Below are 57,671 nucleotides of genomic sequence, written 5' to 3'. Positions count from 1 at the left end.
ATTCTTCATGGCATGTTTTTTAATCCGTTAAGCCTTGGTTTTTGGTTTGGTGTAATGGAAGTACAAATTATTTTACGGAATGTAAATATTGCTTTTTCTATTCATTTTGTATATAAAGTTTTATAATTGTTTATATAAGATTGAAGGGGAGATTTCTATGTATCGAACCACCGTAAATGAAAAGGAAATTATTATTACATTAGCAGCAAAAATACGTAAAGAAGTAACAGACAGAAATTCATTATACGAGGCTGTTCTTCAAATAGCTGAACGACTACTTCAAACAAAACAACCGACATTTGCTGTAAATCATGAAATATTAGGGTTGATTATTGGAGAAGTACAACGAGGAGAAGTGACAGTTTTTGCAGTGGAACATATTATTCCAAAACAGAATATATTCAGTTCGAGCAATACTTTCTATCCAAATGGGGGAACAAGCAAATTTGTGATGGGAATAGAATAGAAATAAAAAGGCGGCCATAACAATGCGTTACGGTCGCTTTCTAAAAGAGAGAGGGGAATGGGGATGAAACGGGTAATAAAAGAGTATTTTCTTCAGCACGATATTGTCATTATGATTGGAGTTTTAATTGCTTTTATCGTGTTTTTGAACATGAAATTGTTTACATGGATTGCAGCTATTGCAGTTATTGCAGGTATTATCTTTTATACAATTAACGAATATGTAACACATCGTTTTTTATTCCATTTAAAACCGCCAAAGAATCCATTTTTATTAAAAATGTTAAAACGTCTTCATTATGACCATCATGTATACCCGAATGATTTAAAGCTACTGTTTTTACCTGTGTGGTATAGTCTTCCTGGATTTGCAATCTATTTATGTATTGTATATGGTATTACTTCTAACCTTACACTGACATTATCATTTGGAATTGGAATGATCTTTATGCTATTAGTATATGAATGGAAACATTACATTGCTCACCGGCCAATCCGTCCATTAACTCCGTACGGAAGGTGGCTAAAGAAGCAGCATACACTCCATCATTATAAAAATGAGAATTATTGGTTTGGAGTATCGAATCTATTTTACGATTTTCTGTTTAAAACATATAAAGAAGTAAAAGATGTCGAAACAAGTGAAACAGCTCGTAATTTAGAAGGTGAAAAAGCGGTGCGATAAGCACTGCTTTTTATTTTAATAAAATATATTAGAAAATTGGAGAAAAATGACAAAATTTGTCTATCGAAAAATCTTTGCTTACAAAAATAGATTGTCTAAAATAAACTTAAGTTTCTGAATATTTATAAAATTTAGTGTTTTGAATTATGAAAGGAAGTTTTTAGAGATTTCAATTGAAAAGAAAGGAGTAGGTATGAAATGAAACAAGAAACATCTGCGCGTAAATTGAATGGTGAAATCAATTACTCGAACGTAGTGCAGTCTACCGAATTTCAAAATTTGTTACAAGCAAAGAAAAAATTTATTGTACCGATGAGCATTTTCTTTTTCAGTTTTTTTATTGCTTTGCCTATTTTAACATCGTATTCAAAGGTGCTCAATACATCGGCGTTTGGTGATATTACATGGGCATGGGTATTTGCATTTGCTCAGTTCATTATGACATGGACATTGTGCATGATTTACAGTAAAAAAGCAGAATCATTTGATCGATTATCGAATCAAATTCTTGAAAACTTGGATAAAGAGAGGGGATAAATATTGAATACAACAGCTTTTACTTTATTTTTAGTCATTGTTCTTGGAACGCTTGTTATTACGTATTATGCATCGAAAAAAACAAAAAATGCAAGTGATTTTTATACAGCAGGCGGTGGGTTAACAGGATGGCAAAACGGTTTGGCGATTGCGGGCGATTACATGTCCGCTGCTTCTTTTCTTGGAATTGCCGGAGCAATAGCATTAACAGGGTTTGATGGATTTTTTTATAGCATTGGTTTTCTTGTTGCCTATTTAGTTGTATTATATCTTGTTGCAGAGCCGCTTCGAAACCTCGGGAAATTTACATTAGCAGATATGATTGCAGCGCGTTTTGATGCAAGAAAAGTACGCGGAGTAGCAGCTCTTAATACGATGACAATTTCAATTTTTTATATGATTGCACAGTTAGTCGGAGCAGGAGCACTTATTAAATTATTATTAGGAATCGAATACAGTGCGGCTGTACTCATTGTTGGGACATTGATGACTGTATATGTTATTTTTGGAGGAATGACAGCAACGAGCTGGGTGCAAATTGTTAAAGCGGTATTATTAATGGCCGGTACTTTTATTATTTCTGTTATTGTGTTTTCAAAGTTTAACTTTAGTATTACAGAAATGTTTGCACAAATGAAGACAGCGACACCATTGAAAGAAGCATTTTTAAATCCTGGTGTAAAGTATAAAGATGGTTTAGATACAATTTCGCTAAATTTAGGACTTGTTCTTGGTACAGCAGGGTTGCCGCATATTCTCGTTCGTTTCTTTACAGTGCGTGATGCGAAAACAGCCCGTCAATCTGTTGTATATGCCACGTGGCTAATCGGAGCTTTTTATATTATGACAATTTTCTTAGGATTTGGTGCAGCAGCATTTGTTGGGAATGGAGCAATTGTGAAAGCGAATGCAGCTGGTAATATGGCGGCACCAATGTTAGCAGAAGCGTTAGGTGGAAATCTTTTATTTGCTTTCGTTTCGGCAGTAGCCTTTGCGACAATTTTAGCTGTAGTAGCAGGACTTGTTTTAACAGCAGCATCGGCGTTTGCTCACGATTTTTATAATGAAATTTTACGCCGTGGAAAAGCAACAGAAAAAGAACAAGTAAAAATGGCACGCTACGCTTCAGTGGGAGTTGCAGTATTTTCTATTATTTTAGCGTTATTTGCACAAACGTTAAATGTAGCGTTCCTTGTATCGCTTGCATTTGCTGTTGCGGCAAGCGCGAACTTACCAGTTATTTTATTTACGATATACTGGAAGCGTTTTAATACGACGGGTGCTGTTTGTGGTATGCTTGTTGGCTTAACTTCCGCAATTCTCCTCGTTGCAATGAGTCCGAATGTATGGAATCCAGTGGCTGGAAAAGCGATTTTTGTGGGGGATCCCTTATTTCCATATACAACGCCAGGAATCATTTCTATTCCACTTGGATTTTTAGCGGCATATTTAGGAACGATTTTCTCAAGTAAGAAAGAAGATGTGGCGAAATTTGATGAAATACTTGTAAAGTCGAATACAGGACATGGTATTAGTGACGTATCGGCACATTAAGAAACAAAGTGCTTTCTGGCTAAGGGAAGGCACTTCTGTTTTTATTTGTTTTCTCAATTAAATTTATCCATTTTTATTGTAGATTTTTTTGTTTATACAGTAGGATTTATATTATTTTTGTGGAATGAAAGTTTAGTGAGAAAAAAGTTTCAACTATTTATGAGGCACCGAGCAGCTATAGAGATAAAAAGTTGTAATGGAAGGTGGAATATATAGTGAAAACGAGGCAAATTGGAGAATTATTAGCAAAAGATGAAAAATATGTATGGCATGGAATGCGTCCGTATAGTCCGAGCAGTACAATGATTGGAACAAAGGCAGAGGGCTGTTGGGTGGAGGATAGTGAAGGAAAGCGCTATTTAGATGGAATGAGCGGTCTTTGGTGTGTGAATAGTGGTTATGGAAGAAAAGAACTAGCTGATGCTGCACATGAACAGCTGAAAAAGCTTTCTTATTTTCCGATGTCACAATCACATGAGCCGGCAATTCAATTAGCAGAAAAATTAAATGAGTGGCTTGGAGGAGAATACGTTATTTTCTTCTCTAACAGTGGATCAGAGGCTAATGAGACAGCATTTAAAATTGCTCGCCAATATTATGCATTTAAAGGAGAACCGCATCGTTTTAAAGTTATGGCACGCTACCGTGGTTATCATGGAAATACGATGGCGGCGATGGCAGCAACAGGCCAAGCACAGCGGAAATATCAATATGAGCCGTTAGCTGCAGGTTTCTTACATGTTACACCGCCAGACTGTTATCGTATGCCTGGAATTGATGTGGAGGATATTTATGATGTGGAGTGTGTAAAAGAAATTGATCGCGTAATGACGTGGGAATTAAGCGAAACGATAGCTGCATTTATTATGGAGCCAATTATTACGGGCGGAGGTATTTTAATGCCGCCGCAAAATTATATGAAAGCTGTTCATGAAACGTGCAAAAAGCATGGTGCACTTCTTATTAGCGATGAGGTCATTTGTGGTTTTGGACGTACAGGAAAACCATTTGGATTTATGCATTATGATGTAAAGCCAGATATTATTACGACGGCAAAGGGAATTACAAGTGGATATTTACCATTGTCCGTAACGGCAGTGAAAAAAGAAATTTATGAGGCGTTTCAAGGGGCGGGAGAATACGAATTTTTCCGGCATATTAATACATTTGGTGGAAATCCAGCCGCTTGTGCATTAGCACTTAAAAATTTAGAAATTATGGAGGACGAAGGCTTGATTGATCGTTCTGCTCAGATGGGATCTCTTCTATTGAAACAATTAAAAGAGGCAATTGGTGATCATCCATATGTAGGAGATATTCGCGGAAAGGGATTACTCGTGGGAATTGAACTTGTAAACGATAAAGCGACAAAAGAACCAATTGATGGGGACAAAATTGCAAGTGTTGTGAATGCTTGTAAAGAAAAAGGATTACTTATTGGACGCAACGGTATGACGACAGCCGGTTATAATAACGTTTTAACGTTAGCGCCGCCGCTTGTAATTTCTAGTGAAGAAATTACGTTTGTTGTAACAACAGTGAAAGAGGCAATGGAGCGTATTAGATAAAAATGGGCAGGCGAGCCGGGACATAGAGGCTCGCCTGTCTATTTTTCAAGACACATGTTTCATCATGGCATGTAATCATCTGCTTTAAAAAGATGTCTTTTCCATTCATGACACATCTTTAATAATTTTTTATAACAGTACAGCTACATTAGCCCTTATAAATGATCTTTTCTTGTATTTCTGCTCATCATTTATTGTAGTTACATGGTAATGAGATTTACGATTGCTTAAAAGAAATTAGTATTGGAGATTTTGTTATTTATAATACAGTTCCTGCACTTGTATAATAAAGGAAACGGATGGGTAAATAAAAAGAACGGAGAAGTAAATATGTTATTAAATCAACGGTTTACAATTGGAGAAATGGCGAAAATGCATAATATCCCTGAATCGACATTGCGGTATTATGATGAAAAGGGAATCTTTCATCCAGCAATTGTTGATTCGCAAACAAATTATCGCTACTATACAATCGATCAATTTTCAATGTTGGATACGATTAAGTTTTTACGACAGTTAAATATACCGCTAAAAGAAATTAAACGATATATAGATGAAAGAACACCAGCGTTTGCGCTGGATTTATTGGAGAAACAGGAAGAGATGTTACTGAAAAAACAAAGGGAAATTGAATATACGTTAGCAAAAATAAAGCATAAAATTCATTTAATGAAAGAAGCTGTACAAACAGATGCTTATACGGTCTTTTTTAAAGAATTACCAAAGCGGAACATTACAGCTCTTCCTATTACTCCAAATGTAACAGATGATATGTTTGAATATTATATTCATTCACTTCAAAAAAATATGAAACAAGTAGATGATAGTTTATTTTCAGGTGATATAGGTGTAACTGTAGCAAAAGATGCATTATTACAACATGATTTTCAAGCATACAATCGTGTATTTATTCTTCTTGATTACATGCCATTTCAAATTACTACTTCTCATGTAATTGAAGAGGGAATATATGCGTGTGCGTATCATCATGGACCATACGAAGAAACTGGTAAGACTTACAAGAGGCTGCTACTAGCTATTGAGAAAGATAGATATGAAATATGTGGTGACGCAATTGAACTGTCCTTAATTGATTTGTCTGTAACGGATAATCAAGAGGAGCAAGTGACAGAAATACAAATCCCTGTGATGAAAAAGTGAAATAGAAAGGCTTCTCATTTATATATTTTTTACTTCTCTCTTGACCTTCAAGTAACTTGAAGGTTTACAATATGAACAGAGAGACGTAAAGGAGAATTTTGTAATGGAAACAACTGAGCATTTAAGAGAAAAACCGATGAAAAGTCTATTTATTTCTTATTTAATTCCGGCTGTACTTGGAATGGTACTGATGTCGGTGAATATTATAATCGATGCGGTTATGGTCAGCCGTGGTGTGGGAGCAAATGGATTGGCTGGAGTAAACGTTGCTGTTCCCGCATTTTCTATCTTTTTCTCCATCTCACTATGGATTGGGATGGGCGGAGCTACAATGTATTCTATTGCTTTAGGAGAAAATAATATAGAGAGAGCACGTTCTATTTTCACACAATCTATGACGGTAGCGGTTACGATTGTTGGTATATTAATGATTATTTGTTTATGGAAAATAGAAGATATAGCGTACTTATTTGGAGCAAATGATGTAATTTTACCGTATTCGTTAGATTATCTACACGTATTATTCACCTTTGGAATGATATATGTGTTAGAAAATGTCTTGAGTACATTTATACGAAACGATGGAAATCCGAATTTGGCTATGGCAGGTTTGATTGTCACAGCGGTGTTAAACATTGTATTTAATTATATTTTTATTTTCATTCTAGGCTGGGGTGTGACAGGATCAGCATCTGCTACAATTTTATCAGCAGCAATTGGTTTTCTTGTGCTACTGAGTCATTTCTTTAGAAAAAACAGTATTTTAAAATGGACGAAGCTCCATTTAGAATGGGAAACCGTAAAGCAAATTATGGTCATTGGTTTTCCGAGTTTCACGACAGAGGTTACAGTAGCGATTGTAACGATTGGATTTAATATCACTTTTATTCAATATGCTGGTGAACAAGGCGTTGCATCGTATGCTATAGTAAATAGTATTCATGCGATGACATTACTTTTATTCTTTGGTGTTGGGGCAGCACTGCAACCAATCGCAAGCTTCCATTATGGTGCAAACTTAACGGAAAGATTAAAACAAGGGTTACAGATTGCGGTTAAAACAGCTGTTGCACTTGGTGTTATCGCAACACTGATTGGTTTATTCTTTGGGAAATATCTGGTCGGCTTATTTGACGTTCAATCCGAAGAATTATTAAATATGACGGTTATAGGAATTAGTTTATTCTTCATGCAATACGTATTTTTAGGTTATAACATTGTATATGGTGAATATTTCCAATCTGTACGACGAACAAAAAAATCTGTTTTAATTATTTTAAGTCGAGGGTTGTTACTTATCATTCCTCTTCTGTGGGTGATGCCAAAATTATTTGGTGTAAATGGAATATGGCTTGTAATGCCTGTTGCGGAACTATTAACAGCATGTGCCGTATTTGTGATGAATCATTATTCACATCCAGTTTCTATACGTGTGTTGGAAGAAAAACATATATAATAATGAAGTCCCCTTAATATGTTAAGGGGATTTTTTCTTGTTCTATACGAATTCGTACAAATATTACTTTTAAAGGATAAACTATCTTGAATTGGAAAATAAAACTATACAAATAATTGGAAGGATATTATGATGAAAAAAATGGTGAAATAGGAGAATTTATAGGGATGTTAAAAAAAAAGAAATTCAAAAAGTATTGTTTTATTTTCATTATCATTGCAGCAGTTTATATGAGTACTTTACAATATATTATTTACAAGCATGGTCACATGGAAGCACCAGATGATGCGGATTATATGATTGTACTTGGTGCTCGTGTGAAAGGAACAGAACCTTCTTATGCTTTGCAATATCGTATTGATAAAGCAGCTGAATATTTAAAAACACATCCACAAACAACTGTTATTGTGTCTGGTGGTAAAGGAAAAAGAGAGGATATTTCCGAAGCTTTAGCGATGGAACGCGGATTGGTGGCGCAGGGAATTCAAGAAGAACGAATTACAATGGAAGATCGTTCCACGAATACAGATGAGAACATAAAATTTTCAAAACTGCTTATTCCAACAAATAAGAAGAAAGGAATCATTGTGACGAATGATTTTCATATGTACCGCGCAAAAAAAATTGCCGAAAAACAGGGATTGCAGTTAGAGGGATTGTCTGCAAGAACACCAAAGCCTATCATAATTCAATCTAATCTGAGAGAGTATTTAGCAATTACGAAGTATTGGATTATGAATCAAATATAATGAGAAATCTTACAAAAAGGAAAGAGTGACAAATTAAAAGGATGTAACGCAGACTGAATCAATGAGTACGTTTATGTGTATGAAAAGCTTGAAATATTTAGAGAGAAAGAGATGAGGAAGTAGAAAATAGAGGGGAATTGGCATTTTATTCTTAAAGAGGATGAACCGGGTGTTTAGCAATGGGTTCATCCTCTTTAAAGAAAGGTCAAGGGAATTGTAACAATCTCAATTTATGAGAGAATACGTTTTTCTCCTTGGATTTCTTGAATCGGATTAATATTTTGTGTGAATTCAAGGGTGCCCATGTATTCTCCATCTTCACTCCGTATAGCGAAATAGCGAATGTATACATATTTATCTTTGAACTTAATCCAGAAATCTTCACAATCTTTGTTTCCAGATTTAAAGTCTTCCAAGAGCTTTTCAACGACATGAACGCTTTTCGGAGGATGGCAGTTTTGAACTGTTCTGCCGATTATCGCTTTTGTGCGAGCAAAGATTCGCTCTTTTCCATGAGAGAAGTAGCGTACAACATCATTCTGATCAATGTACGTAATATCCACAGGCAAGTGGTTCAACATCATATCTAGTTGTTTTAAAGATAGTATACCTGTTTCTAAACGTATGAATCCTTCAGACATAGCCTGCTCTTGCACCGCTTTTCTTTCAGGTTTCCATATACTCGCAGGACCTGTTAAGCAATAGCCAATTTCATCACTTTCATGAGCGATTTTAACCCATTCATCTTCCGTAAGAGTTTGAAGTGCCATTGGAAACAAAATATTTTCCTCTTTAAAAATCATTTCAGTTACCTCACGGATGACAAAGTAAACGCCGTCTAAGACAGTCTTTTTATCTCCGTTATAGTTTGTTAATGCTTGTTTTACATCTTTAATGGCGTTACGAATGACATCATCGATTCCCCACATTACTTGTGTTGGGCCGTAAATTCCGTATTTTTCTAAATAGGGGAAAAGCAGATTTTCTTTACGGCTGTAGTGTTTATCCACATCTAGCAACAGATTTAAATCTTCGATTAGTTTATAAACGTTTTCTTCACTATCTTCTTTCTCGAAACGTTCGTAGTGAAGTTGAAGTTTGAAGTTAACAAGCTTATCAATTTTTTTGTTTTCAAGCTTAAATGTATGAACTGGATGCCCAGCTTGATCTTCGAGTTTATCGGATCGATGGATTTCTTCAATGGAACCCTTAAAAATAGCTGTATGCACCGAGCATAAACGTTGTACTTCTTCCACTGGAATTCCTTCTTCTTCCATGAGTGCCTGTTCAAGTTTTGAAATTTCCGCGACGGTAATATTCCCGACTGCTTCTTCAAATTGTGCCTTTACTTCTTCCACACTTTTTCCATTATGAAGATTTTTAATAATTTCCTTTAAGATAGCCTGTCTTTCAAATTGATTCATACTTTCTTGTTCACGATTATTAATTATTTCACTCATAAGGATCCTCCTCTATTCTTTCATGTTAAATCCATTATTTTTAAAAGTTTCTTTAACGATATCGAAAGAAATTCCCTTCATCCGGCATCCATTTGGAATAGTCATCACACGGCCGACCGTGTGCAGCATGCCGGGTTTCGTTATATCTTCAAAGCCTAGCTCTTTTAAGATAGGGATGATTTCAGGGTATTTGTTAGCCAAATCGCAAACGGTTTGACTAAAATCAATCATCTTTGTCATCACTCTCACCTCGGAAATAAGTGATATTAATTCTCAAAAACAATGTAACATAAAGAGAATGAATAAGAAGTGAGGAAAATCACACGTGTGATTTTTGAAAATTTGAAGGAAAAACTAGGGAACGTTAGGGGAGTACGTTGCGTAAAAAGAAGTACAAGAGGCCGTGATAAAAAGAAATTTTGTACCTACTCAGTCACTCTATGAAAAACCGATAGAAAAGCATTTTTTTAAGTGGTCGAGAGGGACTGGTTATGTATAGTAGCGGTCAGGGCCTTTTCCTGCCACGCACAAAGTTTGAAAACAAAGAAAGGCAGCGAGGTGTAGGTCCATTTTTATCTCGCTATTTGTGGGCAGTAATACTCCCACCTCAAAATTTGGCGAAAGCATTGTCCAGCTCCAGTGGCTAGAATGTTCGGTGGCTTCGCTTCTTCCTACGAGGTAAAAAACACCTCTACGTCAGAAGCTCCATCCCTCTCACATTCTGGACGAGCCACTTCCGCTTTTCTTAAGAAGTTAGGTGGGGGATAAACCACATGTAAAAGCTTGATTGGTAAGGGCTGATTAAAGTTTCATGCGTGATGTATCTCACAACATGAATTCTTATATAACTTTACAATGAGGATATAAGTCGATAGGAGGGTTTAATCTTGATTAATCGTGATTTTAACAAAAATCCATTTATTGTAATATGGGAGTTGACAAGAGCATGCCAATTAAAATGTCTTCATTGTCGCGCGGAAGCTCAGTATCATCGTCATCCTCTTGAGCTAACATTTGAAGAAGGTAAAAAACTAATTGATGATATATATGAAATGGATAATCCGATGCTTGTTTTTACCGGCGGTGATCCGTTAATGCGTCCGGATGTATATGATATTGCGGATTATGCGATAAAAAAAGGTGTTCGGGTATCTATGACACCAAGTGCTACTCCAAACGTTACGAAAGAAACAATTCAAAAAGCAAAAGAAGTAGGGCTTGCTAGATGGGCATTTAGTTTAGATGGGCCAACAGCTGAAATACATGATCATTTTAGGGGGACAGAGGGGTCATTTGAATTAACAATGAATGCGATTCGTTATTTGCATGAATTGGAAATTCCTATTCAAATTAATACTGTTGTTTCTAATTATAATGTGAATGTACTTGAAGATATGGCGAAATTAGTAGAGGAATTAGAGTGTGTGCTTTGGAGTGTATTTTTCTTAGTTCCAACGGGGCGCGGCAAGGAAACAGATATGATTTCACCAGCCGGGCATGAAAGAGTATTCCAATGGCTATATCAATTAAGTAAAAAGGTTTCTTTTGATATTAAAACAACGGCTGCTCAGCACTACAGACGTGTTGTTATTCAACAAAAAATGAGAGAGAATAAAACAACAGATCAGGCTATTCAATATCAGCATGTATTGATGAATGGAATGACGGGGCAGATTGATGGACTTGGACGTGCTCCAAAAGGGGTAAATGATGGAAACGGTTTTGTATTTATCTCTCATATTGGAGATGTATATCCAAGTGGGTTATTACCTATCAAAGCCGGGAATGTTCGAACAACACCACTAGCTGATATTTATCGAAACTCTCCCATCTTCCAAGACTTGCGTAACCCAGACAAGTATAAAGGAAAGTGTGGGGTTTGTGAGTTCCGATATGTTTGCGGAGGATCTCGCTCTAGAGCTTTTGCCATGACTGGAGATTACATGGAAAGTGAACCTTTCTGTGTATACATCCCAAAAGCATTACGAAAACAGAAACAAAACGTATAAAAATGACATTGTTGATAAAAGACTTTGGGTGAGGGTGTTAAAAGAATGAAGTTAATTATTCCAAAGCAGCATGGGGCATGGGGAATGCTGCTTATTCCATTTGTACTGGGTGTTTTAATTGGTAAAGGGACATGGTATCATATACCGCTCTTTTTGGCATGGTTGTTTGTGTACTTAGCTACGTATCCGTTATTAATGTACGTAAAACAACCACGAAAGAAGTATTATTTACATTCTTTCTTTATTTATTTTAGTGTGGCTTGTGTGTGTGCGATCATTGCTCTTATATATGAATGGCGTATTGTGTTCTTTTCCATTATTATGCTCCCATGTTTTTTCATAAATATTTACTTTTCTCGCCAAAAAAACGAACGAGCTTTACTAAATGACATGTGTGCTATTATTTTGTTTTGTATAGGGGGAATAATTAGTTATTATTTCACAATGAAAACAGTTGATGAGAAGATATGGGTTGTTGCAACTATATCATTTTTATATTTTATGGGAAGTACGTTTTATGTGAAGACGATGATTCGTGAGAAAAAGAATCCAACGTATCGCTTTGTTTCATGGGGGTATCATTCTTTACTTGTGATTGCGACTTTAATTGTATCACCGTGGTTTACCATTGCCTTTATACCAAGTTTGATACGATCTATATTCCTTTATGGTAGAAATATTTCGATTCTACAAGTGGGTATTTTAGAGAGTATAAATTCTATTTACTTTTTTGTTTCAGTAGTATTGTTAGCCAGAGCATTACTGTAATAATTATTACAGTAAGTTTGTGAGTGTTTAGTAATATTTTGATAAGGAAACTGACTCAAATATATAAATACAAATTAAAAAATCGACATAAAAGCCCTCTTTTTTTAGGTAGGCGAGAGCATCTGGCCATGCATAGAAACGGTCAGGGCCTTTTCCTACCACATGCCAGGTTTAAAACAAAAGGAGAAAGCAAGTAGCAGTCATGTTGTATTTTGCGTAACGGCGACTTATAAAGAAAAGCGGAAGCCGCTGGAGCTAGACAAAAATGTCGAAAAATTAAAATGGATATATATATAGATTCTGAAAGGACTGTATAAATAATGACTTTCTATCAAACGTTAACGCCATATTATGATGAAATTTTTCCTGCAAATGAGAAACAAATGAATTTTATAGTCTCTTATTTACAAAAAGGTAGCTCTATATTGGATGTGGGCGCAGGAACAGGTAATGTATCCCAAGCACTAGTTGAAAAGGGGTTTGCTGTTACTGCGATGGAACCAGAGAAGACGCTGGCTGCAAAAATTCGGGAGAAAGCTGCAGTTTACGAAGGGATATTTAGTGTAAATACATTTGGAATGCAACAAATTGAAAATGTGCCTGGAGTATTTGATGGTATTTATTGTATTGGAAATACACTTGTTCATTTGGATAATTCGAAAGAAATCTTTAATTTTATCTGTGGATCTTATGAAAAATTAAAAGCAAACGGAAAACTAATTATTCAAATTGTAAATTATGAAAAAGTATTAGCTGAAAATAATTTCAAATTTCCGGTACTGAAGAAGAAACATTTCTCGTTTAAGCGTAATTATACGCTAGAAGGAGAAAAAGTATTATTTACTGCAACATTGAATGTGGATGATAAAGAACTATCAAATAGTATTCTGTTATATCCTATTACGAAAAAACAACTACTGCCTATGTTAAAAGAATGTGGTTTTCGTACTGTAGAAACTTTCGGTAATTTTAAAAAAGAGGCGTATTTACCGAATGGGCCAGCTTTAGTTCTTGTAGCTACAAAGTAAATATGTCATAAAAAATACTTTAGTAAAGAAAAATTTTCATTTACTAAAGTATTTTTTTTATTGGTTTTTGCAAAATGTGATTCAAGTCCTCTTTTTATTTCAGGAAAATTTTTATAATACAATTGTTGTTAAGAGATAAAAATGAGGAGGAATTAAAAAATATGAATAGAGAAATTAAGCTAACTGAAGATATATATTGGGTAGGGAAAATTGATAATAGGGAAGTTCCATTTCACCGTTTAATCTTAGCAAAAGGAACAACTTATAATGCATATCTTCTAAAAACGGAAAAACCAACAGTGATTGATACAGTTGACATAGAGTTTGGAAGAGAATTTGTAGAATATTTAAGTGAATTAATTGATCCGCAAGAAATTCAGTATATCGTAGTGAATCATACAGAACCCGATCATTCAGGTGGATTGGCAGCATTAGCATCAAGGGCTACAAATGCTACAATTGTATGCACAGAAATTGCAGTACCTGAGTTGCAGGAAATGTATAAATTGCATCACAGAAACTTTTTAGTTGTAAAAGATGGAGACACATTAGATATTGGTGGGAAAACGTTGAAATTTAAAGAAACTCCATATCTTCATACAGAAGAAACAATGATCACATATTGCATAGAGGATAAAATTTTATTCCCATGTGATATTTTCAGTACACATGTAGCGAATTATGAATTCTTTAACGATGAAGCGAATGAAGATATTACGGAAGATTTCATAGGCTACTATAATGCGATTATTCACCCGCATAGAAGATATGTCAGAACGTTAATGGAAGCATTGAAAGGCTTAGATGTTCAAATGATTGCTCCGTCTCATGGGTACATTTTACGCCAAGATGTCCAAAAATATATTGATTTATATGCAGAAATGAGTAGAGATACAACACTAGGGAAAAAAGTAACTATTGTATATACAACCATTAAAAATAACACGAAAAAAATCGCGAATATCATTAAAGAAACATTCGAGGCAGATAACATTGAAGTAACAGTATTTAATGCTGATAAATCAGATAAAGCTGAAATTCTAGAAAGTATTCAAGAAGCAGATGCAGTCTTCATCGGATCGTCAACTAAATACGCAGATATGATTGGAAATTTAGAAGAAATTTTAAAAGAAATGAAAGAAATGAATTTAGAAGGAAAAATAGCAGCTGCATTCGGATCATACGGTTGGAGTGGTGAAGCAATTGAGGTAGTACAAGATTACTTAAATGAAACAAATATGAATGTACAAAGTACATCAAATGTTATTAAGTCTACAGGTATGACTCATGTTGAATTCCCTATTCGTGTAAGATTCTCTCCAAAGGATGAAGAGAAAACAGAACGAATTAAACATGCAACAACATTTGTTACAGATTTATTATTAAGTTCTATTTAATAGAAAAACGTAGGTGAAAATATGGAAAAGAATTTTGTTATTATCGGAAGTGGAGTAGCCGCTGTAAATGCTGCAAAGACAATTAGAGATCATGACAAGGATTCAAAGATATTCATTTTTGGTGAAGAACCATCTTTACCCTATAACAGAATTAAACTATCAAAAGAGCTATATTCAGATTTACACAGTGAAAAAGTTTTAATCAAAAAAGAAAAATGGTACCAAAATAATAATATATCAGTTTTCACAAATACAAAGGTAGTAAAAATTGATACGGAGCAGAAAAATATTGTTACATCAAATCATGAAAAAATTTCGTATTACAAATTATTAATTTGCACGGGTGCAAATAATAGAAGGCTACCAGTAGATGGAATAAATAAAAAAAATGTCTTTACTATTAGAGACATGCAGGAAGCAGATAACTTTAAAGCATGTTTAGAAGATAAAAAGCATGTTGTAAACATTGGTGGAGGCGTACAAGGGTTAGAAACAGCTTGGTCTATGATGAAAGCTGGTAAAAAAGTATCCATTGTAGAAGTTGCCGCTACACTAATGGGAAGACAATTAGATGAAAAAGTTTCTCTTTTATTAAAACAAAAAATTGAAAGTTCCGGAGTAAAAGTATATTTAAATACGACTATTGATTCTATTCTTGGAGAAGAAGTAGTAACTGGAATGAAAGTGAATGGTGAACAACTAATAGATTGTGATAGTGTTGTTTATTCAATTGGGGTCACTCCTAACATTTCTTTAGTAAATAATACTCCTATTCATGTAAATAGAGGTATTATTGTCAATGAGAAGATGGAAACGAATGTGGAATCTGTATATGCTGCTGGGGATGTAGCAGAAGTAAACGGTGAAATTGGCGGACTATGGGGACGAGCAATGGATCAAGGGAAAATTGCAGGAAGTAATATGGTTTCTAATCCTGCAATTTATAAAGAAGCAATTCCAACTACTATCTTTAATGCATTCGATGTATCTTTATTCTCAATTGGATTCGTTGATGAAAAACAATGTGATACAACTATCGTTGAAGAAGATGGTAAAGAGAAGTATACAAGGTTATTTATCAAGGATCATAAAATAGTAGGTGTCATCTCATTAGAAGGAGTTGCTGCGTCCATCCCTTACAAGTCTGCTATTGAAAAGCAGGTATCATTAGAAGAGATTGATATGAAAAATACGAATGTAAGTGAAATAATGAGCAAGGTAAAAGAGAAACTGAAATCTTAATATAATAATAGAAAGAGGACATTATAATGAAAAAATATATTTGCTTACCATGCGGCTATATTTATAATCCAGAAATTGGAGACCCGGATGAAGATATAGAACCAGGAACAAGTTTTGAAGATTTACCAGAAGATTGGGTGTGTCCAGTATGTGGAGAAGATACTGAACATTTTGCACCGGTAGAGGAATAGCAAAAGAAAAAGTAACGAGAAGATTATATAATTTCTCGTTACTTTTTTATATGAAAAGAATTTTTTGATGTGATTTGGGTCACTGGTTTAGCTTTTAGGAAGAGATATAATAATTTAGGTATCATAAGGATACTTTATTACGTATTAATGCCCATAAAAGCCCGATTGGTGAGGGCTAATAATAAAAAGACACTGATTAAAATTTCATTTTATATAATATATGTAAAGTTAGGTGAGGTAATATGAAAGAACATTGTTATCATAAAAATTTAGTAGAGCCTTGTCCAAGAAAAGTTCTAATTTTTAAATCTTTATCTGATGAGGAAATTTTAAAAATAGCTGCAATGTCAAAACATAAGCAATTTAAAAAGGGACAACCATTGATTCATGAAGGAGAGAAATCAGATACATTATTTATTATTAATAAGGGACAAGTAAAGCTATCTAAACTAACCACTCAAGGAAAAGAGCAAATCTTGCATATTTTAACGAGCGGTGAGTGTTTTTGTGAATTAAACATATTTAATTGTGATGAGAAGAGTAATTTTAGTGCGTATGCTATGGAAGATACGAAAATTTGTATGTTAAAAAAAGATGATATGGATAGTATAATAGAGCGAAATCCAGGTATTGCATTAAAACTGTTAAAAACCGTTACAAAACGGTTAGCGCATACAGAAAATTTAGCTCATAATCTTGCAACAAATGATCCAGAAGTTAGAATTGCCTATATCATTCTAGAGTTTTGTGAAAAGTATGGTAAGGATACTGATAAAGGAATAATTATAAATTTACCGTTAACACGGGAAGAAATTGCAAGTTATATAGGGGTGACACGGGAAACAATTAGTCGTAAATTTAGTAAATTTGAAGACTTAGGGTTTATAACATCAATTGGAAATAAGCAGCTAATAATTAAAAATAAGTTAGCCTTTAGAAAATATATAGAGTAGATGGATAAGTGATATTGAACTAGATAAAAAGCAAGGTTAAGTTAACTATATATACAAGTTAAAAAACGACATAAAAACCCCTTTCTTTTTAGAGGAGGGACGAGAGCATTTGGCCGTGCATAGAAACGGTCAGTGCCTTTTCCTGCCACATGCGAAGTTTAAAACAAAGGGAGAAAGCAAGTAGTGGTCATGTTGTGTTCTGCATAACAGTGACTTCTATGGCGAAAAAATAAAATGGATGTATATATATACAAGTTGAAAAAACGACATAAATTGTGTTTTAAGCATATTGTTTGTCCGTATACGAAAAATGTGGTAATTATTGAGTATTCAGACTATAGGGGGGTAGGATGTTATGAATGAAATGATACATACAATGGAACAACACGTATCAGTACGGAAATATAAGAAAGAGCCAATTCCCAAGAATGTAATCGAAAGAATGATTGGGGCTGCGCAGCATGCAGCATCATCACATTTTGTACAAGCATATTCAGTTGTATATGTAACAGATGAAGCTTTGAAAGAACAACTAGCAGAGCTATCTGGAAATCGTCACGTGAAAAGTTGCGCGGCATTTTTTGTTTGTTGTGCAGATTTAAAGCGGTTAGAAGTTGCATGCGAGAAGCATGGAGCAGAAATTAAATCTGATACTACAGAAAATTTCATTGTGGCAACGGTAGATGCTTCCCTCTTTGCCCAAAATTTAGCGCTTGCCGCTGAATCTCTCGGATATGGTATTTGTTATATTGGTGGAATTCGTAATAACCCAGAACAAATAAGTGAATTGTTACACTTGCCAGATAAGGTGTATCCAGTTTTTGGAATGACTATTGGTGTACCAGATGAAAGCCATGGGATAAAACCTCGGTTACCAGTTGAAGCTATCCTACATGAAAACACATATGATGAGAAGAAATATAACGAATTACTAGATGAATATGATCATACGACTAATGAATATTATAAGGAAAGATTGACAAATCAAAAGGATGTGACATGGACAAGATCAATGAGCACGTTTATGTCACAGGAGAAGCGATTGCATATGAAAGAGTTTTTGGTTAAAAAGGGATTTAACCAAAAATAATGTAGAAAAAGCAAATCTGTTCGCACAGGTTTGCTTTTTTCATGATTAAAAAACAGTTCTTTGGTATCAAAACTTTCATTATTTTGGAGTTCTATAGAATCTTTCTTTGAAAAAGGCATTGGGTATGTAATTATGTATAAAAATGAAGTAGTAAGTATTTGTTTTTCAGGATTTGTTAGTGAAAATACACATGCAGTAGATATTGAAACAACGAAAGAGCATCGGGGGAAAAAATTAGCTCAGAAAGTTGCACATGCATTTGTACAGGATTGTCTCGCTAATGGGAAAACTCCTTATTGGGATTGTATGGAAGAGAACACACCTTCAACTGTGATTGCAGAGAGTTTAGGGTTTGTAAATGTGTTTAATTATATAGTATATGACTATCAGTTTTTATCTGAAGGACAAGAAGAGTAAGAATAAACCAATCTGAAAAAGGAATGATCCAGGCGTGTTGATTATCCAGTAAAAAACCATAAATACATACAAAAATGAAGAGAAATTCCCATGTGTTTTAAATTATAAAAGAATCACCGGAAAAGATTTTAGCGGAAGCTAAAGTCTTTTTTTGTTTTTAAAATAAAAATATTTCCAATTTTCGATTGACGATTTATTCCTATACTGCTAATATACTGAATAATTTTGCAAAATTATAAAACTGATTCGATAGATACCGAATCAAAGAGAGGGGACCATATGGTACACGTTACATCTTGGTTTGAACGACATGTCAAAGTTGTTTATTCACCATTTCGCGAAATGTTATTGAGTCTACACGTTTTATCTAATCCAGCACATCATGTGAAGCGACTACCGTGGGCAGAAAATCTATTGAGTATGATGAATGAAAACGAAAAGGAATTGCTGCATGAAATTAATAGAAAAAGTGATGATTGGTTTCGATTTATCGACTGGTGTTCAGAGTTTCCAGTTGAAGTGTATGTAGAAGAAGGGATTGAAAGGTTACGAGCTACAGATGAAAAGGTATTTCAAAGATTTTTTCCGGATTTAGAGAAAGAAACGATTTGTAATTTTTTATACGAATACCATCAATGTTATTTTGCAAGGGAGCTTTTTCGAATTGAACCTTGGCTTCAGCAATCCGTACATGATTTGAAAGAAATGATAAAACAAAATCCATTATCGCTTTCTAAGAGGTTACATCCAAGATTTTTAATTGAAGGCGAGCAAATCACATTTTTAAAAGCACGTACATGGCAGTATCGTTTTGTAGATTTATCTGCAATCACGTTTTATCCATCAACTTTTATCGCACCTCATTTGCTAATGGATAACTTCATTTCTACTCATATAAAAGTGTATTATGAAGTCGAAATTGCTTCATCCTATCCAGATGAAGTACCAAAGGATTTATTGCAAATTTTACAAGCGATATCAGATGAAACACGCTTAAAAATGTTGCGAGATTTATCATTTCAATCGTTTTGTACGCAGCAATTAACAGAGAGGTACAACCTTACGAAATCGACTGTTTCAAATCATTTAAAAATACTTGAAGCAACTGAACTAGTACAAAAAGAACGAAAAGGATATTACGTATTTTATCAAACAAATCGTGAAAAGCTGGAACAAATTCGAGTGGATTTAGATCAATTTATGGACTTTCCAGCCTTTCATAAAACAGAGGAGGAAAAAACGTGTGGCTAACGTTTTGGGCTACATTTCGTCGTGATTTTTATACGATGCGGAGAGCATATCCATGGGCATTTTTTCTAGGACATATTTTAAGTGGTATTTATATTGTGTTGTTTTCTTATTTAACATATCACTTTATGTTCCAAGGAAAATTAAATGATAGCTTTATGAAACTAGGAAAAACAGATGATTATCTTTCCTACGTTATACTAGGTGCTGTTTTTTATTCGTTTGCTGTTTCTTTATTAATGATTGTGAGCCGAACGTTAATTACAGAATTGCGTGAAGGAACGTTAGATGTACTGTTGTTAACTCCATCATCTCGGCAAGGATATTTTTTAGGAGCAGCTGCACAAGGAATGCTTCGAGTTGGAATTGAATTTATTGCGATTTTTATGTTTGGTTTGTTGTTTGGATTACAATTTCGTGAAATGAATATCGCTGCTGTGTCACTGCTATTACTTATTTTCTTTTTTTCAATTTTTGCACAAGCATTAGTGCTTGGAGCTTTCATGCTTTATTTTCGAGATACATATTTAACGCAAAATACATTATTTATTTTTATGAGTCTTGTTAGCGGAGTATTTTTTCCGATAGGCTATCTTCCTGCGGTTTTACAGACTATAAGTTTGCTCATGCCATTATCACATGGCTTATCAGCATTTCGATTATGCATGATCGAGGGCGGGAATGTAACTGCTATACAATCTGATCTTATATGGTTATTGGGATTAGGAGTTGTTTATTTTGTAATTGGTGTAATGGCCATAAAACGAATGGAAAAGTATGTTATTGAAAAACATTTTGCATAGGGGAGATTTGGATGATACGGGCGAAACAACTTGTGAAACGCTATGAATTAAAAGAAAAAATAGGTTTTTTTCGCAAAAAAAGAAAAATAATTGAGGCAGTGAACGGGTTAGATTTAACGATTGAGAAAGGAGAAATTGTCGGTTTGTTAGGTGTGAATGGTGCTGGGAAAACAACAACTATTAAAATGTTAGCTACGCTTCTTGAACCGACTTCAGGTGTGATTGAAATTGATGGAACAGATAGTACAAAGCAGGATATTCTTGTGAAGAAAAAAATTAATATGATTGCTGGTGGGGAGCGTATGCTTTATTGGCGCTTAACAGGGAAAGAAAACCTTCAGTATTTTGGAAGTCTATATGGTTTAAAAGGAGCAGAATTAGAAGAACGCATTCATTTTCTTTTGAAGCAAGTGGAGTTAGAAGAAGCTGCTAATACACCTGTTGAACGATATTCAAAGGGAATGAAACAGCGTTTACAAATTGCAAGAGGACTCATCAATGATCCTGATTATTTATTTCTTGATGAGCCGACATTAGGATTAGATGCACCAGTAGCAAAAAAATTACGAGAAATGGTATATAAATTAGCGAAAGAACAGAATAAAGGAATTTTATTAACAAGTCACTATCTTGAAGAAGTAGAAGAGCTTTGCGATCGTCTTTATATTATTGAAAAAGGAAGTCTTCTGTATGAAGGAACTCCTCAAGATATTATACAATCTATTGTACGTGAGCATCATTTAGAAATTGTGATTTCTGTGTTATCAAATGAATTAACGGAACAATTGGAGCGCTCTTTCGGAAAAAGAGAAATAAAGTTTGTAAAGGAACATATGGGAGATGGATTGCGCTATGAACTAACAGCATCTTTTGATATGACCACGGTAGTTTTATCGTTATTAGCAAAACATCAAATTAGCATACTACAATTAGAAACACATAAAGCGAGGTTAGAGGATGCAATCTTGCAAATTGCAAATGGGGTGAGTGCGTGAATATGTTTTTTGCAGAATGGAAGAAGAACCACCGTAATCATTTTCATAGTAAAATGGTCTACTTTTCTTTATTCATTTGGCCTGTATTATTATTTGCGACTGCTTATTTTTCGGTGAAACCATTTGATACATCAAATAGTAGCCCACTGGCAAAATGGATGGATCCAAAGCAAATTAGCTTTTTTCTCATTACAGGTTATATCGGCTATGTTTTCTTTTGGAGTCTTGTTCAATCAGCATGGCAAATGTCATGGGAACGTCAAAATGGAACATTAGAGCTCATTTTTTTAACACCTGTATCACGCGTATGGATGATGTATTGCCGGGCGGGAGCAAATTTAATAGAAGGTGTATGGATGTTTACCGTTTTCTCTATACTCATTGTCTTATTTCTTGATGATGTGAAGGCACCACCAGTTGAAAATATTGCATTTGCTTTTATTGTGTTATGTATTTCAGCAGTTGTATGGGGAGGAGTCTTGAACACTATCTTTTTATTTTCAAGAGATGCGAGCATTCTCTTTACAATTTTAGAAGAACCGATGCAATTTTTTGCTGGTGTACGTATTCCTGTTGTTGTGTTACCTCTATGGGGAAAAATAATGGCAGCGTTGTTTCCATTAACATATGTGCTGCAAATATTTCGCTCGCTATTGATGGAGGGAGAGAGTGTTATAGATCTATTCCCAGACTTATGCTTGTTATTTAGTATGTTAGCCTTGTTGGTGGTCATATCTTATTTGCTCGTTCGAAAGGCAGAAAAGCATGCAAAACGAACAGGGAATATGGTTTTGTTTTAAGAGGAGGGAGAAAAAATGGAGATTTTTCAAGGTGCAGCAGCATTATGTATAAACAAAGATGGAAATTTATTAATGGTACTACAAGGACGACCAGATGTAAAAGAGGAGGAATTAAAATGGTCCGTTCCATCTGGTGGAAAATTTGAAAATGAAACATTTGAACAGTGTTGTATACGTGAAGTAAAAGAAGAAACGGGATATGATGTACGAATCATTCAAAAGGTACATGAAAAAATTGGTGACAGCAATGGGTATAACGTTCATATTGTGTACTATGAAGTAGAAGTGATTGGCGGAAAAGCAGAAATATGTGACCCGGACGGTTTAATTCATGAAATTAGCTGGAAAAGTTTGAGTGAAATAGAAGGAATCCACTTATCTTTTCCAGAGGATAAAGAGTTGTTTCATCAATTTGTTCTAGGGCCCCGTCAACAAAACGCGAATTTCGTACGCTAAGGAATTTTTAAGGCAAAAAACTTGGTTTCACCGTACGTTAAGAAGGTTCCATAAACGATATTTTGCATTTGATATGGGACTTTGTTTTTGGTACTGATTTTTGACCGTATTTCAGTTAGTTTTATTAGAACTCAATGAAGTTCCTTAAACGTTCGTTTTCGGTTCTTTCTTCATAGGGAGGAATTGGGGATTTATGTTAATACAGAAGTGAGATTGTAAAGAATTGTACTTAAACTAAAGGTCAGTTTTGTGGAAAAGGATATTGTTCAATGCAATAGAATAAATATGGTAGATGCCCTTTTAACATGAATAAAAAAGGTAGAAGTTTATTGGGAAATTTTCTGGAGGAAGACAATGCTAAAACCCTGTATTGATAGAGAAGTAAAAGAAAATTAGAATAAATTAAAGGGAGAAGAGTGATGATTGATATTTTAAAGATTTTTGTGGCCTTAGCTTTGGGCTACCTTTTAGGCAGCCTGAATACAGCGGTGATTGCAGGGAAAATATACGGCAAGGACATAAGAAGCCATGGAAGCAAAAACGCCGGGCTTACCAATACTCTGAGGATACTTGGGAAATCTGCTGCGGTGTTTGTTCTTGCGGGAGATATATTAAAAGGGATAATTGCCTGTTTTATAGGATTGTTCCTTAGCGTTTACTTTTATTCGGGAGAGGCTAAAGATTGCGTAAGCCTTTTAGCAGCAGGCGCAGGAGCGGTTATAGGGCATAATTGGCCGGTATATTTTGGGTTTAAAGGGGGCAAGGGAGCACTTACAGCAGTGGCTGTGCTGTTTATGGTTGACTGGGTTATGGCTCTTTTATGTCTTGGCTTTTTTGTGATAATAGTAGCTTTAACCCGTTATGTTTCTTTAGGTACAATATGTGCTACAATGCTTGTTGCGGCTATTTCATTTATTCCTGTTTTTGAGAATACCTTATATTTTTATATATTTGCGTGCCTAATGGCGTTTATGGTTATTTTCAGGCATATGGAAAATATACAAAGGCTGCTTTCAGGAACAGAAAATAAACTTATTTTTTCGTGGCGTTGAGCATGTCGTCAAAATAGAAAAAATTTGGAGTTAGTTAACCGTTTAAAACAGGAGGCCATATGAAAACAAACAAAGCCCATATGCTCTCTGACAAAGAACTTCGCAACCTTCAGATGGTTCTTCTGGAAATGCTTTTGAAAATTGATCGGGTTTGCAAAAAAAACGGCATAAGCTGTCGGAGACGTTAGTTTAATATGACATTATTTGGAGATAGAGGAATTGTTAAACAATAAGGCTATATAGAAACCCTGATTCTTTTGCCTAGTATAGAGAAATCAGGGTTTTAATTTCTCGAAAATATCTTAGCGTACAAAATTTGGCGGGACCCCTGCAAGTGAAAATATCGGTTTTTTATTTTGTGTTATTACCATATTCATAATGATAGTTATGAAACAGGTATAACCTTTTTAACTATGCCTATCAAACTAATATTTTGAAGAATTCCCAAAATGAAGGTTTTATCTCTCATAGTTGTTTATGGAATTTTAGCTCATTTTTTCATTTTGGGGAACAATGAATTTCTTAGCTTACTGGGCATGACTGTATGGATTTGGAGAAGGTCTTACACATGCTGGACATATCATTAAGTGAAATTTAGCAAAAGTATAAGATGATATTTTAAACTCTATTGAATTAAAAGCTCTTATATTCAATAAATCTAAGGGCTTTTTACGATACATAATTTGTATAGGAGAATTATTATGGACATTTTATTGATTAGACATGGTAAATCAAAATTTACTGAAAATAATAGAATAACCTGCAAAGAATTTAAAAATTGGGTTGAAAAGTATGATTATAATGGGGTTTTTGAAGAACCTTCTTATCCTTCAGAAACACTTAAAAAAATATCGTCAGCAAATATTGTTATTACAAGTGATTTAAAAAGGTCTGTCGAGTCAGCAAAGTTATTAAATCCCAAATTGAAGGCAATATCTGTGTCTCTGTTTCGTGAAACTGAGTTACCTGCTCTTTCAAGAAAATTATTGGATTTAAAATTAAAACCAAGTAATTGGGCCGTGATTTTAAGATGTTTATGGTTTTGTGGTTATTCAAATGAATGTGAGTCATTAAATAATGCTAAACGGAGGGCTAAGAAAGCATCTCAATTATTGATTGATTATGCTCGAAAACATAAATCAGTAGCCTTAGTTGGTCATGGTTTTTTTAATATGTTGATAGCAAAAGAGCTACAAAGAATGGGATGGAAAGGTAAAAGAAAAACAAGTACTAAGCATTGGGGTTGTACTATATATTCCTTGTAGTGATCACCATACATGCCCATCAAGCTAAAGTTTTAATGTACCCCAAAAATAAAAATTTTCTTTCACTACAGTTAATTACTTTGAGAAGTCAGCGTATTTTTTCATTTTAGGAGTATTTTGTTTTGTTAGCTTGATAGTGATGGGGTGGGACCCGTATATAAATAAAGGCGAAGTCTTCAAAGAGACTCCGCCTTTTCAACGTACAATAAATTTCAACAATTACTAGCTATTTCCTAAACATTGCTCCTCATTTACCAACCTGTTTATGCTTTTTTCAAACTTTGCACCAGAACCTTTCAATCTATATACTAAAAATAAAAAAATCTGAAATGTATTTACATATACATTATTTGTAAGATATGATTAGAGGTATGTTCCGAATATATCAAAAATTTGGAAATTTTGTAATTTTTATTAATTATTTAAAAATAGAGGGGTGTAATATGAAAAAATTACATGCATTAGCATTAACAATGGGTTTAATGACTTCAGCTGTGGTTGTACCTACTGCTACTTTTGCAGGAAGTGATGATTTACCTTATTTGAATGAAATTAAGAAAATGCAACCAGATTTGAGTACATCGGAATTAATATCAAGTATTAATGAAATGGCAAAGAATACAGGAAATACGAAAGAGGCAATTTCTGAACAGATTTATAAAGAACTCAAAGCAGATGAAGCTCAAAGTAAAAAAGAAGCAAGTAAAAAAGTAAATACGTTAGGAGGAGGAGGAGGTACAGTATCTGTAGGTAATAGCAATATGGGCGATTTCTTTTATACTGCTTCATATACTGCATATTTGAATCATGGACATGTTGGTATGTACTATAGTTCAAATACAATAGTAGAATCAGTTCCAGGTGACGGAGTACGTACACTTAGTACAACAGCTCGCAAAGTCGATAAAGGCGACGCTGTTGTCAAATCTGTAAATACTACTTGGCAAAACAAAAATGATGCTGCATGGTGGGCGAAAGATCGTGTAGGTAAAGACGGATATTCTTATAATTTCGCTACGAATAGAACTACCACTCATTATGGAGACAAAAATTGTTCAAAACTTATCTGGTCAGCTTATAAGCTTAATGGTGGTTTAGATTTAGACAAAGATGGTGGCGCTGGCGTATATCCACGAGATGTTCGTGATGCGAAACAAACATCAGTAGTTCGACATATTTAATAGAAAGAAGTGCAACGAATACATTTGTTGCACTTCTTCTTGTAAGAAAGGAATATATCATGATGAAAAAACTACTATTTGTTATTTTAGGTGTAATTGTGATTACAGTATTAGTCTATTTCTTCTTTTTCAGTAACTCAAATGTGGATTGGATATCTGAGGAAGATGTTCAAAAAAAAGATTTTTTGAAGGATAAACACGCTGTGATATACCTTTCTTCTACAGCTGATCAAGACATGGATGGTAAGGGTATTAGTTATGCAGTGTTTATTAATAAGAATGGGGAAGCAAGTGGTTATAAAATGAATGGTTTAGAGCTTGGTGGTATAGGAGTATCAGAAAATAAAAAAGAACTTTTATTAGAAAGTAAGGATAAGCTTAAATTTGTAGGGGAGAACTTTAAAGAGTTTAAGATGAAATACCAACATACAGGAGATTACAGAGCATATTTAAAGAACAGCGACTTGTTTGTAAATATCTATAATTCTGGTAGTAATCCTGATACCGGAGGATATGATTCAAACGTTGTATATGGTAATAAAAAAGGCATTCATAAAGGAAATATTCCACATTATCTTATGAGCTCTGGAGTGGATGAAGAAACTATTTTAGTCATAACTCAAGATATAGACAAAAAAGAATATAGTCTAAAAAAATTAGTATTTAATGATCTAAAGATGAAACTTGAAGATGTTACAGAAATTAGTTTAGATAAAATTATGTCATATTCTAGTTATTCTTCTATTTTAAGTGATTCAAATTATTACTATACGGTTTTAGTTGAAAATGATAATACGATTAAAGGAAAAGTTTATTTGTTGCGTATCGATAAAACGACATTAAAACAAGAATTAATTTTGTTGTCTTCCGAAGAGAACACTACAGCTTCAATACCATTTACAAAATATAATTCCGCGTATTTTTATAACAATGAATTATATTTTATAAATGGATTAGGTAATGTTATTACGTTTAATACACAGACAAATACAGTAAATACTAAATTTAAGATTGACTATCATGTAACAGATGGTGTTAGATACAATGAGCAAACTTTCTTCAAGGGCGATCAATTACATGTCTTACGGTATGATGAAAATCGAAAAGATAAATATTATATAGAAATTTATTCTTTAAAAAATGGTAAGAAAATTAAAGAAAGTGAAGTTATAGGTATGGAAGAAATCATTAACTCTGTCCAGGGAGGGAAATCAATTCATGCTTATGATTTTAAAGTGTTAGGTTCAAAAAATTAAATAAGTGGATTTGAGTCAATATTTTGGACACAAGAAAATTAAATCTATGCTACTTTTTTAGCTAGATCTTCTATTGCTTGGGGAGTTTTATAACCAATACTACTATGAATTCTCTTGCGGTTATACCATCCCTCAATGTATTGAAATAGTGCTACGTTTGCTTGTTCAAATGTGGCATATTTTGTACGATATACTTTTTCTTTCTTTAAATTTGCATGAAATGATTCGGTACAAGCGTTATCATACGGGCAGCCTTTCTTACTGAAAGAGGGCTTTATTTTATAATTCGTAAGTAGGGTTTGAAATTCTTGACTTGTATATTGTGTGCCTAAGTCGGTATGTAGAATAAGGCCTTCTGATGGCGTTTGAGTATAGTAAGCGCTTTCTAACACTTTTACCACAAGGTTCGTTGTCATGTGGCGGGACCTCATAATGAAAGAAGAGAATAGTAATATAGAAGAAACCAGATGGGAATTTTTCATGCGGTTTCTTCTATATAATTAGTAGTAACTTTCAATCATGAATTATATAAATCTATTTTAATTTTTTAACATCTTTGTCTAGCTCTGCCTCCTAAGCCTCCATGTCTAAGAACCTTCCACACGAGAAGGTAAAAAACACCTTCTATGTGAAAGGTTCTTAGACAGCGGGTCTAAACAGTCGGCTCCGCTTTTCTTTATGATCCAGCTCCAGCGGCTAGAACAGTCGGTGGCTTCGCGTCTTCCGCCGAGGCAAAAAGCGCCTCTATGTCAGAAGCTCCATCCCCCTCTTGTTCTGAGCGAGCCACTTCCGCTTTTCTTTATAAGTCACTGCCGTGCAGAATAAAACATGATAGCTATTTGCTTTCTCCCTTTGTTTTAAACCTTGCATGTGGCAGGAAAAGGCCCTGACCGCTTCTATGCACAGCCAGATGCTCCGGTCTCATCATTAAAAAAGGGGTTTTATGTCAGTTTTTCAAATTGTATTTAGAATATTACTGCTTACAAGCCTCAACATCGATCCCAGCAGCAATTAATTTTTGTTCTCCTTCTTTCTCAATAATCTTTTGTAACTTTGATAAGAATGAATCAAAATCTGTATGCTGGGCAACTTGGAATGTCATTTTATGTTCAATAGGAAGCCACGTATCGATGTCTGCTTCATTATGTTGGATTTTTACTTCTAGCTTATCTAAAGCATTTGCTACTTTTGCTTCATAAGTTTCTTTTTCTTCAAACTCCATCCATAGTTCATATAATTCTTCCCCAAGTGGACCTGACAATGTATGTTTAATATTTAGGATTGCTTGTTGTTCGTTTTCTTGTTTTTTTCGTTGTAATTCTTCACTATTCATTGTATCGAATGCAGGGATATCACCAGCTTCAGCTTCGACTAAATCGTGGATAATTACCATCTTAAGTAACTTTTCGATATTCACTTTTTTATCTAAATAAGGATGAACGAGGATAGCCATGAGTGACATACGCCATGTATGCTCTGCTACACTCTCTTGACGGCCGTTAGAAAGCCAACTGTGCCGCATTTCATATTTTAGTTTTTCTGCTAGTGCAATAACTTTTAAAATATTATATTCCATATAAATTCCCCTCCATATATATTAATCTTAATACGAAAGTAGAATGTGTCAAATTTATATTAAATAATTTCAGGGGTTATTTGGAATTGAATGTAATATTATTATAGTTTTTCTTATGTTAAAATAAGGAAGGGGAGTGAAGAAAATGAAATTAGATATTGAAAGAGTTGTATTTATTGGCCGTACGTTTGAAGAGTATTGTGATATGTTCCAATTATGTGATGAGGACATACAAAATAAGAAAATACTAGATTGCCCAGCTGGTGCTTGTTCATTTACTGCAGTCGCAAATGCAAAAGGCGGAGATGTAACAGCTTGTGATGTTGTATATCAATTTGATGGGGAAGCTTTATATGAAAAAGGATTACAAGATGTAATACATACGATGGAACATATGGAAAAAGCAAAAGACAATTACATATGGAATTATTTTTCTAGTGTAGAAGATTTACGGAAGCACCGTTTAGAAGCACTTCAAGTTTGCAGAACGGACATGAAACATAATCAAGAGAAGTATGTGTATGCTACGTTACCTAATTTGCCTTTTCAAGATGAAGAATTTGATATAGTTTTATCAGCACATTTTCTATTTATGTATGGTGATCGCTTCGATTATAAGTTCCATGTTGATACGATTACAGAATTGCTCCGCGTTGCGAAACAAGAAATTAGAATTTTCCCATGTATCGATTTAAAGGGTGAACGATATGAGTTTTTAGACGAGCTTATAGGAAATTTACGAAACAACGGATGCGAAGTAGAAGAAGTACAGGTCCCATATGAGTTTCAAAAGAATGGGAATACGATGCTGCAAATTAAGAAGGGCTGTTAGTATATGAAAATGGGACAATCTTTATATATAAGCTAAAAACCTCTGTCTTTTTAGCAGGGACGAGAGCCTCTGGCCGCGCATAGAAACGGTCAGTGCTTTTTCCTACCACATGCAAGGTTTAAAACAAAAGGAGAAAGCAAGTGCGAATTACATGGTGTATTCTGCATAGTAGCGACTTATATATCGAAAGATTAAAATGGATTAAGACTATAAAAGCCGCCTCATTTTGTTGAATATTCAGAATGTTCTTGACTGTGTTAGGTTCTTTTTTTATATTAGTAGGTATAATTATAACGACTAAAGTCAGTGTTAAGGATTAGTAAATCTAGATAGGTGCCGGGAAGTGGAAGGATGCGATTTTGAAGGAGGGATTGAGGTGGAGCGAGCAACAGTTTTGCAGGCGCAAGATGACACGTTTATGCAAGGCGTGAAAGACTGTTTGCCGACAGTTCTTGGTTATTTAAGTATCGGAGTAGCATCAGGTGTTATTGAAAAAACAGCTGGATTTTCATTAACAGAAATTGCGCTTATTTCGTTGCTGATTTATGCAGGTTCAGCGCAGTTTATTATGGCTGGAATGTTTGTAGCAGGTGCACCAGCTTCTACTATTATTTTTACAGTTTTTTTTGTGAATTTAAGACATTTTTTAATGAGCGCAGCATTAGCTCCCTATTTAAAAAAAGTATCGGTTTGGAAAAACATAGTGATTGGTTCGCAACTTACAGATGAAACATTTGGTGTTGCAGCCCAGCATGTAACAGGAAAACAATATGTAAGTGAAAAATGGATGCTCGGTTTAAATATGACAGGTTATATAAATTGGGTAGCAGCAAATATCATTGGTGGTATTTTGGGAGACTGGATACCAGATCCGCATACATACGGGATGGATTATGCAATTCCAGCGATGTTCATCGGCTTGTTTGTTTTACAACTTGTGAGCAGTCGTCCGGAGCTATTTGTTCATCTTTGTGTTGCAATTGCATCAATGATCATTGCATATGGTGCTCATTTCTTTGCATCAAATAGCGTAGCTGTTATTATTGCCACACTTGCAGCAGCAACAATTGGGATGGTGATTGAAAAATGGAAGTAAGATGGGATTTGTTACTTGTTGTGCTCGGATCTGCAATTGTCACATTTCTTCCGAGAGTCGTACCACTACTTGTATTAAGTAAAGTAGAAATTCCAGAATGGGGATTGAAATGGCTGGGTCATATTCCAATTGCAATATTAGCAGCATTGTTGGCACAAACGTTATTTATGCATGAAACGATAAAAATAGATTATGTAATAGCAGCTATTCCAACGTTTCTTGTTGCGATTTTCACACGGAGTTTACTTGGGGCTGTATTAACGGGAGTCATTGTGGTGTTTTTGTTGCGTTTCTTTTTTTCAGTTTAATAGAGAACCTTCTCTTTAATAGAGGTTTCAGTTTTTAGGATAAAGCGGTCATTCATCTCCGCATTTCAATGGGGAGATGAATGACTGCCTTCTTTGTGTTATCTACACACTATATGTACTATACTTGATGATTTGAATTATTGATAATATTTAGAAATTATTTTATGCTATATGTATGGAAAATAATTCAAATCTTAAACATGCGAGAACTTGTGTTTATAACGTTAACTATCATATCGTTTGGTCGGTCAAATATCGAAGAAAGCTGCTAACAGGAAAAATTGAACAGTATCTGAAGGAGCTTTTTCAGGAATTTGTCAATGAAAAAGGGTTTGAAGTCGTCATGATGGAGGTTGGCGAACAAGACCATGTTCATGTATTTGCTTCAACCCATCCTAAAGTGGCTCCCTCTTATATTGTTAAAATGTTAAAAGGAATCTCAGGGCGAAAATTGTTTTTGGAATTCCCTAAAGTTAAAGGGGAATCATGGAAATTGAATTTATAGAATCGTAGGTTCTATATTGAAACGGTTGGTTCTATAAACGAAGAAGCGATTAAAAAGTATATTGCAAAACAATCGAAAGGTGGGTGAGTCATGTGATTCGTGCATCTTATTTTATATTCAAGCCGAATAACGAAGTAGATCGGATTTTAATTCAGTTGGGGTATGCAGCAAGAAAGTTATGGAATGTCGCAAACTATGAAAAAATGAACTGGAATAAGGAGTCTAATGCTCCTTTTCCTGATTGGTATGATCAGAAAAAGAGACTAAAAAAACATTTTTGGTACAAAAATTTGCCCTCGCAGTCAGCACAGGAAGTTTTAAAAGTTCTTCAAGAAGCGTGGGTATCGTTTTTTGAATTAAAAAAGTCAGGAGGGATTGAAAGCCCAAAGCCTCCACGCTTTAAGCAAAAAAACGTGAATGTCAAGTTTTTGAATAATGGGTTTTGTCTAGATGGGAAAAATCTTCGGCTCTCGATCCCAGCACAACAAAAGGCTTATTTAAAAGAAAAGTATAACATTAAAAAGAAGTTTATCTATATTCCCGTTCCTACTCATATCAAACTAGGTGTTATTAAAACCGTGGAAGTGAAGCTCATATCTGATGGAGAGTACAAGATTATACTAGCTCAAGAATATCCAAATTGTTCGGTTTACGAAAAAAGTGATAAATGTATGGCGATAGATATCGGGGTCGCGAATGCCCTTACTTGTTATGATTATCGAGGACATTCACACATCATTTCTGGTCGCCAATGGCTGTCTGTTGAACGGTATTTTCATAAGAAAATAGCTCATTATCAAGCTATTTCAGACGCTCAACAATCAGTTAAAGGAATCGAATATCCGAAAAAATCTAAGAGAGTCCTTCAGTTATATAAGAAAAAGAGAGCTCAGACGTTTCATATCTTGCATTGTATGACAAAGAGAGTAATTGACATAGCAGTACAACAAGGAGTCGAGACCATTGTGATCGGCGATATTTCAGGGATTCGCGAAAAAGCTAACTTAGGGAAGAAGAACAATCAAAAATTTCATGCTCTTCCATTTTTGAAAATGGTTCAAATGATTACTTATAAAGCAGAAGAAAAAGGAATAGCTGTTCAAATAATCAAAGAAGATTATACTTCTCAGGTTTGCTCAATCTGTAAACCCATTCCTTCAAAGGAACATGCAAAAAAAGGTAATCGTAGACATAGAGGTCTTTATGTTTGCGAAGAATGTAAAACGGTTATCAATGCAGATGTAAATGGAGCCATTAACATCTGTAAAAGGTATCTGAAAGAGCTAAATGTTCAATCAGTAGTGGTGTTGGACACGCCAAATGTGTATACGTTTAACGGACAACAGTTCGTAGCGTAGAACTTGAAGCTCACCATTTTAATGGCGATGTAGTTCACAAAGAGGAGTATTTCATATTATATCGAACTTTGTAGTATAACGATTACTAAGGGAGGATGCCATGCTTATTTTAGCAAGCGGAGTTGTTATGTTTATGCTTTTTCTCTGTGTTGTAATAGGATTTACTGTATATAAAATGCGTGTTCAAAAAGTGACACCTCAAATTTACTACACGCCATTTGATTCCATTAGCGCACAATCGCGTGTGGAGTTTCATAAAGAGCAGGAAGATAGGGAAGAACGCACGGATGAAGGGGAAGATAACGATAGATAAAAACTATTTTATGTTGAAAGGGCAAAAATGAAAAAGTTTAAAATAATTTGTATTACTAGTGTTGTAACAATTTTGATTCTGCTTGGAATCTCTGTTTTTTCACCCTACAATGTTTTAAATCGTGTTCATGCAGAAGGGATTTTGCAAGAAAAAGAATTAAAAGATGAATTTGAAAGTAAAAACGTAAAGAGCGTTATATATAAAGGTGATCATACTTATGTTGTTAAAACGGATACGAAGGAATATGTTGTAATTCAAGAATACTACACATTTATGAACTATAAATGGAAGGTATATGAACTTCAAAAAACGTGGGGTTAAAATAAACATAACAGAGGAGTAGGTGCTACTTCTCTGTTATGTTTTGAAGAAAAGAACGTATCATCTCATACCCTTGATTCGCAGCTTCCTCGTTGTATGTTGTAGAAAATGGATCAAGAAATCCATGCTCTCCGTTAAACTGTTTTATATTTAGAAGGGGATGGCCTTTACTTTGTAAACTCTCAATCAAAGTAGAAACTGAAAAACTAGTTTCGTTTGCTGGGAATAATAAAAGCGCCTTGCATTTCGGTACAATATTTGTGTAATCACGAATGCGTGAACCATAGCAACCAATAACAAAATCAATTCTAGAATCTTCACTACATAACCAAGCAATTGTTGCGCCAACGCTAAATCCGAGAACTCCTACATACGTATAGTTATTTCGGAGTTCAGCGAGCATATCTTCAATTTGTTGTTTTCCCTGTTGAAATCCAACGTTCTTCATAAAATGTAAATATGCTTCTGATTCCTTATCGTAATGAAAGGGAGAGGAGCGCTGTAATAAATTCGGACAAATAACGTCTATAGTCGCAGAGGAAAGTGTATGAATGACATGTTCCATATGTTGATTGATTCCGTATATTTCATGTAGAAGAAGAAGAGCAGTTTTCTGTTTCATAGATTAAGACTCTCCTTTTGCAATACGATACTCTCTTTCAACGAGACAAATTCTTGTATGAAACTGTTCATACCATTGTTCTCTTCCTCTTTTTCTGGCGATGGTATGGGAGGCGTGTTCTTTCCACTGCTTGATTGCTTCAAGCGATTCCCAATATGAAATAGTAATACCAAATCCAGCTTCATTACGAACGCTTTCAACATCGATAAATCCGGGTTGCTGCGCTGCTAGTTTTACCATTTCATCTGCTACGATTTCGTAATCGTCAGTTTCAGATGATAGTTGAGAAGTGAAAATGACGGCATAGTATGGAGCTTTGTTCATTGTGTTTCCCCCTTACTATAAATTTTTTCTTTTTAGTTTATCACGAAATCTGAATAGTGTGTCATTTTTGTCTAAATTAAATACTAATTTCATTTACCGTAGTAAGTGTAATATTAAATAAGAAAGAGAAGCATATAAGTCCATTTTAATTTCCCGATATATAAGTCGCTACCATGCAGAATACAACATGACCGCTATTTTCTCTCTTTGTTTTAAACATCGCATGTGGCAGGAAAAGGCCCTGACCGCTTCTAGGCGCGGCCAGATGTTCTTGTCCATCCTAAAAAGAAAGGGGTTTTTATGTCACTTTTTGTGTTTACATAGGCAATAAGACAGTTTCTTAAGCGGGGGAATTGCCTGCAAGTGATAAAAGAACTCCCACTTCAAAATAAAATGAAGTGGGAGTTTTCATATTTCCTCTAAGCTGTTAATGGGAACGGTAAGTTCACGATTTGGATTTGTTGCCTCGTATATGCGCGCAGTTTCATTTGTTTCATCGACATGTTGAATCATAACAGACATGCCTTGAAATGTTACATTTGTTTGTTCCATTGATTCTGAAATTTCTTTTGCTCTTTGAATGTTCATTTTCAAACTCCTCTCTATATCCGATTGGTAAATCATCAAGATGGAAGTTTTCTTGTACTATTATTTTCCCTAAAAACAAGGGATAATATACCAATTAGTAGAGAGTTCACAGTTTTTGAATCATTTGTAATGTTTCTTCAGTGAAAGAAGAGAACATCGGAGCATGGTAATCTCGCATAGCATTGTGTGCTTGTTTTGCTTCATACAGTGCTTGTTCTGTATTTTCCAGGTGCATATAGCATAATGCACGAAAAGAGCCAGCTGTAGTCAGTAACGCTAGGTCTATTGGATGATGCGTATAAGTAGGGATTGTCACTTGGTTGAGCTCATGTAATGCTTCGTGATAACGGCCTAAACCATATAATGCTTTTCCTTTTTCAAGATAATAGAAGCCGTTTTTTTCGGGCTCTAGCTTTATAATAAGCTCTCTTCCATATGTTTCAACATGAGAAAGTGCTATTTCATATTGTTTCGTGATTGTATTATGAAAATAACCTTCTAATAGATGAAGGGTGGTTAATGACAAATTATTTTCTGTAAAGATGGCAAATTGCTTTGATTTCTCTAAATTGTGTAAATATCCTTCTGTATCTTTAACAAATATAGCTTGAAAAGATAAAATACGATAAAACTCATCCATTTTATAGTACACCTGATTTTTTTTAGAAAAATGAAGTGTTTGTAAAAGGATAGCTTTACATTCCTCATAATTCCCAAGTGCTAATAAAAGAATAGCTTCATACCAAAAAAGCTCAATTTGCATAATTAAATCCATTTCTAAATGTTTTCCATTATATTCGTCACGAATAGAATGAATCAATTGTAAGCATTCATTATATTGTTTTTGTCGAAACAATGAGTAGTAGGAGATAAGTTTTGTTTCGGTACTTTCCCGATATAAAGCATATTTTTCAAAAATGATGATGGCTTTCTCGATATACGTTTGTACATCGTAGTTTCCAGTATAAGTTTTTACTTTTGCATATTGTTTATATAAACGTGCAGTGTTCAATGTAGACGGTAGTGCATCATGCACAATAGGATGAAGGATTTCATATACCTCTTTAAAACGCAAATCTTGTATATGTTGTTCCATCTCTTGTACAAGAGTAGCAAGTTCATTCGCGTCTTCTTCTAACAAAAAGCTTGCATCGCAGCCGAGTTTGTCAGCGAGATAATGCAACGTTTTCATAGAAGGAGTTGCTTTACCATTTTCAATTTGACTGAGCATGCTTTTTGTTAGTTCTGTCCCAGCAAGTTCAGATTGGGTGAGTTTCTTTTCTTTTCGTAATGTCCGTATTTTTTCTCCGAGAGTAGTCATAGAACTCCTCCTTTTATATAAAAGTTAAATGTGATTAAACTTTTTATTGCTAAATTTTGAAAATTAATTATATAATAAGTTTAACACAATTTAACTTTTAAGGGGAGAGTGAGTGTATGGAGGGTGTATTAAAAAATCAAGATGATACACGATTGAAAATTGCAAAGCGAAATATTGTTTTGATGATGATTGGAAAATTATCATCAATGCTTGGAGCAAATATTTATACGTTCGCAATGGGGCTATATGTTTTAAAAACGACAGGGTCTGGTATGGGATTTGCGATTACACTTGTTTGTGGTGCTGTTCCGCGTTTAATTTGTGGGCCAATTGCCGGGGCAGCAGCAGACCGAGTTAGCCGAAAGAAGCTTGCTGTTGGAGCTGATATATTAAGTGCTCTTATTATGTTCACCATGTTTTTACTTTCAACTTCATTTGAACTTTCATTAATCTTCATCTATGTATCCGCAGCACTGTTATCGATATGTGCAAGTTTTTTCTCTATCGCTTTAACATCGTCAATTCCATCTCTAGTTGATACAACACGTATTCAAAAAGCAAATTCATTAAATCAAACAGCTACATCGCTTGCAACCATTTTAGGACCGGTTATTGGTGGTCTTGTATACGGCTTATTTTCTATAAAATTCTTTTTTTTACTGAATGGTATTACATTTGCTCTTGCGGCAATTGTAGAAGTATTTATGGTTTTTGATTTGTATAAAGCAAATAAAAAAGAAGAGAAGGGTCATTTTTTAACGAGCATAAAAGAAGGTTTTATATATGTGAAAGAGCAAAGTGATATATTTTCGATGTTGAAACTTTCACTTTGGATTAATTTCTTTTTTTGTGCAGTTACGGTCTCACTTCCGTATATTATTGTTCAAAAATTAGCACTTTCCTCTCAGCAATTTGGAATCATAGAAGGAATGTTTGCGGTTGGAATGCTAATTGCTTCTATTCTTTTATCCGTTCGAGCAGAGACAACAAATAAGTTTCAGACGATTCGCAGGAACCTTTTTATATTATCAGCCTTATTGTTTTGCATTGGATTGCCAATGTTTCTTTCATTATCTAATACAATGATTTTCATATATTACATTACCCTTATGATTCTTTTTGGGGTGAATTTAATCGCAATTAATGTTCCAATGCAAGTATATGTTCAAAAAACGACAGCACCTGAATATTTAGGACGTGTATTTGGGTTAATTGAAACGATTGCAACAGCAATTGTCCCACTTGGAACGCTTTTGTATGGTGTGCTTTTAGACTATATACCAGCATACATTGTTATTTTTATATCAACAATTGGGCTGTTTGTTGTTGTTTTCTTTGGAACGAGGCAATGGAAGGATATTAGCCATCAAGAGGGAGTGTCTATGTCTTAAAAATGAACAGTCATTGTTACAAAAATATGAACTTCCTACATTTGGAGAAAAAAAGGAGTATACTAATATCATAATCCAATTACAAGGAAGTGTCGGAATGAGTACGGTTAGTGTTGTATATGGAGTTATTCTTTCTTCTCTTTTTGTTTCTTTCATTATAGGCGTAACACATTATATTCGGAAATGGAAAAAAGGAATTGCGAAGCTAAACCATATTGAAGAAGAAGTAAGTGATTTCATGTTACATCACGGAAAATAATTTTTACAAAATCTATTATCCGCAGCATTTTTTAGAATAATTAAAAGTTCATAATTTTATTATGTAAACAGAAAGGGCATGGTGTTTCAATCAAACATCATGCTTTTTGCTAAGTAAAGTATGATATTACTTGATAATTAAACCTATATATACAAGTTAAAAAATGACATAAAAACCCCTTTTCTTTTAGGGGGGACGAGAGCATCTGGCCGTGCATAGAGGTGTTCAGGGCCTTTTCCTGCTTTAAAACAAAGGGAGCAAGCGAGTACAGGTCATGTTGTATTCTGCCTAGCAGCGACTTATATGTTGAAAAATCAAAATGGATCCATAATAAATAAGGTAAAGGGGACAGGGGAATGACTACTATTTATTTTGTACGGCACGCGCATTCTACATATACACCCGATGAGAGGGAAAGACCGTTATCTGAGGAAGGTTGGCAAGCCGCAGAGAGAGTGACAGAAGTATTGAAAAATGAATCTATAGATGTTGTAATTGCTAGTCCATATAAGAGAGCTATTCAAACAGTAGAAGGGGTTGCCAAACATTTTCAATTACCAATTGAATTAGAGGAAGATGTAAGAGAGCGTTTATTAAGCTTGGAGCCTGTTCAAGATTTTGAGCAAGCTATTACAAAAGTATGGGAAAATCCTTTGTTTCATATAGAAGGTGGAGAATCGAACATTATTGCTCAGGAGCGCGGGGTTTCTTGTATAATGAGAATCTTGGAGAAATATAAAGGAAAAAATATTGTTATAGGAACACATGGAAATATTATGGTCCTTATCATGAATTATTTCGATTCCAAATATGATTTTTTATTTTGGAAGGGGTTACAAATGCCTGACATATATAAACTGACATTTACAGAAAATCAACTTGTTCAAGTAAATCAAATTTGGAAAGAAGACTTTGTAAAGAATGTGTGAAGATTAACGAAAAGAGCAGGAGATTATACAGCAGCCATAGAAATAAATGGCTGGAATATAAAAGCTTTTAATAAAAGGAGGCTGTTCATATGTTCGAGAAAAACAATCGATTTTCATCCATGCCAGAAGAAGTTGTGGAAGTTCATAATGTATATGAGATTTTACCACCTGACGGAACGATTATTGGTATGGCAACACCTGAAGAAATGGAAATTGCTGCAGAACTAGAACTAAAACATTATGCCTTTTCACGTTTAATGGAAGCTAATATTCAATTAGACGGTGCCTCCTATAAAGAGATGCTAGAAGAATTTGAAGAATATGAAAGAAAATCAATGGCTTTCTGGCGGGCATTGCATGAAAGATTATCTGTGCCATGGGCGTGGGTATTACGTGTTGATGTCGCAAACGGTCCTATTCATGTAAGTACTGGGAACTTGTTTTATGATGTAGAAGAGTTAGAAGAAAACTTTGAATAAAAAGAAGAGGAAAGCAGTGATTCTATTGCTTTCCTCTTCTTTTTACAAGTTATGTAGATTTTTTATTGCTTCTATTATAATGTCTGGTCGGTCTCTCTCAATGGAGTGCCCAGATTTAGCAGCAGTAATAAGTTGGCTTTGTTTTGAAAGTGTAGTTTGTTCATGAATAAGTTCTTGCCACACAGTTTCTAGGGCTACCGCTTCTTCATAAGGAATACCATCTTGAATAGCTTGTTGGATAGAATGATGGGCATCTCTTTCAATAATTATTAATGGTATGTTAGGGAATGGTTGCATATTCTTCATCTTTTGAGCACAATCTTTCCAATGAATGATTTCCGAAGAAACGGCTTTATAAAGGGCTGGAGAGATTGGAAAAGATAACAATAGCTTTTGTATTTCAGCAAGTAATGTAGTTTGTGCGGTTGTTAGTTTTGGGAATACTTCCTGTTGTAATTGAGCGGTGTCTAAATCGGCATAGTATAAACATTTTTCAATCCATTTTTCATCTGAATCTGTCTCATCTAATGTAGGTAAGTCGAGTTCATCTAAGCGGTGCAGATTCATAGAGGTTGAATCTACGAGAACAAGTGAAGTAACTTGTTCTGGATAGAGCATAGTAAAATGTTGTACGCATAAGCCGCCATAAGAATGGCCGACTAAAATAATTGGTTGTTGAATGTGTAAAACACGTAGCAATTCTCGTAATTCATAAGCGGTTTGCTCAGTTGTCCGCTCTTCCTCACTTAATTCACTTGCTCCGTAGCCAGGACGATGAAACAAAACAACTTTGTAGTATGGAGAAAGTTCATTTGCAACTTCAATCCAATTATAAAAGGAGCAAAACATACCGGTTTGAATCACAACAGTTTGCGTACCTTCTCCTGTAATTAGCACTTCAACTTTTTTTCCGAAAACATCTACTTGTGTAATCAAAATAACGCCCCCCTTAAGTTTGAAAAAACCTCTGACAAGCTAATAATATTCCCCATACTCCTATACCGAATAGAATAGAAGTGCTAAGTGAAAATGAGTTGCGAAGCCCTAAATATACAATGAATAATAGCAAGGCTGATGCAGGAAATCCATATAACACGCCAAGTGCAAAATCACTTAATTTTTCCCTAGAACCTCCCTCAACAGAAATCCAAAATAAACTAAGCAAACTAATTAACGGAAGTGCGGCAATGAAGCCGCCAAGTGTACTATAGTGCTTGGCAATCTCTGTAACGCCTCCAATAATAAGTGCAGAGACGATTACTTTAATGAGAAAAGACATCATATGCCTCCTTTGCTAATAATTCGAATGCAGATTGAATCAGCTTTTTTTCTTCTTCAGATAATTTCTCTTCTACTTTTTTTAGTTTTGTCTCATCGAGCAGTGTGTGTGTAGCTAATGCTTGCTGTCCTTTTTCTGTTAGCTTTACAATTACAACTCGTTCATCTTGTTGACTACGCTCCTTTATTACAAACTCTTTTTGAATTAATCGTTTAATATGTTCAGAAGCCGTGTTATGTGAGAGATGTAGTTTTGCTGCGATAGTACTAATGGTTTGTGCTTCTTGTCGAGAAATCATTTGTAAAATACGAATAGCTTGGTGAGTTAAATTTTCTTCATATTCATGACGAAGATAAAAATAAATTGTTTCCCAATGTTTATTTATTAGCATAATTACAACTCCTTTTTTATATCGTATTATACGATATAATCGTTTGTAAAGATATATATAGTTCTATTTGTGAAATTTTTCTTTGGAAAAGTATCTTTTTTTTAGTAGATAATATAAGCTTATCTTATAATCACAATGAAACGAGGGATGGGGATGAAGGCTGTACATACCTTTAAATGGATTAGTGATAAAAAAGCGTATTTAAATGAAATTCATGTTGAAGAGCTAGGTCCTCTTTCTATCGGATTATATGGCGGGAATTCAGAGGGAAGTGCAGTTGAAAATGAGGAAGCTGTCCTTGCTTGGTGTGATCCACATGGTACATGGGAATTTGTGATGATTTTTGATGCAGAGCATACAATTGAAAGAGCGCAGTTTATTATAAATATAATTTGTGAAAGAAAAGAGAAATTACTACAACTATTTTCATATCCAAACCATTTAGTTTTTCATCATACACATATGTATTTATTATCTCTATTTACAGATGAAACATTTATTGAAGAAAGTGAGAAGATGCGAGGGAAAACAGATTGTCTCATTTGTCTTCGGAAAGATCAGCTCGTGTATTGGTTGTCGGTAGGAGAGTGCTTCATTTATTTATTCCATCCAGAGTTACAACAATGTAAACAGGGCCGTTTAAATGAGCAACGGTTTTATGAGCGAATTGGTAGACGAAATGTTTTTGCAGCAGCAACGCCTTGCTTTACATCAGGTGTTCGTGAATTACAGAAAGGAACAAATCATATTGTGGTAGCAACAGATAAAATCATCGCATGTGGCGAACGAATGTTTAAAGAGGAACATTTCTTATATCATTCGTTGCTTAATGTTAGATATATACTGGAAAAGATGAATGCTTGGAAAGAAACAAATAGTGCTGCAATTATAGGTTGGACTGTGGATGTGGGCGGGTAGATTGTATTTGTAAGAATATGTTGATTATTAAAATATTTCCTTATAAGGATAAGTATTACTATCTCTCTTATTACTAAATAGTAGGATGAGGGGCTATGGATTTTATGAACTGTAAGCCCCCGCCTAGATTTTTTTGATTCTTTACAATCTTAGGAGGGGCTGATATTGAGGTGAAAGTAGGATTTATATAAAGCTATTTTCATTTTTCGACATATAAGTCACTGCTATACAGAATAAAATGTTACCTGTATTCGCTTGCTTCCTTTGTTTTAAGTGTTTTAAGTCTAGCTATATATAATGATTGTCATTCTTTTTATAGTTTAATATGGTATATCTTTAGCCATTCATTTACTTGAAGCATATATTCCATGATACTTCTAACTTGAAGTTCATCAATATGAAAACTTTTTCCTTCGGCAATGGTTCGTAATTTTGTTTTATCAACGAGACTAAAGATAGGTGCATTATGATCAGATAACATTTCAAGTGTTAAGTTACGAATCATTTGTAAATAATTTGGATCTTGTGAAGTAGGATAGGCACTCTTTCTTCTATTTCGAACATCATCAGGTAAAATATCTTTAAATGCTCTTCGTAAAATCCCTTTTTCGATGTTATCAATGCTTTTTATATGGAATGGTACGTTCCATAAATATTCGACAAGTCTGTAATCACAAAACGGTACTCGTACTTCAAAGCCAACATTCATACTCATTCGATCTTTACGATCCAGTAGAAATGGTAGGAAACGTGTTAAAAATAAATAGAACATTTGCCGCTGTCTGGCAGATTTGTAGTCCTCGCCTGGTAGACTTGGTACTTCTGCAACAGCTTCTTGAAATCGCTGTTGTATATAGGAATCTGTGTTTAATTGGTGTTTTACATCTTCTAATAGTAAGTTTGATGCATTGTTCATACTATAGAGCCAAGGAAATGTATTGATAGATAGGAATTCTTCCTGATGAAACCAAGGATATCCCCCAAATACTTCATCTGCCGATTCCCCAGATAATGCAACTGTGGCATCTTTTTTCATTTCCTGAAATAGTAAATAAAGTGAAGTTTCCATTTCACCAGCACCTGGTAAATCACGTGCGCGTAGAGGCACAAATAAATGACTTACTAGTTTATTTGCATCTACAATAATGTCATGATGGTTTGTGCCGACATATTCTGATACCCGATTTATCCACGGGGCGTCTAATCCTGTACGAGAAAACGTAAGTTCAAAGTCTTGGGCACTGTTCACAAAATCAATAGAATATGTGTTTAAAATTTTGTTATCTTTTTGGAATTCTTTTCTAGCTAATGCTGTAATACCGCTTGAATCTAAACCACCTGACAACATACATACGAGAGGAACATCGGCGATTAATTGCCTTTTTACTGTATCTTGTAGAATACTACGAATATGTGCTGCTGTTGTATCTGGATCCTCTGTGTGTATTTTGCTTTCCAGTGTCCAATATCTTTTTACTTCGGTTTTGTTACGTGTACAAGTTAGATAATGACCTGCACGTACTTCTTGTATATGCTTAAATACTCCACATCCAGGTGTGCGAAATAAATGTAACCCAAATATTTCATTTAGGCCATCTGTATCTATTTCCGTTTGAACAGCAGGGTGGGAGAGAAGAACTTTTAATTCTGAACCGAAAATGATACTACTGCCTTGCTGTATATAGAATAGTGGTTTCACTCCTAAATGATCGCGTGCCATAAATAATTGCTGCTTTTGTTCATCCCAAATTGCAAAAGCAAAAATCCCATTTAGATGTTGAACACATTCTTCGTGCCATTGTAAATACGCATGTAATAATACTTCTGTATCAGAATGAGTGTAAAATGTATGACCATGTTGTTTTAATATTTCTCGAAGTTCACGAAAGTTATAAATTTCTCCATTATACGTAATTGCATACGTATAATCTCCAGCTTGATATGTTTTTGGCTGAGAACCACCTTGTGGATCAATTACAATTAATCTCCGATGAGCGAAGGCCGCATGTGTAGAAAACCAATAACCTTCTGCATCAGGACCTCGATGTTCAATACTATTCGCCATTTTTTCAAGAATCGGACGTTCATTTGAAATATCCTTCAACCAATCAACCCAACCTGCAATACCACACATTCTTTTCATCCTCTCTTAATACAAGAAATTGATAGTTAGACTTGAAAATACTATTTATAAAATTATATAAATAGTAACTTTATAAATAGTATATTAGATTAACTAAAAGATAAGTTTGAGAAAGTTTTTATTGATGTAGATACCTTTCTTACAAATCCTGTTTATAAGGTGGAATCTTTTTTTATTTACCATCATACATATATATAATGTGGCCACAAAACGTTCATGCAGTATAGTGTCGAAAGGAGTTTGGAAAAAGAATGAGTTATGGGCTTCGTTATGCTGTAGAAAAAAGGAAGAAACTATTGATTGAGAAGTTAATTGATGTAGGGATATATAAAGTATTAAATAAGCAGTTGTACGAATTAACTTTGGATGAATTGGAAAAAGAATATCAGGATCTTTTAAAATATGAAGGGGTGCCAGCTTATATAAATATAAATTAAAGAATCGACATAAAAACCCTTTTTCTTTTTAAGCGGGAGAGAGCAAGTAGCGGTCATGTTGGATTCTGCATAGCAGCGACTTATATGGCGAAAAAATAAAATGGATATATAGTTTATTCAGTATTCTCCTTTTTAGAAGAATTCAAGATGATAGATACGGTTTGCTATTGGTAAGAGATAAAGAAAGCTGTATTTATGAACTCCCCTTTCTCAGCGTTGTGCGGAGAAAGGGGAGTTTTTTAATAAGCAGTCGTAAATGAAGGGATAGGGTCATGGAATATGTCCCACTCTTCATACATTTCTTGTTCAGTTAATAAACAGTGGTCTAAAGATTGTGCTATTTCTTCTTTGTTCATGTCAATACGGATAAAGACTAATTCTGTAATTTGGTCCCTGTATGTGTCATCCCAGTGGTTTAAAATGTCAGGCTCTTCTGCGATGAGTTGCTGTTGTTCTTCTTTTGAAGTAGCTGCAACTCATTCACCAGCTCCTTGGATGCCAGCCTGAGAGAGAAGCCCGATGATATTATTGCGAGAAGCAAGCCAAAAGAAACCTTTTGCTCTTACAATGTCAAGTGGCCAGTTTTCAAGCCATTTCAACAATCTTTCCGGGTGGAACGGACGTTTTCGGTGGTATACAAATGATGAAATATTATACTCGTCTGTCTCAGGTGTATGTTCACTATTTAATTCTTTTATCCACCCAGCAGCTTGACTTGCTTTTTCATAGTTAAATAGATTTGTATTTAAAATGGTTTGTAATGGTACTTGCGAATAAGTTGCTTTAATTTTTTTCTTATTGAACTAACGGTATAGGTTACTTGAAATGATTTACAGGATATTTCTGGAATGGTAAACTTAAGTAACCTGTAATAATGGATTGCAAAGTGTGATGCTTTCTTTATTTAGGATTACATATAGTGGGGGTAGCTGCCAATAACATATACCTATTTTAAAATTTGTTTTTGCCTATTTAAAATGGCGTACAAATTATGATAGGAGTGTAATAATGATTGAATTAAATACTGAAAGATTAAGACTAATTCCTCTGAGTGCAGAAAATCTGAAATTACTAATTGATAATCCAAAGAAAATGGAACTAAGGTTATCTTTAAGTGAATCAAATAAATTTCTTAGCCTAGAGCTTAAACAAGCTATGGAAACAAGGCTTTCAAAGCTGTTAGTTGATGAGGAAAATTATATATGGTATACCAATTGGTTAATTGTGTCGAAAGATAAAAACTGTAATGTTGGGGGAATCATGTTAAAAGGTCTTCCAAATGAAAATGGTGAAGTAGTAATTGGTTACTATACTCTTCCTGAATATCAAGGAAACGGCTATATGACGGAAACAATTAATACTATGAAAAAATGGTTGTTAAATCAGACGGGTGTTATGTACGTTATTGCTGATACTGATAAAGATAATATTCCATCGCACCGGGTATTAGAAAAATTAGGGGTGGAAATGTATAAAGAAACAGATGAATTATATTTTTGGAGATTTGTCCGAAATAAGTTCCCCGAAAAAATAACTAAGAGTCATCATTTTATAGTAATGGCTATTAGTTAAGGCATCAGTACAATGTTGATCAATAGAATGACAAAATTTTGTTCAATTAACGAGTGCTTCAGTTGAACAAAAAATAATTGAATTTTTTATAAAAGAGTAATACATTAGAATATTTTAAGAGCCTGTTTTGATTAAACTTTTTTCAAAACAGGTTTTTTCTTTTTGTTCGTTTATTAAAGTTATTAGCATTGATTTGTACAAACATGATTCCAAAGCAACAGCAAGCATAAATTTACAATCACAACATAATGGAGGAGATTGCATGGTATTTCCACTTGTAAAAATAAATAAAGTAGAAAAATAGAAACCGTATGCATATGAAAAATTAAAATCATAAAGAAAAAGATGAGCCCGAAACTGAGCTCATCTTAATTTATGGCTCATCTTCACAACTGGTTTTACAATTTATCCATATAAATCGCTGCTATGCAGAATAAAACATGACCTGCACTTGCTTCCTCCCTTTGTTTAAACCTCGCATGTGGCAGGAAAGAGCCCTGACCGCTTCTATGCACGGCCAGATGCTCTCGTCTTCCTCTAAAAGAAAAGGGGGGTATGTCATTTATATATTTCAATTACATAATGGATTTTTAACTTTTACATAAAAATAAGCATGAGCTTCTCCCATCATACGCATAAGAGTTAAAGCTTTATAATCTACTTTACCCGCAAAAAAGACAGCATAGTCAGATAGTACACACTCTTTGTAGTTAGGATCTTCTTGTAAATCTACAAAAATATTGTGTAAGACTCGTTTTACTATATTCCATAGCATTTGTTCATCTAATTCATAGACCTGACTTATATGTAAAAATAACTCGCCAAAGTGATTTTGCATGACAGAGTAAAACACTTTATTCCGCATACTTTTCTCATCATCTACTAGAATTCTTGATTTATGATGAAACATGTTCAGATCAAACCCTGCGTTTTGTAAGCGGTTGCGGTGAACGCGAATACCTTCCCAATCACGTACGAGTAGCCGGTCCGGTGTACCATCTTTTTTAAAGACAGGAACTGTGTTTTGGAGGTGACCTTCTAAACCGATGCCGTATTTAACCATGAGCGGAATAAAACCAGTAAGAGCATTCGTTACATATTTCTCTATAAATTGAACAATCGCATCTTGTAATGATAGGTCATGGCTCTCTTTGTATCGCTCAATTAGTTCTACTATGACTGGTTTATTTGTACCGTGCACAGAAGCGACAAGGGCAGAACCGACAATAGCCCATTCATCATGATTCACATAAGCATGAATATTGTCACGAATGACGCAAGCGAGATTTTCACTTCGTAATGTTTGTATTTCTTCGTCTACGTCATTCGGATGAAGAAAATGAGCACCAGCTCGCTCCATAATTGGAACAAAGCGATTTTCATCAATCATTGTATCTTGCGTAACAATTTGTTTTAAAATGTTGCTCATAATTGGTCCGTTATGAATCGTTTGTTCTGATAATGTTCGTACTTCCCCAGTTAAATGAATATTTGTTGTTAGTTTATAATTTGGTCTAATCGTATCATATTGTGCAGGAAATATAGTACGAAATGACATGCCGGCTAAATATTTCGCTTTATAATCTAACAAAATAATTATTTGTTTTTCAAGTTCAACACTGTAAATTTCACGTAACGTATGAGTAGCTTGCCATGGATGAATTGGTAATAGTATATAGTCGTCTATCTTATCACCAAGTTTCAGTTCGGCTTCTACTTGAAGTGCAGGTTCGAAAGAGCATAATACTGCATTCCAGTTTTGTTCTTCCATAAAAGCTGAGCTTATGTAATTTTTGTGTACAGCTACAAAGCAGAGTGGAATGGTATTTTTAAACTCTGCTGAATAAGCCAATGTTTCTTCCGGGCTTAAACCCTTTCTCATTTTGGTACCAGGATGACAAGGGTGCCCTTCAATAACGAGTTGTTCAAAAAAGGCATAGGAATCTCGTGCCTGAGAAGCAGCTTGTAGCGTTGAAGTATTCTCATTTTGTTCATGAAATGTATAAGCAAGAGCTAAATTAGCAGCACTATTTGTAACATCGTCTTCAAACATACGAAAATAGGAAGGAGGTCCTTGCCAATCTTCTTGCATTAGCAATGTCAATACTTCATTCGGATGCGTAATTTCTTTTTCTTTAGATGGTGATATAAGAATATACGGTCCACTTATAACTGGTCGTTCAAAAGCATATATGTGTCGAATAGGTATAAGCAGGTATGCGTTTTGCTTCTTGAAATATAGTCCTTGTATCATTGAAAACTCGTTAAATTGATGAGTATGAGTATTTATATAATCTAGTAAATAGTCTGGGCAACGCTGCTTTGAAAATGAAGCAAACATCCCTTTTTGTTTGCGAAACAAAATCCCAGTCTCAGTCATGTTACATATATTTTCACGTATGAAGGAAGATAGTAATCGTTCAAGTATACCAGCTCGTCCTTTTGGAATCATTTGTTGATAGGCTTCATGTAGTGGTGCGTGATGTTGTTGTAAAAAAGAAAGCAAGTTTTGTTCCTCTAATTCTAATTTTTGAATTGTATTGAGTTGCATAGAAACCACCTTTCTCAAATTTTTCTATCTTTACAGATAAAAAAGAATATTTTATATTATTTTATAGGGATAATGATAATCAATATCAATTATAAAGAGTGCATGTGAAAATGCAACAAAAAATTTCGGGGTGGTTTTTATTCGCAAACTATTTTTTAGTAGTTCATTTTTCTTATTTATGGGGAATTGGCTTGGAATGACTGCAATCAATTGGTACGTCTATGACTTGTATCATAGTGCCACATATTTAGGATGGATCAACTTTGTACGGCTGATTCCTATTGCATTGTTTAGTGTATATGCAGGGAAGCTTTGTGATTTGTATCCACGTATTAAGTTAATGAAGTCCTATTCATTTTGGGGATTAGTGGTTACAACAGTACTTGCTATTTATGTTGTGTTTATTACTCCTTCTTTTTTTATTTTTCTTCTTTTCTCATTTGTGAGAGGAATAATTAGTGCATTAGAAACACCAAATCGAAATACGATTCTTTCAGATATTGATACGAACCAGCAAATTAGTAAATTGATATCTATGAATTCATTTGTGATGAATGTTTGCCGCTCAACAGGGCCAGCTGTTGCTGGTTTTTTGATTGCAGGAGGACATATTGAGCTGACATTTATGATGCAGGCAGTTTGTTCACTTATTGCATTCATTCTCGTATTACCGATGAAAGATCGAACGATGAAAAAACGAAAAGAAAAGAAAAAAGCAAGCTGGGAACAAATTGTTCAATATTTTTCTCATGATACTATGGGAAGAAATATTTTTATGGCATCGATGATTACAATGGCTTTTGGCTTTTCGTATACGTCTGTATTGCCTGTACTTGTTTCTCATCAATTTACAGGAAAAGCGGAAGTGTTCGGCATTGCGATGTCTGCGGCAGCAATTGGGGCAATTATAGCAACGATTATTCTTCCTAGAATACTAGAGTATATTTCAGAAATTAAGATTTATTACATGAGTTTACTTTTGTTTTCCATTAGTATAGCGCTTCTTGTTATTAGTAATACGTTTACGTTTTTTATACTATTATTCTCTATCGGCCTTTTTGGACAGTTGTTACGCTCTAGTAACCGTGTCTATTTTCAAAATAATGTTCGTGAAGAAGAACGAGGCCTCATGCTTAGTGTTGTATTAATGGACCGAGGAATGATTCCGCTCGGTTCGATTGTAGTAAGTTATGCAATTGAATATGTGGGTATTTCCGAAACATTTGTGATGATGGGGATTTTATGTATTATTCCATTTGTATTTCAATATATAAAAGTGAAAAAACAAAACAGGAAGGTGAAGAATGTTGTCCATTCAAAGTAAACAATTCAATCGAGTACAAGCAGAATATCGTATTTTAAATCGTTTTTGTAATGCGTTAATTCGTGAAAAAAATTTATTAGAAAGTTGTGCTGTGCTAAAGCATGAGCATGGTATTGAAATTATAGATTGTATGAACGAAGCGGAATTATTACTAGAGGTGCAACAAGAGGGAGCATTTGAACGATACGAATTTGCGTTTCCACTTCGTTTTAAAGTAAGAGGACATGTTAGGTGGATTGGTTCATTACAATCGTTTTTTGAGGAAGTAGCACCATTCTTTCAGCTTCATGTTTCAGATGCTTTGCAAAATGAATTACAGAACAGCGTTGAGAACTTGGAAATGGCCTATGAGGCATGGGAGCAAAAACAAGAATGGGTAAAACAACAGCTTGAAACAAACATGATGTTTTTTGCGAAATACAAACCAAATAATCTATATCAATTTTTCGAAGAATTAAAAAGATGTACGTCATTTGATGAATTATTATATACAGAGTCATTAGTAATTGAAGGACATCCACTGCACCCTTCAACAAAGACGAAACTTGGTTTATCGAAAGAAGAAGTAAAGCGCTATGCACCTGAATTTGAACAGATTGTTCCGCTATATGTATTACTTGTTCATAAAGATGCAATAACAGTTACAGGAGATGGTTTTGAAAAAACATTATTATATGAAGTTCTGCCAGACTTATATGAAACAGCATATGAAACATTAACAAATCAAAGAAAACAAATGGGGGATTATTATCCATTTCTTGTTCATCCGTGGCAATATGAACATGTACTAATCAAAGAGTATGAGAAGGATTTGGAGGAAGGACGTATTATTCCAATTCCTTATCAACTTTCGTCCCGGGCGACGCTTTCATTTCGAACGATGAATCTACTAGAATTGCCATACCATGTAAAGCTTCCAGTACGCGCGCAAGCTACGAGTGCGGTCAGAACGGTATCACCAGAAATAACGATAAACGGACCCATTCTTTCTTCACTGTTTGATACGATTTACGCAAATGAGAAAGAGTTATCGCAGTCAGTAGTTGTTGTTCGTGAACGAGTTGGGGCTACTTTTACGAAAAATGATGATGTTCATTTAGGCCGAAATCTCGCATTTATTTTACGAGAAAGCCCAAATGTTTATAGGAAAGAAGGAGAATTACTATGGGTTGGAGCTAGTTTAACCGCAAGTAATCCATTAAAAGAAGATGAACCCGTTATTGTAGATATAATGCGCGCATATTTTGAAACAGAAACGATTGGAAAAAAAGAGGTATTTCATTATGTTGCTCATTATACTGAAAAAGTTATGATTCCTTTACTACAGCTAGTTTTACGATATGGAATTGCTTTAGAAGGACATATGCAAAACTCTATTATTGTTACAAAGGGAGGAGAAATTCAACGTATTTTTGTGCGTGATTTAGGAGGCGTGCGAATTCATAAGCAGACATTAGGAAAGGTAGTAGATATTGCGAATCTGAAAGAAGCAGTTGTATTTACAGATGATAGAAATGAAGTTTATAACAAGTTTATTCATTCCGTATTGCAAAATCACTTTGGAGATGTGTTATTTACGTTAGCTCGTGCGATAGACGACGTACAGGAAAAAGAATTATGGAGAATCGTTGCTGCGATTGTGAAAGAGTATATGGTAGATGCAACAGAGGAGCAAAAAGCAGCTATATTCGCAGCTCAAATTGAAACAAAAGCATTGTTCTCAATGAGAATACAAGATCAAGCAAAATCTTATTTGTATACAAAGTTTCATAATCCGCTTTGTGCGTATATAAATACAAATTGAAAACCACTTTTTAGGTAGGTGAGAGCATCTGGCCGTGCAGAGAAGCGGTCAGGGCCTTTTCCTGCCACATGCAAGGATTAAAGCAGCAAGTAGCGGTCATGTTTTGTTCTACATAGCAGAGCTAGACAAAGGTGTTGGAAAATTAAAATGTATTTATGTAGTAGGAGGAATGAACATGCTGCCTATTATGAAAGTAAATCTTTCAAAATTGAAGCATAATGCCATGATGATGAAGCAGTTATGTGAGCGCTCAAATATGATATGTTTTCCAGTGACAAAAGGGGTCGGCGCTGTGAAAGAGGTAATTGAAACGCTTCAAGAGGCAAAGTATACAAGGTTTGCTGATTCTAGATTACAGCATCTTCATCACATTCGTTCTATTGTCGGAAAAGAAGCTGAGCTCTTATTGATTCGTACGCCAGCTTTGTCGGAAGTAGAAGAAACGGTTCTTTGTGCGGATATTAGTTTGAATTCTGAACTATGTATTATAGAAGCATTAGGAAGAGCGGCGAGAACATATGGAAAAATACATCGTGTAATTTTAATGGTTGATTTAGGTGATCTTCGCGAAGGAATGATGTCGCATCAAGTGGTAGAAGCAGCACAAAGAGTATCGAATATACCTGGAATTGCACTCGATGGTATTGGAGCAAATTTCACTTGCTTTAGCGGTGTGATTCCAACTGAGAGTTCTTTGCAAGAATTAACACAATTAGCAAAGTTAGTAGAGAAAAAAATAGGAACACAGCTTCGGCTTATTTCAGGAGGTAATTCAAGTTCGTTACCACTTATTATGCAAAAAAAACATATTGGACGTGTCAACTCTTTACGGATTGGAGAAGCCATTTTTCTAGGAAAAGAAACAGCATATGGGAAACGTATTCCTTTTATGTACCAAGATGTATTTTCAATTGAAGCAGAAATCATTGAAATAAAAAGAAAGCCGTCTATGCCAAGGGGAGTCATTGGAAGAAATGCGTTTGGTCAAGTTCCGTCTTTTGAAGATAAAGGAGAGCGACTACGAGCAATTGTTGCAATAGGAAGACAGGATCTTGATATTAGCGGTTTACGAGCTTCTGATAAGAATATTGAAATTCTTGGTGGAAGTAGTGATCATTTAATTGTTGATATAACGGATAGTACACTGCATAGCATAGGGGATATAATGACATTTATTCCGGCGTATAGTGCATTGCAAAGCGGTATGGTTTCTTCACTTGTACGAAAACAATATGTGTATGATGAGGTGCTTCAAAAATCGCTTATTTTATAAAGTGAAACTTCCATCAGTAGGGGCTACTGCTCGTGAATTGAGTGTATGAATTTTTCCAAAAAATATTTTTTTTGGAAAAATAATAGACAATTTCTAAAATTATGCTATCATATTAACTGAAATTGATTATCAATATTGTTGGTATGGGGGACTACATAATGAACAGGAAAAAAATAAGTACTTTACTTGTAGCTATGTCATTAGCGGTGGGAGCGCTTGCTGGTTGCAGTGGAGGAGCAAAAGAAACGGCCAAAAAAGAAGATAAAGCAGAAGCAAACAGTCAAGCAGGATCAGTGAAAATTAAACATGAGTGGGGAGAAACAGAGTTAAAAGAAACACCAAAAAATATTGTAACTCTTGACTTTTCATTTATTGATACATTAGTAGATTTAGGTGTTACACCAGTTGCAAATGCTGGAGTAGGGAAAACGAAAATTCCAGAATATTTACAAGATAAAGCATCAAAAGTTAAAGATGTTGGGGAGCGAAAAGCACCAAACTTAGAAGTTATTTCGTCTGTGAAACCAGATTTAATTATTGCAAGTAAAGATCGCCACAATATGATTCAAAAAGAATTAAAAGGTATTGCTCCAACGATTGCATTTGATGACAATAGTTATGAAGAAGTAATGAAAAATATGGATACCATTGCTAAAGCAGTTGGAAAAGAAGAACAAGCGAAAAAGATTCGTACAGATTTACAAGATAAAATTTCAAAAGCAAAAGAGAAAGTAAAAGGAAATCCAACAGTACTGGTTATTGGTGCTTTTGATGATGAGTTTTCAGTATGGATTAAAGATTCATTTATTGGTTCGTTAATGACGGATGTTGGTGTGAAGTATGTATATGAAGGTAAAAAAGAAAAAACAGAAGGTAAAGCAGAAATTGCAAAAATTACGATGGAACGTCTAAATGAAATCAATCCAGACTATATCTTCTTATATGGAGAAAATGTAGAGAAGTTTAAAAATAATCCACTATACAATAACTTAAAAGCAGTAAAAGAAAAGCATGTAATTGATGTTGATCGTAATCTTTGGGCACGTGGGCGCGGACCAATTGCAGCAAATAAAATTTTAGATGAGGCACTTCCAGCATTAACAGGTCAGTCTTCTAAATAAGGAGTTGGAGACTTTGTATCATACACAAACTAGAAGCAGACGGGCGTTAAACCCGTATGCTTCTTCTACTTTGCAATTTATTTTCTTTTTTCTATTATTAGTAATGGTGGGAGCTTTCTCCGCATTATTTCGTGTAAAAGGATTATCATTTCATAACATATCAGAAGTATTTGCAACGGATACAAAAAATTTAATTTACTATACAGTTTGGCAAGTACGTATACCACGTGTAGTGTTAGGAGCTTTACTTGGCGCGGCATTAGCTGTTGCTGGGTGTCTTTTACAAGGAATTACACGAAATCCGTTATCTGATCCAGAAAATATGGGAATAAATCAAGGGGCTTCTTGTTTTGTTGTTATTGCCCTTTTAGTATTTGGGGAGAAGGATACGAGTTTCGTTATTTTACTAGCAGCTTTTCTCGGGGCCGCAGCAGGAGGAAGCGTTATTTATTCATTAGCATTTCGCGGCAAATATACACCTTCACGTCTTGTACTTGCTGGTATTGCAGTGAGTCTATTCCTTGGATCATTAACGACAGGAGCAATTTTGTTATACGAAACACAACTAACAGAGATATTATATTGGATGGCCGGAAAGTTATCAGGGGCAAACTGGCAAGATATAAAAATGATGTTAGTATCAGCAGTTCCTGTTATAATTCTTGTTTTTTTTCTAGCAAATCAATTGAATATTTTATCACTTGGTGAGGAGACAGCGCGTGGACTTGGTGTAAATGTTCTTCGTATTCGGAGAGTATTTGCGTTTTTAATTGTTCTTCTTGTCGGTAGTGCAGTTGCGGTAGCTGGACCGATTGGTTTTATCGGACTGATAGTTCCGCATATTGCAAGAAAATTAGTTGGTCAAGATTATCGAATCATTTTACCATTTTCTGCATTGCTCGGCGCTAATCTTCTTGTCATCGCAGATTTTGCAGCGCAATGGGTGTCTTATCCAGCAGATACACCTGTTGGCGTTATAACAGCACTTTTAGGTACACCGTTCTTCATTTATTTAATGAGAAGGAAGAGAGGTGCTGTTAAATGAAGAAGTTTGGCCGGTTTACTATTGTTATAATAGTAGGTCTTATATTGCTAATTGCACTTTCTTTACTAAGTTTGCGGCTTGGCGCGGTACCAACGCCATTTGCTGAGATTATAGAAGGACTGATGACAGGAGAAGGTGTTGTCTTAAAATATCGTTTACCACGTCTTATCATAGCGATTTTAGTTGGAATTAACATGGCGTTATCAGGATCCATTTTACAAAGTGTTACAAGAAATCCACTTGCAGCACCTGATATTATTGGAGTTTCTGCTGGTGGAGGATTAGCGGCTGTTATTATGCTCCTTATGTTTCCGAGTGTGCCGGCAATTATGCTTCCAGTTGCTGCATTTGCTGGGGCAATGATTGCAAGTTTGCTTGTGTATGTATTATCGTATCAAAAAGGAGGAGTAAAACCGGAACGTCTTGCACTATGCGGCGTTGCGATTTCTACGGGTTTACAGGCTCTTATTACATTTATTATTGTGAAATTTGCAGTTGATTCCTCACAAGCACTTGTGTGGCTAAAGGGGAGTTTATATGCAAGATCTTGGGAACATGTTGACATGCTATGGCCGTGGACGATCATTGGAGCGGTCATTACATTTGCAAGTTATAAGCAAATGAATCTTTTATTATTAAATGAAGAAACAGTAAAAGGTTTAGGCATGCGTATTAATGCTGTTCGTCTTGTTCTGATCGGTGTGGCCGTTGCCTTAGCTGCAAGTTCAGTAGCAGTAGCAGGGACAATTAGTTTTGTAGGGCTTGTTATCCCGCATGCGGCGCGTCTGCTTATTGGTTCAGACAGTAGATTGTTCTTGCCAATTTCAGCGTTACTTGGTGCATTACTCGTTACGGGTGCAGATATGGTGGGGAGAATTATAATTCCGCCAATTGAAATACCAGCTGGTATTATAACAGCACTTATTGGCGCACCGTATTTTATATATTTACTCGTGATTAGAAAAGGAACATAGTCTCCTATAAAGTGAAACTTCCATCAGTGGAGAGTTTTTTTCATCTCCCACTGATGGTTAGCCCGCGAATAGCGGGACAAATAACAAATAAGGAGTGAACAAGATGACAAGTTTACATACGGAACAGTTGGAGCTTACGTACGGAAATCAAACCATTATTAATCATCTTGATTTACATATTCCAGAAGGAAAAATTACGGCACTAGTTGGCCGAAATGGATGCGGGAAGTCAACGATTTTAAAATCGCTAGCACGATTGCTGCAACCAACTAAAGGTCACGTATATTTAGATGGTAAAGCGATTCATATGATGCCAACAAAAGAAGTATCAAAGAAACTGGCAATTTTACCACAATCACCGACGGCACCCGAAGGATTAACAGTAGAAGGTCTCGTTTGGCATGGTCGTTATCCGCACCAACGCTTACTGGGAAAGCGAACGGAGAAAGACCATGAAATGGTAAACTGGGCGCTTGAAGTAACGGGAATGCATCAATTTACAGATCGTACATTAGATGAACTTTCAGGTGGACAGCGTCAGCGTGTTTGGATTGCGATGGCACTTGCGCAAGATACAGAGTTATTATTACTAGATGAACCGACAACGTATTTAGATATGGCCCACCAGTTAGAAATATTAGAGTTATTGAGAAAGTTAAATGAAGAAGAAAATCGAACGGTTGTTATGGTTGTACATGATTTAAATCATGCGGCTAAATATGCGCATCACATTGTTGCGATTAAAGATGGAGATAAAGTAATGGAAGGAGCACCAAGTGATATTTTAAATGATGAATTGTTTGAAACAGTGTTTGGTGTGAAAGCACGTGT

The 57,671-nt window shown here is 34.8% G+C and carries 60 protein-coding genes and 2 pseudogenes (1 of these 62 only partly in view); 48 read left to right on the top strand and 14 right to left on the bottom strand.

Features of this window, described 5'->3' with window-relative positions:
- Positions 1-157 precede the first annotated feature (157 nt).
- From ACIGHG_RS16885 to ACIGHG_RS16850, 8 genes are all read left to right on the top strand, one after another.
- Positions 158-466: a cytoplasmic protein gene (locus ACIGHG_RS16885; protein ID WP_336471702.1), complete on the top strand. Its 309-nt coding sequence runs from the start codon at positions 158-160 to the stop codon at positions 464-466.
- A gap of 63 nt (positions 467-529) precedes the next feature.
- The gene (locus ACIGHG_RS16880; RefSeq protein WP_336471703.1) at positions 530-1,150 is read left to right on the top strand and encodes a sterol desaturase family protein; all 621 of its coding nucleotides are present in this window, start codon (positions 530-532) and stop codon (positions 1,148-1,150) included.
- A gap of 198 nt (positions 1,151-1,348) precedes the next feature.
- Positions 1,349-1,687 (top strand): DUF485 domain-containing protein, encoded by a 339-nt coding sequence (locus tag ACIGHG_RS16875; RefSeq protein ID WP_336471704.1) that lies wholly within the window; start codon positions 1,349-1,351, stop codon positions 1,685-1,687.
- Positions 1,688-1,690: 3 nt separating this feature from the next.
- Positions 1,691-3,241 (top strand): solute symporter family protein, encoded by a 1,551-nt coding sequence (locus ACIGHG_RS16870; RefSeq protein WP_396549521.1) that lies wholly within the window; start codon positions 1,691-1,693, stop codon positions 3,239-3,241.
- Between the two features lie 215 nt (positions 3,242-3,456).
- A complete protein-coding gene (locus ACIGHG_RS16865) occupies positions 3,457-4,809 on the top strand; it encodes an aspartate aminotransferase family protein (RefSeq protein WP_336471706.1) in 1,353 nt (450 codons plus the stop codon).
- A 330-nt stretch (positions 4,810-5,139) separates the two neighbouring features.
- A complete protein-coding gene (locus ACIGHG_RS16860; protein WP_336471707.1) occupies positions 5,140-5,970 on the top strand; it encodes a MerR family transcriptional regulator in 831 nt (276 codons plus the stop codon).
- A gap of 103 nt (positions 5,971-6,073) precedes the next feature.
- Positions 6,074-7,426, top strand: a complete 1,353-nt coding sequence (locus tag ACIGHG_RS16855; protein ID WP_336471708.1) for an MATE family efflux transporter — start codon at positions 6,074-6,076, stop codon at positions 7,424-7,426.
- A gap of 167 nt (positions 7,427-7,593) precedes the next feature.
- Complete coding sequence (locus ACIGHG_RS16850; protein ID WP_396549518.1) at positions 7,594-8,175, top strand: YdcF family protein; 582 nt, start codon at positions 7,594-7,596, stop codon at positions 8,173-8,175.
- A gap of 230 nt (positions 8,176-8,405) precedes the next feature.
- On the opposite strand, the gene ACIGHG_RS16845 is transcribed toward ACIGHG_RS16850, so the two are convergent.
- A complete protein-coding gene (locus ACIGHG_RS16845; protein WP_396549516.1) occupies positions 8,406-9,635 on the bottom strand; it encodes a DUF438 domain-containing protein in 1,230 nt (409 codons plus the stop codon).
- A gap of 12 nt (positions 9,636-9,647) precedes the next feature.
- Positions 9,648-9,875 carry a DUF1858 domain-containing protein gene (locus ACIGHG_RS16840; protein ID WP_396549514.1) on the bottom strand — a complete coding sequence of 76 codons (228 nt, stop codon included), beginning with the start codon at positions 9,873-9,875 and terminating at the stop codon, positions 9,648-9,650.
- 647 nt (positions 9,876-10,522) lie between these two features.
- Here ACIGHG_RS16840 and ACIGHG_RS16835 point away from each other — a divergent pair.
- The 19 genes and pseudogenes from ACIGHG_RS16835 (at position 10,523) to ACIGHG_RS16750 (ending at position 27,786) form a co-directional block, all read left to right on the top strand.
- The gene (locus ACIGHG_RS16835; protein WP_396549512.1) at positions 10,523-11,644 is read left to right on the top strand and encodes a TIGR04053 family radical SAM/SPASM domain-containing protein; all 1,122 of its coding nucleotides are present in this window, start codon (positions 10,523-10,525) and stop codon (positions 11,642-11,644) included.
- 45 nt (positions 11,645-11,689) lie between these two features.
- Positions 11,690-12,412 carry a YwiC-like family protein gene (locus tag ACIGHG_RS16830; protein WP_336471712.1) on the top strand — a complete coding sequence of 241 codons (723 nt, stop codon included), beginning with the start codon at positions 11,690-11,692 and terminating at the stop codon, positions 12,410-12,412.
- A 320-nt stretch (positions 12,413-12,732) separates the two neighbouring features.
- Complete coding sequence (locus ACIGHG_RS16825) at positions 12,733-13,440, top strand: class I SAM-dependent methyltransferase (protein WP_396549510.1); 708 nt, start codon at positions 12,733-12,735, stop codon at positions 13,438-13,440.
- Positions 13,441-13,601: 161 nt separating this feature from the next.
- Positions 13,602-14,837, top strand: coding sequence for an FprA family A-type flavoprotein (locus ACIGHG_RS16820; RefSeq protein WP_396549508.1), 1,236 nt, complete (start codon positions 13,602-13,604; stop codon positions 14,835-14,837).
- Between the two features lie 21 nt (positions 14,838-14,858).
- Complete coding sequence (locus ACIGHG_RS16815; RefSeq protein ID WP_396549507.1) at positions 14,859-16,079, top strand: NAD(P)/FAD-dependent oxidoreductase; 1,221 nt, start codon at positions 14,859-14,861, stop codon at positions 16,077-16,079.
- A gap of 26 nt (positions 16,080-16,105) precedes the next feature.
- Positions 16,106-16,270 carry a rubredoxin gene (rd, locus tag ACIGHG_RS16810; RefSeq protein ID WP_396549505.1) on the top strand — a complete coding sequence of 55 codons (165 nt, stop codon included), beginning with the start codon at positions 16,106-16,108 and terminating at the stop codon, positions 16,268-16,270.
- Between the two features lie 242 nt (positions 16,271-16,512).
- Positions 16,513-17,223 carry a Crp/Fnr family transcriptional regulator gene (locus ACIGHG_RS16805; RefSeq protein ID WP_336471716.1) on the top strand — a complete coding sequence of 237 codons (711 nt, stop codon included), beginning with the start codon at positions 16,513-16,515 and terminating at the stop codon, positions 17,221-17,223.
- A gap of 355 nt (positions 17,224-17,578) precedes the next feature.
- Positions 17,579-18,313 (top strand): oxygen-insensitive NADPH nitroreductase, encoded by a 735-nt coding sequence (nfsA, locus tag ACIGHG_RS16800; protein WP_396549503.1) that lies wholly within the window; start codon positions 17,579-17,581, stop codon positions 18,311-18,313.
- A gap of 60 nt (positions 18,314-18,373) precedes the next feature.
- Positions 18,374-18,730, top strand: coding sequence for a GNAT family N-acetyltransferase (locus ACIGHG_RS16795; protein ID WP_336471718.1), 357 nt, complete (start codon positions 18,374-18,376; stop codon positions 18,728-18,730).
- Positions 18,731-19,009: 279 nt separating this feature from the next.
- Complete coding sequence (locus ACIGHG_RS16790) at positions 19,010-19,981, top strand: ArsR/SmtB family transcription factor (RefSeq protein ID WP_336471719.1); 972 nt, start codon at positions 19,010-19,012, stop codon at positions 19,979-19,981.
- Positions 19,972-20,781: an ABC transporter permease gene (locus ACIGHG_RS16785; protein ID WP_336471720.1), complete on the top strand. Its 810-nt coding sequence runs from the start codon at positions 19,972-19,974 to the stop codon at positions 20,779-20,781. The genes ACIGHG_RS16790 and ACIGHG_RS16785 overlap by 10 nt, the downstream gene beginning before the upstream one ends.
- Before the next feature lie 11 nt (positions 20,782-20,792).
- Complete coding sequence (locus ACIGHG_RS16780) at positions 20,793-21,776, top strand: ABC transporter ATP-binding protein (protein ID WP_090995308.1); 984 nt, start codon at positions 20,793-20,795, stop codon at positions 21,774-21,776.
- Between the two features lie 2 nt (positions 21,777-21,778).
- Complete coding sequence (locus ACIGHG_RS16775) at positions 21,779-22,576, top strand: ABC transporter permease (protein ID WP_396549565.1); 798 nt, start codon at positions 21,779-21,781, stop codon at positions 22,574-22,576.
- A gap of 15 nt (positions 22,577-22,591) precedes the next feature.
- Positions 22,592-23,032, top strand: coding sequence for an NUDIX hydrolase (locus ACIGHG_RS16770; protein ID WP_336471721.1), 441 nt, complete (start codon positions 22,592-22,594; stop codon positions 23,030-23,032).
- Positions 23,033-23,451: 419 nt separating this feature from the next.
- A complete protein-coding gene (plsY, locus tag ACIGHG_RS16765; RefSeq protein ID WP_336471722.1) occupies positions 23,452-24,084 on the top strand; it encodes a glycerol-3-phosphate 1-O-acyltransferase PlsY in 633 nt (210 codons plus the stop codon).
- Positions 24,085-24,785: 701 nt separating this feature from the next.
- Positions 24,786-25,349: a histidine phosphatase family protein gene (locus ACIGHG_RS16760; protein ID WP_336471723.1), complete on the top strand. Its 564-nt coding sequence runs from the start codon at positions 24,786-24,788 to the stop codon at positions 25,347-25,349.
- A 165-nt stretch (positions 25,350-25,514) separates the two neighbouring features.
- A pseudogene (locus ACIGHG_RS25705) lies at positions 25,515-25,586 on the top strand (IS6 family transposase); the annotation flags it as partial.
- Between the two features lie 206 nt (positions 25,587-25,792).
- Positions 25,793-26,530: a hypothetical protein gene (locus ACIGHG_RS16755; RefSeq protein ID WP_336471816.1), complete on the top strand. Its 738-nt coding sequence runs from the start codon at positions 25,793-25,795 to the stop codon at positions 26,528-26,530.
- A 62-nt stretch (positions 26,531-26,592) separates the two neighbouring features.
- Entirely contained in the window at positions 26,593-27,786 is a 1,194-nt protein-coding gene (locus ACIGHG_RS16750) for a hypothetical protein (protein WP_336471817.1), read from the top strand.
- Positions 27,787-27,830: 44 nt separating this feature from the next.
- Here ACIGHG_RS16750 and ACIGHG_RS16745 read toward each other — a convergent pair whose 3' ends face one another.
- Together ACIGHG_RS16745 and ACIGHG_RS16740 are read right to left on the bottom strand one after the other, a co-directional pair.
- Positions 27,831-28,253 carry an integrase core domain-containing protein gene (locus ACIGHG_RS16745; RefSeq protein WP_396549562.1) on the bottom strand — a complete coding sequence of 141 codons (423 nt, stop codon included), beginning with the start codon at positions 28,251-28,253 and terminating at the stop codon, positions 27,831-27,833.
- 506 nt (positions 28,254-28,759) lie between these two features.
- Positions 28,760-29,362 carry an HD domain-containing protein gene (locus ACIGHG_RS16740; RefSeq protein WP_336471724.1) on the bottom strand — a complete coding sequence of 201 codons (603 nt, stop codon included), beginning with the start codon at positions 29,360-29,362 and terminating at the stop codon, positions 28,760-28,762.
- A 145-nt stretch (positions 29,363-29,507) separates the two neighbouring features.
- On the opposite strand from ACIGHG_RS16740, the gene ACIGHG_RS16735 reads away from it, so the two are divergent.
- The 7 genes from ACIGHG_RS16735 (at position 29,508) to ACIGHG_RS16705 (ending at position 34,095) form a co-directional block, all read left to right on the top strand.
- Complete coding sequence (locus ACIGHG_RS16735) at positions 29,508-30,194, top strand: methyltransferase domain-containing protein (protein ID WP_396549498.1); 687 nt, start codon at positions 29,508-29,510, stop codon at positions 30,192-30,194.
- 418 nt (positions 30,195-30,612) lie between these two features.
- A complete protein-coding gene (locus tag ACIGHG_RS16730; protein WP_336471819.1) occupies positions 30,613-31,290 on the top strand; it encodes an AzlC family ABC transporter permease in 678 nt (225 codons plus the stop codon).
- Positions 31,281-31,598, top strand: a complete 318-nt coding sequence (locus ACIGHG_RS16725) for an AzlD domain-containing protein (RefSeq protein ID WP_336471726.1) — start codon at positions 31,281-31,283, stop codon at positions 31,596-31,598. Before ACIGHG_RS16730 ends, ACIGHG_RS16725 begins: the two co-directional genes overlap by 10 nt.
- A gap of 175 nt (positions 31,599-31,773) precedes the next feature.
- A complete protein-coding gene (gene tnpA / locus ACIGHG_RS16720; RefSeq protein WP_396549497.1) occupies positions 31,774-32,103 on the top strand; it encodes an IS200/IS605 family transposase in 330 nt (109 codons plus the stop codon).
- Between the two features lie 92 nt (positions 32,104-32,195).
- A complete protein-coding gene (locus ACIGHG_RS16715) occupies positions 32,196-33,461 on the top strand; it encodes an RNA-guided endonuclease InsQ/TnpB family protein (RefSeq protein WP_336471727.1) in 1,266 nt (421 codons plus the stop codon).
- Between the two features lie 100 nt (positions 33,462-33,561).
- On the top strand, positions 33,562-33,774 hold the full coding sequence (locus tag ACIGHG_RS16710) for a DUF3951 domain-containing protein (RefSeq protein WP_090912308.1): 213 nt from the start codon (positions 33,562-33,564) through the stop codon (positions 33,772-33,774).
- 27 nt (positions 33,775-33,801) lie between these two features.
- A complete protein-coding gene (locus tag ACIGHG_RS16705; protein ID WP_090912306.1) occupies positions 33,802-34,095 on the top strand; it encodes a hypothetical protein in 294 nt (97 codons plus the stop codon).
- Between the two features lie 25 nt (positions 34,096-34,120).
- On the opposite strand, the gene ACIGHG_RS16700 is transcribed toward ACIGHG_RS16705, so the two are convergent.
- The 4 genes from ACIGHG_RS16700 to ACIGHG_RS16685 form a co-directional block, all read right to left on the bottom strand.
- The gene (locus tag ACIGHG_RS16700; protein ID WP_336471728.1) at positions 34,121-34,717 is read right to left on the bottom strand and encodes a dienelactone hydrolase family protein; all 597 of its coding nucleotides are present in this window, start codon (positions 34,715-34,717) and stop codon (positions 34,121-34,123) included.
- 3 nt (positions 34,718-34,720) lie between these two features.
- Positions 34,721-35,041, bottom strand: a complete 321-nt coding sequence (locus ACIGHG_RS16695; RefSeq protein WP_090912302.1) for an antibiotic biosynthesis monooxygenase family protein — start codon at positions 35,039-35,041, stop codon at positions 34,721-34,723.
- Positions 35,042-35,449: 408 nt separating this feature from the next.
- Positions 35,450-35,629 (bottom strand): H-type small acid-soluble spore protein, encoded by a 180-nt coding sequence (locus ACIGHG_RS16690; RefSeq protein ID WP_090912300.1) that lies wholly within the window; start codon positions 35,627-35,629, stop codon positions 35,450-35,452.
- A gap of 106 nt (positions 35,630-35,735) precedes the next feature.
- Positions 35,736-36,950: a helix-turn-helix domain-containing protein gene (locus tag ACIGHG_RS16685; RefSeq protein ID WP_396549493.1), complete on the bottom strand. Its 1,215-nt coding sequence runs from the start codon at positions 36,948-36,950 to the stop codon at positions 35,736-35,738.
- A gap of 116 nt (positions 36,951-37,066) precedes the next feature.
- On the opposite strand from ACIGHG_RS16685, the gene ACIGHG_RS16680 reads away from it, so the two are divergent.
- The 4 genes from ACIGHG_RS16680 (at position 37,067) to ACIGHG_RS16665 (ending at position 40,008) form a co-directional block, all read left to right on the top strand.
- A complete protein-coding gene (locus ACIGHG_RS16680) occupies positions 37,067-38,341 on the top strand; it encodes an MFS transporter (RefSeq protein ID WP_396549491.1) in 1,275 nt (424 codons plus the stop codon).
- Between the two features lie 97 nt (positions 38,342-38,438).
- Positions 38,439-38,600: a peptidase gene (locus ACIGHG_RS16675; RefSeq protein ID WP_336471731.1), complete on the top strand. Its 162-nt coding sequence runs from the start codon at positions 38,439-38,441 to the stop codon at positions 38,598-38,600.
- 356 nt (positions 38,601-38,956) lie between these two features.
- Positions 38,957-39,529, top strand: coding sequence for a histidine phosphatase family protein (locus tag ACIGHG_RS16670; protein WP_396549489.1), 573 nt, complete (start codon positions 38,957-38,959; stop codon positions 39,527-39,529).
- Between the two features lie 89 nt (positions 39,530-39,618).
- The gene (locus tag ACIGHG_RS16665; protein ID WP_090912291.1) at positions 39,619-40,008 is read left to right on the top strand and encodes a hypothetical protein; all 390 of its coding nucleotides are present in this window, start codon (positions 39,619-39,621) and stop codon (positions 40,006-40,008) included.
- Positions 40,009-40,050: 42 nt separating this feature from the next.
- Here ACIGHG_RS16665 and ACIGHG_RS16660 read toward each other — a convergent pair whose 3' ends face one another.
- From ACIGHG_RS16660 to ACIGHG_RS16650, 3 genes are read right to left on the bottom strand one after another with little or no spacing between them, the layout of a single operon-like run.
- Positions 40,051-40,944 (bottom strand): alpha/beta fold hydrolase, encoded by an 894-nt coding sequence (locus ACIGHG_RS16660; RefSeq protein WP_396549487.1) that lies wholly within the window; start codon positions 40,942-40,944, stop codon positions 40,051-40,053.
- Positions 40,945-40,957: 13 nt separating this feature from the next.
- Positions 40,958-41,287 (bottom strand): DUF3147 family protein, encoded by a 330-nt coding sequence (locus tag ACIGHG_RS16655; protein ID WP_090912289.1) that lies wholly within the window; start codon positions 41,285-41,287, stop codon positions 40,958-40,960.
- The gene (locus tag ACIGHG_RS16650; protein WP_396549485.1) at positions 41,271-41,678 is read right to left on the bottom strand and encodes a transcriptional regulator, SarA/Rot family; all 408 of its coding nucleotides are present in this window, start codon (positions 41,676-41,678) and stop codon (positions 41,271-41,273) included. The genes ACIGHG_RS16655 and ACIGHG_RS16650 overlap by 17 nt, the downstream gene beginning before the upstream one ends.
- A gap of 153 nt (positions 41,679-41,831) precedes the next feature.
- On the opposite strand from ACIGHG_RS16650, the gene ACIGHG_RS16645 reads away from it, so the two are divergent.
- Complete coding sequence (locus tag ACIGHG_RS16645; RefSeq protein ID WP_336471734.1) at positions 41,832-42,596, top strand: hypothetical protein; 765 nt, start codon at positions 41,832-41,834, stop codon at positions 42,594-42,596.
- A gap of 313 nt (positions 42,597-42,909) precedes the next feature.
- Here the strand turns inward: ACIGHG_RS16645 and asnB are convergent, their stop codons facing one another.
- Positions 42,910-44,730 (bottom strand): asparagine synthase (glutamine-hydrolyzing), encoded by a 1,821-nt coding sequence (gene asnB / locus ACIGHG_RS16640; protein WP_336471735.1) that lies wholly within the window; start codon positions 44,728-44,730, stop codon positions 42,910-42,912.
- Positions 44,731-44,990: 260 nt separating this feature from the next.
- Between asnB and ACIGHG_RS16635 the strand changes: the two genes are divergently transcribed.
- Positions 44,991-45,176 (top strand): Fur-regulated basic protein FbpA, encoded by a 186-nt coding sequence (locus ACIGHG_RS16635; protein WP_336471736.1) that lies wholly within the window; start codon positions 44,991-44,993, stop codon positions 45,174-45,176.
- 239 nt (positions 45,177-45,415) lie between these two features.
- Here the strand turns inward: ACIGHG_RS16635 and ACIGHG_RS16630 are convergent.
- A pseudogene (locus ACIGHG_RS16630) lies at positions 45,416-45,976 on the bottom strand (CobW family GTP-binding protein); the annotation flags it as partial.
- A gap of 208 nt (positions 45,977-46,184) precedes the next feature.
- Here ACIGHG_RS16630 and ACIGHG_RS16625 point away from each other — a divergent pair.
- Positions 46,185-46,748 (top strand): GNAT family N-acetyltransferase, encoded by a 564-nt coding sequence (locus ACIGHG_RS16625; RefSeq protein ID WP_396549483.1) that lies wholly within the window; start codon positions 46,185-46,187, stop codon positions 46,746-46,748.
- Between the two features lie 571 nt (positions 46,749-47,319).
- Here the strand turns inward: ACIGHG_RS16625 and ACIGHG_RS16620 are convergent.
- The gene (locus ACIGHG_RS16620; RefSeq protein ID WP_396549482.1) at positions 47,320-49,299 is read right to left on the bottom strand and encodes an IucA/IucC family protein; all 1,980 of its coding nucleotides are present in this window, start codon (positions 49,297-49,299) and stop codon (positions 47,320-47,322) included.
- Between the two features lie 130 nt (positions 49,300-49,429).
- Here ACIGHG_RS16620 and ACIGHG_RS16615 point away from each other — a divergent pair, with 130 nt between their 5' ends.
- The 7 genes from ACIGHG_RS16615 to ACIGHG_RS16585 all read left to right on the top strand — a co-directional run.
- On the top strand, positions 49,430-50,623 hold the full coding sequence (locus tag ACIGHG_RS16615; protein ID WP_336471739.1) for an MFS transporter: 1,194 nt from the start codon (positions 49,430-49,432) through the stop codon (positions 50,621-50,623).
- Entirely contained in the window at positions 50,604-52,427 is a 1,824-nt protein-coding gene (locus ACIGHG_RS16610; RefSeq protein ID WP_336471740.1) for an IucA/IucC family protein, read from the top strand. Before ACIGHG_RS16615 ends, ACIGHG_RS16610 begins: the two co-directional genes overlap by 20 nt.
- Before the next feature lie 175 nt (positions 52,428-52,602).
- Positions 52,603-53,700 (top strand): alanine/ornithine racemase family PLP-dependent enzyme, encoded by a 1,098-nt coding sequence (locus tag ACIGHG_RS16605; protein ID WP_336471741.1) that lies wholly within the window; start codon positions 52,603-52,605, stop codon positions 53,698-53,700.
- Positions 53,701-53,858: 158 nt separating this feature from the next.
- The gene (locus ACIGHG_RS16600) at positions 53,859-54,821 is read left to right on the top strand and encodes an ABC transporter substrate-binding protein (protein ID WP_396549479.1); all 963 of its coding nucleotides are present in this window, start codon (positions 53,859-53,861) and stop codon (positions 54,819-54,821) included.
- A gap of 13 nt (positions 54,822-54,834) precedes the next feature.
- Positions 54,835-55,866 carry a FecCD family ABC transporter permease gene (locus tag ACIGHG_RS16595; protein ID WP_396549477.1) on the top strand — a complete coding sequence of 344 codons (1,032 nt, stop codon included), beginning with the start codon at positions 54,835-54,837 and terminating at the stop codon, positions 55,864-55,866.
- Positions 55,863-56,840 carry a FecCD family ABC transporter permease gene (locus tag ACIGHG_RS16590; protein ID WP_396549475.1) on the top strand — a complete coding sequence of 326 codons (978 nt, stop codon included), beginning with the start codon at positions 55,863-55,865 and terminating at the stop codon, positions 56,838-56,840. Before ACIGHG_RS16595 ends, ACIGHG_RS16590 begins: the two co-directional genes overlap by 4 nt.
- 103 nt (positions 56,841-56,943) lie before the next feature.
- Positions 56,944-57,671: the 5' portion of an ABC transporter ATP-binding protein gene (locus tag ACIGHG_RS16585; RefSeq protein ID WP_336471745.1), read on the top strand. 94 nt of this gene lie beyond the right edge of the window; the window shows 728 of its 822 coding nt (coding positions 1-728); its start codon is at positions 56,944-56,946; the stop codon falls past the right edge of the window.

Source organism: Bacillus sp. NPDC077411 (assembly GCF_044543425.1).
In the GTDB taxonomy this organism is placed as follows: domain Bacteria; phylum Bacillota; class Bacilli; order Bacillales; family Bacillaceae_G; genus Bacillus_A; species Bacillus_A bruguierae.
Note: the sequence above shows the minus strand (reverse complement) of the source record. Positions and strands in the feature narration are given on the sequence as shown.

What these genes read in the sequence shown, in the direction of transcription:
- ACIGHG_RS16705 (WP_090912306.1), top strand. Translation starts at nt 33,802, where the DNA reads ATGAAAAAGTTTAAAATAATTTGTATTACTAGTGTTGTAACAATTTTG.
- ACIGHG_RS16620 (WP_396549482.1), bottom strand. Translation starts at nt 49,299, where the DNA reads ATGCAACTCAATACAATTCAAAAATTAGAATTAGAGGAACAAAACTTG.
- ACIGHG_RS16730 (WP_336471819.1), top strand. Translation starts at nt 30,613, where the DNA reads ATGCAAGGCGTGAAAGACTGTTTGCCGACAGTTCTTGGTTATTTAAGT.
- ACIGHG_RS16700 (WP_336471728.1), bottom strand. Translation starts at nt 34,717, where the DNA reads ATGAAACAGAAAACTGCTCTTCTTCTTCTACATGAAATATACGGAATC.
- ACIGHG_RS16590 (WP_396549475.1), top strand. Translation starts at nt 55,863, where the DNA reads ATGAAGAAGTTTGGCCGGTTTACTATTGTTATAATAGTAGGTCTTATA.
- ACIGHG_RS16755 (WP_336471816.1), top strand. Translation starts at nt 25,793, where the DNA reads ATGAAAAAATTACATGCATTAGCATTAACAATGGGTTTAATGACTTCA.
- ACIGHG_RS16625 (WP_396549483.1), top strand. Translation starts at nt 46,185, where the DNA reads ATGATTGAATTAAATACTGAAAGATTAAGACTAATTCCTCTGAGTGCA.
- ACIGHG_RS16815 (WP_396549507.1), top strand. Translation starts at nt 14,859, where the DNA reads ATGGAAAAGAATTTTGTTATTATCGGAAGTGGAGTAGCCGCTGTAAAT.
- ACIGHG_RS16885 (WP_336471702.1), top strand. Translation starts at nt 158, where the DNA reads ATGTATCGAACCACCGTAAATGAAAAGGAAATTATTATTACATTAGCA.
- rd (WP_396549505.1), top strand. Translation starts at nt 16,106, where the DNA reads ATGAAAAAATATATTTGCTTACCATGCGGCTATATTTATAATCCAGAA.
- ACIGHG_RS16850 (WP_396549518.1), top strand. Translation starts at nt 7,594, where the DNA reads ATGTTAAAAAAAAAGAAATTCAAAAAGTATTGTTTTATTTTCATTATC.
- ACIGHG_RS16760 (WP_336471723.1), top strand. Translation starts at nt 24,786, where the DNA reads ATGGACATTTTATTGATTAGACATGGTAAATCAAAATTTACTGAAAAT.
- tnpA (WP_396549497.1), top strand. Translation starts at nt 31,774, where the DNA reads ATGGAAAATAATTCAAATCTTAAACATGCGAGAACTTGTGTTTATAAC.
- ACIGHG_RS16740 (WP_336471724.1), bottom strand. Translation starts at nt 29,362, where the DNA reads ATGGAATATAATATTTTAAAAGTTATTGCACTAGCAGAAAAACTAAAA.
- ACIGHG_RS16710 (WP_090912308.1), top strand. Translation starts at nt 33,562, where the DNA reads ATGCTTATTTTAGCAAGCGGAGTTGTTATGTTTATGCTTTTTCTCTGT.
- ACIGHG_RS16825 (WP_396549510.1), top strand. Translation starts at nt 12,733, where the DNA reads ATGACTTTCTATCAAACGTTAACGCCATATTATGATGAAATTTTTCCT.
- plsY (WP_336471722.1), top strand. Translation starts at nt 23,452, where the DNA reads ATGATTGATATTTTAAAGATTTTTGTGGCCTTAGCTTTGGGCTACCTT.
- ACIGHG_RS16875 (WP_336471704.1), top strand. Translation starts at nt 1,349, where the DNA reads ATGAAACAAGAAACATCTGCGCGTAAATTGAATGGTGAAATCAATTAC.
- ACIGHG_RS16670 (WP_396549489.1), top strand. Translation starts at nt 38,957, where the DNA reads ATGACTACTATTTATTTTGTACGGCACGCGCATTCTACATATACACCC.
- ACIGHG_RS16855 (WP_336471708.1), top strand. Translation starts at nt 6,074, where the DNA reads ATGGAAACAACTGAGCATTTAAGAGAAAAACCGATGAAAAGTCTATTT.
- ACIGHG_RS16605 (WP_336471741.1), top strand. Translation starts at nt 52,603, where the DNA reads ATGCTGCCTATTATGAAAGTAAATCTTTCAAAATTGAAGCATAATGCC.
- ACIGHG_RS16695 (WP_090912302.1), bottom strand. Translation starts at nt 35,041, where the DNA reads ATGAACAAAGCTCCATACTATGCCGTCATTTTCACTTCTCAACTATCA.
- ACIGHG_RS16665 (WP_090912291.1), top strand. Translation starts at nt 39,619, where the DNA reads ATGTTCGAGAAAAACAATCGATTTTCATCCATGCCAGAAGAAGTTGTG.
- ACIGHG_RS16780 (WP_090995308.1), top strand. Translation starts at nt 20,793, where the DNA reads ATGATACGGGCGAAACAACTTGTGAAACGCTATGAATTAAAAGAAAAA.
- nfsA (WP_396549503.1), top strand. Translation starts at nt 17,579, where the DNA reads ATGAATGAAATGATACATACAATGGAACAACACGTATCAGTACGGAAA.
- ACIGHG_RS16600 (WP_396549479.1), top strand. Translation starts at nt 53,859, where the DNA reads ATGAACAGGAAAAAAATAAGTACTTTACTTGTAGCTATGTCATTAGCG.
- ACIGHG_RS16770 (WP_336471721.1), top strand. Translation starts at nt 22,592, where the DNA reads ATGGAGATTTTTCAAGGTGCAGCAGCATTATGTATAAACAAAGATGGA.
- ACIGHG_RS16610 (WP_336471740.1), top strand. Translation starts at nt 50,604, where the DNA reads ATGTTGTCCATTCAAAGTAAACAATTCAATCGAGTACAAGCAGAATAT.
- ACIGHG_RS16860 (WP_336471707.1), top strand. Translation starts at nt 5,140, where the DNA reads ATGTTATTAAATCAACGGTTTACAATTGGAGAAATGGCGAAAATGCAT.
- ACIGHG_RS16645 (WP_336471734.1), top strand. Translation starts at nt 41,832, where the DNA reads ATGAAGGCTGTACATACCTTTAAATGGATTAGTGATAAAAAAGCGTAT.
- ACIGHG_RS16655 (WP_090912289.1), bottom strand. Translation starts at nt 41,287, where the DNA reads ATGTCTTTTCTCATTAAAGTAATCGTCTCTGCACTTATTATTGGAGGC.
- ACIGHG_RS16830 (WP_336471712.1), top strand. Translation starts at nt 11,690, where the DNA reads ATGAAGTTAATTATTCCAAAGCAGCATGGGGCATGGGGAATGCTGCTT.
- ACIGHG_RS16880 (WP_336471703.1), top strand. Translation starts at nt 530, where the DNA reads ATGAAACGGGTAATAAAAGAGTATTTTCTTCAGCACGATATTGTCATT.
- asnB (WP_336471735.1), bottom strand. Translation starts at nt 44,730, where the DNA reads ATGTGTGGTATTGCAGGTTGGGTTGATTGGTTGAAGGATATTTCAAAT.
- ACIGHG_RS16735 (WP_396549498.1), top strand. Translation starts at nt 29,508, where the DNA reads ATGAAATTAGATATTGAAAGAGTTGTATTTATTGGCCGTACGTTTGAA.
- ACIGHG_RS16750 (WP_336471817.1), top strand. Translation starts at nt 26,593, where the DNA reads ATGAAAAAACTACTATTTGTTATTTTAGGTGTAATTGTGATTACAGTA.
- ACIGHG_RS16650 (WP_396549485.1), bottom strand. Translation starts at nt 41,678, where the DNA reads ATGCTAATAAATAAACATTGGGAAACAATTTATTTTTATCTTCGTCAT.
- ACIGHG_RS16820 (WP_396549508.1), top strand. Translation starts at nt 13,602, where the DNA reads ATGAATAGAGAAATTAAGCTAACTGAAGATATATATTGGGTAGGGAAA.
- ACIGHG_RS16805 (WP_336471716.1), top strand. Translation starts at nt 16,513, where the DNA reads ATGAAAGAACATTGTTATCATAAAAATTTAGTAGAGCCTTGTCCAAGA.
- ACIGHG_RS16725 (WP_336471726.1), top strand. Translation starts at nt 31,281, where the DNA reads ATGGAAGTAAGATGGGATTTGTTACTTGTTGTGCTCGGATCTGCAATT.
- ACIGHG_RS16690 (WP_090912300.1), bottom strand. Translation starts at nt 35,629, where the DNA reads ATGAACATTCAAAGAGCAAAAGAAATTTCAGAATCAATGGAACAAACA.
- ACIGHG_RS16685 (WP_396549493.1), bottom strand. Translation starts at nt 36,950, where the DNA reads ATGACTACTCTCGGAGAAAAAATACGGACATTACGAAAAGAAAAGAAA.
- ACIGHG_RS16840 (WP_396549514.1), bottom strand. Translation starts at nt 9,875, where the DNA reads ATGACAAAGATGATTGATTTTAGTCAAACCGTTTGCGATTTGGCTAAC.
- ACIGHG_RS16790 (WP_336471719.1), top strand. Translation starts at nt 19,010, where the DNA reads ATGGTACACGTTACATCTTGGTTTGAACGACATGTCAAAGTTGTTTAT.
- ACIGHG_RS16635 (WP_336471736.1), top strand. Translation starts at nt 44,991, where the DNA reads ATGAGTTATGGGCTTCGTTATGCTGTAGAAAAAAGGAAGAAACTATTG.
- ACIGHG_RS16675 (WP_336471731.1), top strand. Translation starts at nt 38,439, where the DNA reads ATGAGTACGGTTAGTGTTGTATATGGAGTTATTCTTTCTTCTCTTTTT.
- ACIGHG_RS16845 (WP_396549516.1), bottom strand. Translation starts at nt 9,635, where the DNA reads ATGAGTGAAATAATTAATAATCGTGAACAAGAAAGTATGAATCAATTT.
- ACIGHG_RS16775 (WP_396549565.1), top strand. Translation starts at nt 21,779, where the DNA reads ATGTTTTTTGCAGAATGGAAGAAGAACCACCGTAATCATTTTCATAGT.
- ACIGHG_RS16680 (WP_396549491.1), top strand. Translation starts at nt 37,067, where the DNA reads ATGGAGGGTGTATTAAAAAATCAAGATGATACACGATTGAAAATTGCA.